A 41,494-nucleotide genomic window follows, 5' to 3' on the forward strand; every position below is an offset into this window, starting at 1 on the left:
CGCTGCCGCAGGTACGCTGGCCGCTGGCGCATCTGATGGATCTGCTGGAAGACCCTGACTTCACCGAAGCACGAAATGTGAGCGCATTGTTCCTCGTGCGCGAATGGCTGAAAGGGCAGGGGCGGCTGTAAACGGGATCCTTTGTAGTAAGTAAAAAAGGCGCCGTAGCGCCTTTTTTACTTAGAACAGTTCGTGCGTCTCGCCATTATCAATAATGGTCGTTCCCACCTCATGCACCGCCTGCTGCGTTGGCTGCGTGCCTTCGATGAAATACTCTGCACGGCTGTTGCCGCCGTTCGCCAGTTGCCCGGTACTGCGGTCAATATTGACCGTGACAATACCCGGTGGCGGTGTCAGCGGCTCTTCAGGAACCCCTTCCAGCACCGCCTTCATGTAGGCATCCCATGCAGGCTGCGCACTCTTCGCGCCGCCTTCGTAGCCGGAGATCTGATCTTTGATCGCGCCTGAAGCAGTGGTGCGCCCAAGGTCACGACGGTGATCGTCAAAGCCAATCCACACAGAGGTGACAACGCCTGGGCCATAGCCGGAGAACCAGGCATCTTTTGAGCTGTTGGTCGTCCCGGTTTTTCCGCCGATATCGCGGCGGTTCAGGTCGCGACCTGCACGCCAACCGGTGCCCATCCAGCCGGGCTCACCGAAGATGTTACTGTTCAGTGCACTCTTAATCAGGAAGGCCAGTGGCGTGTTGATCACATGCGGTGCGTACTCTTGCGCCCCGGTCTGTGCCACTAACGCCTGATTTGCCTGTTCCAGTTTGGGCATTGGCACGGCGGTGTTTTGCTGCTCGCCAGAGATGGCGACATCTTCAACATTGCTGTTTTCCAGAACGTTGGATTTTTGCGTATCGCCGTAAATCACCGGAATATCGCATTCCGGGCAGGCAATCTTCGGCCGGGCTTCGAAAATCACGCCGTTCTGGTCGGTTTCAATCTTGCTGATGAAGTACGGGTCGACCAGGAAGCCGCCGTTCGACATCACCGCATAACCGCGAGCGACCTGCAGTGGGGTAAAGGAAGCGGAGCCCAGCGCCAGAGATTCGGTATGCACAATGTTTTGCGCCGGGAAGCCGAAACGTTGCAAATATTCCGCCGCGTAGTCCACGCCCATTGCCCGCATGGCGCGTACCATCACCACGTTTTTCGATTCACCCAGCCCCTGGCGTAAACGGATCGGGCCTGCATAGGTCGGCGGTGAGTTTTTCGGACGCCAGTCGGAACCGGCACCGGCATCCCAGCGGGAGATGGGCACGTCGTTCAGCATACTCGCCAGCGTCAGACCTTTATCCATTGCGGCGGTGTAAAGGAACGGCTTAATGTTAGAACCGACCTGACGCAGCGCCTGGGTGGCACGGTTGAACTTGCTCTGGTTAAAGTCAAAACCGCCGACCAGCGCCAGCACGGCTCCATTTTTCGGATTGATAGAGACCAGCGCGGAGTTCACATCCGGAACCTGCGCCAGCCACCAGGCTTCGCCCATCTTGCGCACCCAGATCTGCTGACCGGTCTGCACCGCGTCAGTCACTTTACGCGGCGTTGGACCTTGCTGAGTATCTGAACGATAAGGACGCGCCCAGCGAATACCCTCCATGCGCAGAGAGACAGAAGTGCCATCTGCCAGGGTTGCCGTCGCTTCCTGCGGGTTTGCACTGGTTATCACTGCCGGTAACAGCGGCCCGTAAGTTGGCAGTGCCTTCAGCGTATCGGTGATTTTCTTACTGTCCCACGCGGTTTCGCCCACCTTCCACAGCACGTTAGCCGGGCCGCGATAGCCGTGGCGCATGTCGTAATCCAGCACGTTATTACGTACCGCCTGTTGCGCGGCTTGCTGCACCTTGCGGGTAATGGTGGTGTAAATGCGGTAACCGTCTTCATAGGCGTTTTCACCGTAACGGCTGTACATCTCCTGACGCACCATTTCTGACAGGTACGGGGCGGAGAAAGCGATTTCCGGCGCATGATAGTTGGCGTCGATCGGCTCGTTACGCGCCTGATCGTACTGTGCCTGGGTGATATACCCTTCGCTCAGCATACGTGACAGTACGACGTTGCGACGTGCGGTTGCGCGGTCCATCGAATAAAGCGGGTTAAAGGTGGAAGGCGCTTTCGGCAAACCGGCAATGACCGCGATCTCACCCAGATCCAACTGGTCGACGGATTTACCGAAATAGACCTGCGCCGCCGCCCCGACGCCATAAGCGCGGTAACCGAGGTAGATCTTGTTCAGATAGAGTTCGAGGATTTCATCTTTGCTTAGCAACTGTTCAATGCGGATGGCCAGGAACACTTCCTTAATCTTACGCATTAGCGTGCGTTCGGGACTGAGGAAGAAGTTTCTCGCGAGCTGCTGGGTGATGGTACTTGCACCCTGAGAGGCATGGCCGGAGAACAGCGCTACGCTTGCCGCACGGAAGATCCCCACAGGGTCAACGCCGTGGTGTTCATAGAAACGACTGTCTTCTGTGGCGATAAAGGCTTTGACCATTTCCGGCGGGATCTGATTAAGCGTCACCGGAATACGACGTTTCTCACCATATTGCGCAATGAGCTCGCCATCTGCGCTGTAGACCTGCATCGGGATCTGCAAACGCACATCTTTAAGCGTCGCGACGTCAGGTAACTGCGGCTCAATATAGCGATAGAGGCCATAAATCGAGCCTGCTCCCAGCAGGATGCAACATACTGCAAGGATCAATAAATACTTTACGAACTTCACCGGAGATTTCCCATTTAGTTTCATTTGGGCAGTTTATAAACAACCGCGCGGTAGTATAAAGGCAAGCCAGACGCATTGATATACCCGCGAGAGCGACGGGTGATAAGGAGATCATCAGCAATGGCTTTCAGATTCTGGCAAGTCGGTCTGCACATTCAGCCACATGAAGCCCTGGCAGTTGCCGTCGTTCGCGGCGCGTCAGGTTGGTATCTACAGCGCTGGTGGCGTCTGCCGCTGGCGCAAGACACCATCAGCGACGGATATATTCACAACACCGGGAAGCTTATGGCAGTGTTACAACCGTGGAGTCGCGAACTGCCGCAGCGCCACCATATTCACCTCTCTTTTCCGGCGAGCCGGACGCGGCAAAAGCGCTTTCCCCGCCCGTCAATGTCACTTCGCGAGCACGAACAAACGGCCTGGCTGACAGGAGCGATGGCGCGTGAACTGGACATGGAACCGACTGCACTGCGTTTTGATTATCGTGAAGATGCGCTCGCCCCGGCCTATACGGTTACCGCCGCCCAGGACAAAGAGATTTCAGAGCTGCTGACGCTGGCGAAAACACTCGGCGTGAACGTCACGGCGATCACGCCGGATGCCTGCGCATTGCAGCGTCTGCTGCCTTTTCTTTCCCCGGAACAGACCTGCCTGGCGTGGTGCGATGACACGCAGTGGTTGTGGGCGACGCGTAACGACTGGGGCCGAAAATCGCTGGCAGAGGTAACTCATCTTCATCACCTGGCTGCTGCGCTTTCCCTCAGGACCGAAGAGGTGGCGCTCTGCACAAAAGAAGGTTTTGATCCCTGGCAGGCGGTTGCTATCCGTCACCCCCCCATCCCCATGGAGGGACATACGTTCGCCGTTGCACTGGGGCTGGCGCTGGGGGGAATGCACTGATGCAATCCCCTGTCAATTTTTTGCCCTGGCGGCAACAGCGACGTAACGCGTGTGTGCGTTATTGGAGTGGGTTGTTCAGCGCATCCGCGATGATCGCGGTGGTGTCAATGCTGAGCGTATACGCTGCCCACCGTATTGATGGGCGGGTGGATGTGGTTTTACTGCAGGCGGAGCAGCAACTCGCCGCGACACTGGCGACAGCCAGGCCGCGCCTGGAGTCGCGTCAACGTCAGGCGCAGCAAACCATGCAACAAAACCAATTGTGGGAGCAGACCCGTCGCTGGCAGCCTGCGCTGGAAAGCCTTGCGGAGAGCTTACCCGCGCAGGCCTGGCTGACCAGCATGGACTACCAGCAGAATACGTTAGGGCTTAGTGGAAAAACGCTCACCTTTTCTGGGCTTCGCGCGCTGGAAGCTGCCTTGCGTGACTCGCCGGTGTTTGAAATAAACCACACTGGCACCACCCAGAGGGATGCGCAGGGATACTGGCAGTTTCAGTATCAGCTGAAATGGAGAGAAGCGCATGACCGTCCTCTTTGACGCCTGGTGTGCCTTCTCGCCGCGTACCCGCGTTCTCTGTTGGGGATGTTGGTTGGTTGTGCTGAGTACGCTCGCAACCTGTTTTTTGCTCTTCCCGGGAAGGGGGAGCGATGAGGCGCTTAATCAGCAACGAGCGGCGAACCGCCAGCTCAGGCCAACGTTGTATCGCCTCTCCGGCGCACTGACAGAGCCGCAGCTCTCACCGGTATCGCAAACGCCACCGTTTTCTCCCCTCTCGATTCAGGAGCCTGATGTGCAGTTACTGCACTGGCAGCCGTCGGTGCAGGGCGGCGAACTCGCGGTAAAGGCGCCGTGGGAGGCAATGGTGTCGTTATTCGGATATCTGGCGACGCGAGGCATGGCCGTGAGTGGATTCTCGCTGAAGATGGAAAACAACGAACAGGTATTGACGCTTACTCTGGAGTCCTTCCATGAAGGGTAGGAACGCAGTACTGGTGATCCTTTCCTTGTTGATGCTGACCGGCATGCGCGATCCGTTTCGCCCGCCGGACGATCGCTGTCATGGCGCAGAGCTGACCCAATGGAAGTACCAGGGGATGGTGAGCAGAGGGGAACGAAACATCGGGCTGCTGCAGGACGGGCAGCATCACTGGCGGCGTGTCGAGCAACATGAGGTTCTGGATAACGGCTGGACTATTGTGCAACTCACTGCCCTGATGCTAACCGTGAGGACAGGAAAAGAGTGTGACCCGCCCCAGTGGCACTGGCAAAGACAAGGAGATGTGAATGAAGCAATGGATACTGGTGATGATAATCGCCGTTCTGCTACCGGTTCAGGCCGGAAAAAACCAGAACGTGACGCTGGTGGTGGATGACGTCCCCGTCACGCAGGTGCTTCAGGCGCTGGCTGAACAGGAACGAAAAAATCTGGTGGTGTCACCAGACGTCAGCGGCGTGGTATCGCTACATCTGACGGATGTTCCCTGGAAACAGGCGCTCCAGACGGTGGCGAAGAGCGCCGGACTGATATTACGTCAGGAAGGGTCGATTTTGCATGTGCATTCTGAGAGCTGGCAGAGCGAAGAGACGGCGCGCCAGGAGGCAGAGGTTGCAAGACGGCAGGCGAACTTACCACTGGAGAATCGGCATATTGCCCTGCATTACGCCGATGCTACGGAACTGGCGAATGCAGGAGGCAAACTGCTTAGCGCGAAAGGCAGTCTCACGGTGGACAAGCGCACCAATCGACTGCTGGTCAGGGATAACCCGCCGACGCTGGCGCTCGTGGAACAGTGGGTGACGCAAATGGATCTTCCGATAGAACAGGTCGAACTGGCGGCGCATATCGTCACCATTAATAAAAAAAGTCTACGTGAGCTGGGGGTGAAATGGACGCTGGCAGAGGCTGAGAAGACCGGGGCTGTGGGGCAAGTAACGACAATTGCCAGCGATCTTTCAGTCGCAAATGCGACCACTCGCGTCGGGTTTAATATTGGTCGTATTAATGGCCGATTGCTGGATCTGGAGTTGTCTGCGCTGGAACAACAGCAGCAGCTCGATATTATCGCCAGTCCGCGTCTGCTGGCTTCTCACCTGCAGCCTGCCAGTATCAAACAGGGCAGCGAGATCCCCTATCAGGTTTCCAGCGGTGAAAGCGGTGCGACGTCGGTGGAATTTAAAGAAGCTGTGCTGGGGATGGAGGTCACCCCGACGGTATTGCCGAAGGGGCGGATCCGCCTGAAGCTGCGCATCAGCCAGAACATGCCGGGACAGATGCTGCAACAGGCAGACGGCGAGGTGCTGGCTATCGATAAGCAAGAAATTGAAACTCAGGTTGAAGTGAAAAGTGGAGAGACGCTGGCGCTGGGCGGTATTTTTTCAAACAAGAACAAATCCGGTAAAGACAGTATTCCGCTGTTAGGCGATATCCCCTGGTTTGGACAACTCTTTCGCCATGATGGGAAAGAAAACGATCGCCGCGAGCTGGTGGTATTTATTACGCCCAGATTGGTCTCGACAGAATGATTTATGCATGAAACACCGTTGTTTTTGCACTTAACTCGTTTCAGGGATTTGACGTACGCAGCTATTTAGCATACAAGGAGTACCGATTTGAGAGTCGGTACTTCTCATCGCCGTCCGGCAACGCCGACTCGGGTTTTGCCTACAATCTGGTTTGATGATTTATTCAGTTGCCAAACCCGCTTGAGTATTGAGATAATTTTCAGTCTGACTCTCGCAATATCTTATGAGGTTTCAGTTCATGTCCTGCTACGCTCAGTGTCTGCGACGCGGGTTTATCATTAACGAATAGTCTTAGTAGTACCGAAAAAATGGCAGAGAAACGCAATATCTTTCTGGTTGGGCCTATGGGTGCCGGAAAAAGCACTATTGGGCGCCAGTTAGCTCAACAACTCAATATGGAATTTTACGATTCTGATCAAGAGATTGAGAAACGAACCGGAGCTGATGTGGGCTGGGTCTTCGACGTAGAAGGTGAAGACGGCTTCCGCGATCGTGAAGAGAAAGTCATCAACGAATTGACGGAAAAACAGGGTATTGTGCTGGCTACCGGTGGTGGCTCTGTAAAATCGCGTGAAACCCGTAATCGTCTTTCCGCGCGTGGCGTCGTGGTCTATCTCGAAACGACCATCGAAAAACAACTTGCGCGTACGCAGCGCGATAAAAAACGTCCGCTGTTGCAGGTAGAAGCGCCGCCTCGTGAAGTTCTGGAAGCGTTGGCCGACGAACGCAATCCGCTGTATGAAGAGATTGCCGACGTAACCATTCGTACCGATGATCAGAGCGCCAAAGTCGTTGCAAACCAGATTATCCATATGCTGGAAAGCAACTGATTCTGGCTTAATACACACTCGGTAAGCGGGTATAAGTCATTAAGGTGGATGTCGCGTCATGGAGAGGATTACCGTCACTCTCGGGGAACGTAGTTACCCTATCACCATCGCGGCTGGTTTGTTTAACGAACCAGCTTCATTCTTACCGCTGAAATCGGGCGAACAGGTTATGTTGGTCACCAACGAAACCCTGGCTCCCCTTTATCTTGATAAGATTCGCAGCGTACTTGAACATGCGGGTGTGAACGTTGATAGCGTCATCCTACCTGACGGCGAGCAGTATAAAAGCCTGACGGTGCTGGATACGGTATTCACCGCCTTGCTGCAAAAACCGCATGGTCGTGATACGACGCTGGTCGCGCTTGGCGGCGGCGTCATTGGCGACCTGACCGGTTTTGCCGCGGCCAGCTATCAGCGCGGTGTGCGCTTCATCCAGGTCCCGACGACGCTATTGTCGCAGGTTGACTCCTCCGTTGGCGGTAAAACCGCTGTAAACCATCCCCTTGGCAAAAACATGATCGGCGCGTTTTATCAGCCGGCCTCCGTAGTGATAGATCTCGACTGTCTGAAAACACTGCCTGCCCGCGAACTGGCGTCCGGTCTGGCGGAAGTGATCAAGTACGGCATTATCCTTGATGGCGAATTCTTTAGCTGGCTGGAAGAGAATCTGGATGCGTTACTGCGTCTGGACGGACCGGCAATGTCCTGGTGTATTCGTCGTTGTTGTGAGCTGAAAGCCGAAGTTGTTGCCGCAGACGAGCGCGAAACCGGCTTACGTGCTTTACTGAATCTTGGGCATACGTACGGTCATGCCATTGAAGCTGAAATGGGTTATGGCAATTGGTTACATGGTGAAGCGGTCGCAGCGGGTATGGTAATGGCGGCACGCACGTCGGAACGTCTGGGGCAGTTCGCGCCAGAAGAGACGCAGCGCATCATCACATTACTCAAACGTGCCGGCTTGCCGGTTCACGGACCGCGCGAGATGTCAGCACAGGCTTACCTGCCGCACATGTTGCGTGATAAAAAAGTGTTGGCGGGGGAAATGCGCTTAGTCCTTCCGCTGGCAATAGGGAAAAGTGAAGTCCGCGGCGGAGTGTCGCATGAGGTAGTTCTTAACGCGATTGCTGATTGCCAGCAGGCGTAACAACAAGAAAGGTCGGACTGATACGGCTCACGTATCGGCCATTTAGATTCAGGTTAGTTGCAACGTCGTAAGCATTAGCCTTTGAGTGGGGTGTTAAATGGATGAATTCAAACCAGAAGACGAGCTGAAACCCGATCCCAGCGATCGTCGTACTGGTCGTTCTCGTCAATCTTCAGAACGCGGTGAACCGCAGATTAACTTTGATGATGTTGATCTGGACGCTGACGATCGCCGTCCTGCGCGCGGGCGTAAAGAACGCCTTGATGAGCAAGAGAGGGAAGAAGATTACGAATCCGATGATGAAGAGTTCGTGGATGAAGAACGCGTAGAGCGTCGTCCGCGTAAGCGTAAAAAAGCCGCCGCTAAACCCGCTTCCCGTCAGTACATGATGATGGGGGTAGGCGTTTTGGTTCTGCTGCTGCTGATCATCGGTATTGGTTCTGCGCTGAAAGCGCCTTCCACCCCGTCTTCAAGTGAACAAACGGCGTCTGGCGAAAAGAATATCGATCTCACCGGCGATGCCGCTGACCAGGCAAACGGCGCCCAACCGGCACCAGGAAGCACTTCCGCTGAACAGACCGCGGGCAACACGCAGCAAGATGTTTCTCTGCCGCCAATCTCCTCCACGCCGACGCAGGGTCAAACGCCTGCGACCGCAGAGGGCCAGCAGCGCGTTGAAGTACAGGGCGATCTGAATAACGCGCTGACGCAACCGCAAGGTCAGGAACAGCTAAATAATGTGGCGGTAAACTCTACGCTGCCGACTGAACCGGCAACTGTTGCGCCCGTTCGTAATGGTACTGCGTCAAGCCAGACAGCGACGGCGCCCGCCGCCAGCGCCCAGCGCCCTGAACGTAAACAGGCTGTGATTGAGCCGAAGAAACCGCAGACGACTGCGAAAGCGACGCCTGCGGAACCGAAGCAGACGGCTCAGCCTAAACGGACTGAACCGGCAGCGCCTGCTGCCACCGCGGCACCGAAAGCGACCGCCAGCGCTGCACCGTCACAGAAGACAGCGCCGGCGCAAACGGCAGCACCTGCTCAAACTGCGCCAGCGGCAAGTAGCGCTGCGGGAGGAAAAAGCGCCGGTAACGTCGGATCGCTGAAATCCGCACCGTCCAGTCATTACACCCTGCAGCTCAGCAGTTCTTCTAACTACGACAACCTGAACGGTTGGGCGAAGAAAGAGAATCTGAAAAACTATGTGGTGTATCAGACGACGCGTAACGGTCAACCGTGGTATGTTCTGGTGTCCGGCGTGTATGCCTCGAAAGAAGATGCGAAACGCGCGGTTTCCACGTTGCCAGCCGATGTGCAGGCAAAAAATCCGTGGGCCAAACCGTTGCATCAGGTACAGGCCGATCTGAAATAATGTTAAAGCGCAGGATGCTGTCGGAGCTTTCTCCACAGCCGGAGAAGGTGTAATTAGTTAGTCAGCATGAAAAAAAATCGCGCTTTTCTGAAGTGGGCAGGGGGAAAATATCCCCTGCTTGACGACATCAAACGGCATTTACCGCAGGGTGAATGCCTGGTCGAACCCTTTGTGGGTGCAGGGTCGGTGTTTCTTAACACCGACTTTTCTCGTTATATTCTTGCCGATATCAACAGCGACCTCATCAGTCTCTATAAGATCGTAAAGAGCCGTACCGACGAGTACGTGCAGGCTTCTCGGGAGTTATTTAACCCGCAGACCAATCAGGCCGAGGCTTACTATCAATTCCGTGAAGAGTTCAACGCCAGCCAGGATCCTTTCCGTCGTGCGGTCCTGTTCCTGTATCTGAACCGATATGGTTACAACGGTCTGTGCCGGTATAATCTGCGTGGCGAATTTAACGTGCCGTTTGGTCGTTATAAAAAGCCTTACTTCCCGGAAGCTGAGTTGTATCACTTTGCGGAAAAAGCGCAGAATGCGGAATTCCATTGCCTCTCATATGATGAGTGCATGGAGCAAGCGGATGCGAACTCGGTTGTCTATTGCGATCCGCCTTACGCCCCGCTGTCAGCAACGGCGAATTTCACCGCGTATCATACCAACAGCTTCAGCCCGAAAGAGCAGGCCCATCTGGCTAAAATGGCCGAAAAGCTGGTCAGTAAGCAGATCCCGGTGTTAATTTCGAACCATGACACGCCGGATACCCGCGAATGGTACAAAGCGGCGGAACATTTTCAGGTCAAAGTGCGGCGCAGTATAAGCAGCAACGGCGGCACACGTAAAAAGGTGGACGAACTGCTGGCTCTGTACAAACCAGGAGTCGTTTCGCCCGCGAATAAATAATTCTCAAGGAGAAGCGGATGAAACAGTATTTGATTGCCCCCTCAATCCTGTCGGCTGATTTTGCTCGCCTGGGTGAGGACACCGCGAAAGCACTGGCTGCCGGTGGTGACGTCGTGCATTTTGACGTCATGGACAACCACTATGTACCGAATCTGACCATGGGTCCGATGGTACTGAAATCCCTGCGTAAATATGGCATTACAGCTCCCATCGATGTGCATCTGATGGTGAAACCGGTCGATCGAATCATCCCGGATTTCGCCGCCGCGGGCGCCAGCATCATTACCTTTCACCCGGAAGCCTCCGAACACGTTGACCGATCGCTGCAACTGATTAAAGAGCACGGCTGTAAAGCGGGGCTGGTCTTCAATCCGGCAACGCCGCTGAGCTATCTGGACTACGTCATGGATAAGCTGGATGTGATCCTGTTGATGTCTGTAAACCCAGGCTTTGGCGGTCAGTCCTTTATTCCGCAAACGCTGGATAAACTTCGCGAAGTGCGTCGTCGTATTGACGAGTCGGGTTACGACATTCGCCTCGAAGTGGATGGCGGCGTGAAGGCGAGCAACATTGCTGAAATCGCCGCCGCAGGAGCCGACATGTTTGTCGCCGGTTCCGCCGTCTTCGATCAGCCAGACTATAAAAAAGTTATTGATGACATGCGCAGCGAACTGGCAAAGGTAAGTCATGGATAAATTGCAGGATATTCGGGGCGTTGCCTTCGACCTCGACGGAACGCTGGTGGACAGCGCGCCGGGACTGAGTGCCGCAGTGGACATGGCGCTGTATGCGCTGGAACTGCCGGTTGCCGGTGAAGAGCGCGTCATTACCTGGATTGGTAACGGTGCTGATGTATTGATGGAGCGTGCGTTAACCTGGTCTCGTCAGGAGCGCGCCACACTTCGTAAGACGATGGGCAAGCCGCCGGTCGATGAAGATATTCCCGCCGAGGAGCAGGTCCGTATTCTGCGTAAGCTGTTTGACCGCTACTACGGGGATGTGGCTGAAGAGGGGACATTTTTGTTCCCTGATGTCGCCGATACGCTGGGTGCGCTGCATGCCAAAGGGCTGCCGCTCGGACTGGTGACTAATAAGCCGACGCCGTTTGTTGCACCATTGCTCGACGCGCTGGATATCAGTAAATATTTCAGCGTCGTTATTGGCGGTGACGACGTCCAGAACAAAAAACCGCATCCGGATCCGCTGCTGCTGGTGGCAGGTAAGCTCGGCATTGCGCCAGAGCAATTGCTCTTCGTCGGGGATTCGCGTAATGATATTCAGGCGGCAAAAGCCGCTGGCTGCCCCTCTGTAGGCCTCACCTATGGCTACAACTATGGTGAACCGATCGCACTGAGCCAGCCGGACGTCATGTACGACCGCATCAATGAAATCTTGCCCGCTCTTGGGCTTTCGCATAGCAAAAATCAGGAATCGAAAAATGACTAAGCCCATCGTTTTTAGTGGCGCACAGCCCTCAGGTGAATTGACCATTGGCAACTACATGGGTGCGCTGCGTCAGTGGGTGAACATGCAGGATGACTACCATTGCATCTATTGCATCGTTGACCAGCATGCCATCACCGTTCGTCAGGATGCGCAGAAACTGCGTAAAGCGACGCTGGATACGCTGGCGCTCTATCTGGCATGTGGTATCGATCCTGAAAAAAGCACCATTTTCGTTCAGTCCCACGTACCTGAACATGCGCAATTAAGCTGGGCGCTGAACTGCTACACCTACTTTGGCGAGCTGAGCCGTATGACGCAGTTCAAAGATAAGTCAGCACGCTACGCCGAAAACATCAACGCCGGTCTGTTCGACTATCCGGTACTGATGGCGGCAGACATCCTGCTGTATCAGACCAACCTGGTGCCGGTGGGTGAAGACCAGAAACAGCATCTGGAACTGAGTCGCGATATCGCCCAGCGTTTCAACGCGTTATATGGTGATATCTTCAAAGTCCCTGAGCCGTTTATTCCTAAATCGGGTGCCCGCGTGATGTCGCTGCTGGAGCCGACGAAAAAGATGTCCAAGTCGGACGACAACCGCAACAACGTAATTGGCCTGCTGGAAGACCCGAAATCGGTGGTCAAGAAGATCAAACGCGCGGTTACCGATTCCGAAGAGCCGCCAGTAGTGCGCTACGACGTGCAGAACAAAGCGGGTGTCTCTAACCTGCTGGATATTCTCTCCGCTGTGACCGGGCAGAGCATTCCGGAACTGGAAAAACAGTTTGAAGGCAAAATGTATGGTCATCTGAAAGGCGAAGTTGCCGATGCGGTATCTGGCATGCTGACCGAGTTGCAGGAACGTTATCATCGCTTCCGTAATGACGAAGCCTTCCTGCAGCAGGTAATGAAAGACGGCGCGGAAAAAGCCGGCGCACACGCCTCTGCGACACTGAAAGCAGTTTATGAAGCGATTGGTTTTGTCGCTAAGCCGTAACAGCTGAAAAAATAAAACCGGGAAGATGTTTTCCCGGTTTTATTGTCCGTCATATCGGCTGCTGATTAATGGTTGGAATACCAGTTCAGCTTGTCGCGCAGTCCGACGACCCGACCCACGATGATCAGCGCAGGGCTTGCAACCTGTGTCGCCAGTTCGCCGAGATTATTCAGTTCACCTTTGACTACCCGCTGTTTCACCGAAGTGCCGTTCTCAACCAGAGCGACCGGCATATCGGCCTGCATGCCAAACTCGATCAGTTTTTGCTGGATAGTTGCAGCCTGGTTCAGACCCATGTAGAACACCAGCGTCTGTTTTTCCGCTGCCAGGTTTTCCCAGTCCAGCTCGCCACCGGTTTTCAGGTGTCCGGTGACCAGACGTACGCTCTGGGCGTAGTCACGGTGAGTCAGCGGAATGCCAGAATAGGCGGAACAGCCGGAGGCTGCGGTAATTCCCGGCACCACGGAGAACGGAATACCGGCATGGCACAGTGTTTCCAGCTCCTCACCACCACGACCAAAGATAAACGGGTCACCGCCTTTCAGACGGACGACACGCTTGCCTTGTTGCGCTTCGCGCAGCAGGATTTGGTTAATTTCTTCTTGTGGAACGCAGTGATAGCCCGCACGCTTACCCACAAACACGCGGTCAGCATCACGGCGCACAAGGTTCATGATGTCGTCAGAAACCAGACGGTCATAGACCACCACGTCGGCCTGTTGGATTTGCTGCAACCCTTTCAGCGTCAGAAGTCCGGCATCGCCTGGACCCGCGCCCACCAGCACGACTTCGCCACGATGATCAAGGGGTTCGCTGAGCAACTGTTCTGTGATCTCTTCCACCGCTTTGTCGTCGTCGTTAGCCAGCGACTGCGCCAGTCTGTCATTTACAAAAAGCTTTTCCCAGAAGCGGCGGCGTTCGCCCATCGTGGCAAACTGCTGTTTCACCCGTGACCGAAGTTTTCCGGCATACTGCGCGACCTGCCCCAGATGCTGAGGCAGCAGGGATTCCAGCTTTTCACGCAGTAGGCGGGCCAGCACCGGCGAGGTACCGCCCGAAGAGACGGCAACCATCAGCGGGGAGCGGTCGATAATCGACGGCATGATGAAACTGGCGGCCTTCGGCGCATCCACGACGTTACAGAAGATGCGGCGGGATTCTGCAGCATCGCTCACGCGCTGATTCACCGCATCATCATCGGTCGCGGCAATCGCCAGCCAGCACGGATCGAGCAGCGCTTCGTCGAACGGCCCCTCAACCAGCGTTAACATGCCTTCATTTGCCCATACGGTGAACTGCGGAATAAACGCCAGTGCATTAACCGTTAAACGTGCGCCTGCGTCCAGCAGCAACCGCGCTTTGCGTTCTGCGACATCCCCACCGCCGACAATCAGACAGTCGCGGTCGCGTAGTTGACAAAATATAGGCAAATGATCCACGACATTACCCCTTAATTATTGGCTGTAGCCTCAAAATCTACCCATCAGGCTATCTTATTTGTCAGTTTGCCCCTGGGCAGTGCTCGCAATCCTCACGTACTACATGTACGTTCCGGTTGTTCCGCGCTGTCCGTGTTCAAACTGCCTGCACCGAATACGCCTACTGGGCAAGATTTTTAGTTTGGTTGATTTTTGCCGGAGCCGGTCTCTCCGATTTTGGCGTAGCATACCAATAACCTAATCCCATGAACACGACACCGGACAAAGTATTGCCCAGTGTTACCCATAGCAGGTTATGACCAATTCCTGCCAGGGTATAGGCTTCGCTGTGATGACCAAACCAGGAAAGCGCGAACAGCGTCATGTTGGCAACCGAATGCTCATAGCCGGAGGCGATAAACGCCAGCAGGCACCACCAGATAGCAATGAACTTCGCGGCGCCTTCAGTACGGATCGCCATCCAGATTGCGAGGCAGACCAGCCAGTTACACAACGCGCCTTTAAAGAACAACACCGTGGCGGGCGCTGTGGTTTTCGCCAGCGCCACCGAGTGCACGATGCTGGTATCAACCGGCAGCAGGCTTCCGCCGCCCCAACTGTAAAGCAATGCTACAAACACCGAACCGACCAGGTTGCCCAGCCAGGTTTGCGGCAAAATCGCCCACATCTGCCCGTGGCTGATGGTGCCTGCTTTTACGCCGAGCGTCAGGAACATGGTGTGACCGGTAAACAGTTCAGAACCGGCAATAATCACCAGCGTTAAGGCGATACCGAAGGTGGCGCCCATGACCAGCGGACGAACGGCTGGGTCGAGCAAATTACCGAGGGTAAAAATCAGGATGATGCCGAGGCCCACATAGGCCCCTGCCATTGCAGAACTGACCCAAAAACCGAGCGGGTTATTGGCCGACAGGCGGGCGATGCGTGCAGCGTTGGCCGCACACTTATTAATGGTGTCAGTAAACATTTGATTATCCTTGAAGTACAAAAAAAAAAGAAATCGTAACCGTAGGCCGGATAAGGCATTTATGCCGCCATCCGGCAATGTGCTTTTACAATTGCCTGATGGCGCTACGCTTATCAGGCCTACCAATAAAAGACCTGCAAATACGTCTAAAAAGGGAGGCGTTGCGCCTCCCTGAAATTCATTAACCACGCAATTGCACAATGCCGTCTTTCACCCGTGCTTCGTAGTGCGTCACGGAATGGCTTTCGTCCTCCATGCATAGTCCATCACGGAGGCGGAAGCGCTGCTTTTTCAGCGGGCTGGCAACCCACAGTTCACCCTCGTGTTCAGCAATCAGGCCGCGAGACAGCACGCTGGATTCAAAGAACGGGTCAATGTTGCTGATCGCAAACACCTGGTCGCTGTGATACGGACGGAAAATGGCGACCTGTTCCTCACCTAACAGCGCGCAGACGCCGGTTGCAGGCAGGATGTCATCAATGTGGCAGATATCTTTCCACTGGCTCATGCGTTTTCCTCCACCAGAGTGACCGGGATGCGTTCGTACGGCGTGGCCGGGCGATGCTGTTCACGTTCAGGCATCACCTGGACGTTCGGATCGCGTTTATCGCTGTTGATGAAGTGTCTGAAACGTGTCTGGGCAGACGGCGTGTTGACGGTTTCCGTCCATTCGCAGACCACGGCTTCGCGCAGACGCGCCATCTCTTCTTCCAGGTGTTCGTTCAGGCCCAGTTTGTCGTCGATGATGACGGAGCGCAGATACTCGATCCCGCCTTCCAGGTTGTCTAACCACGGAGCGGTACGAGTCAGTTTGTCCGCCGTACGAATGTAGAACATCATGAAACGGTCGAGATATTTGAGCAGCGTTTCGCGGTCAATATCCGCGGCCAGCAGATCCGCATGGCGAGGTTTCATCCCGCCGTTACCGCAGACATAAAGATTCCAGCCTTTTTCAGTGGCGATGATGCCGACGTCTTTGCCCTGAGCTTCCGCACATTCACGGGTACAACCGGAGACACCAAACTTCATCTTGTGCGGGGTACGAATGCCTTTATAACGATTTTCCAGTTCGACACCGAAGCCAACGCTGTCGTCCACGCCGTAACGACACCAGGTGCTGCCCACGCAGGTTTTCGCCATGCGCAGCGCTTTGGCATACGCATGGCCAGTTTCGAAGCCCGCTTCAATCAACTGACGCCAGATTTCCGGCAGGTCATCCTTCTGTGCGCCAAACAGGCCAATACGTTGAGAGCCGGTGATTTTGGTGTACAGGTTAAATTCACGGGCGATACGGCCCACGGCGACCAGCCCTTCCGGGGTGATTTCGCCGCCGGCGGAGCGAGGAATAACGGAATATGTGCCGTCTTTCTGGATGTTCGCCAGGAAGTTGTCGTTGGTATCCTGCAACGGGGTGTGCTGCGGTTTCAGAATGTATTCATTCCAGCAGGAGGCCAGCAGAGAGCCCACGGTGGGTTTACACACTTCGCAGCCGTAGCCTTTACCGTGTTTTGCCAGCAATTCTTCGAAGGTTTTGATGCCTTCCACGCGAATCAGGTGGAACAATTCCTGGCGCGAATAAGCAAAGTGCTCGCACAGGTTGTTGTTGACTTCGATACCCTGTTTCGCCAGTTCTGCGTTCAGCACCTGGGTAACCAGCGGGATACAGCCACCGCAGCCAGTACCGGCTTTGGTTTCAGCTTTCAGCGCGGCAACGGTATGGCAGCCTTTGTTGATGGCCGCGACCAGCATACCTTTCGTGACGTCGAAGCAGGAGCAAATCTGCGCGCTGTCCGGCAGTTTATCCACGCCGATAGACGGTTTACCGCTGCCAGCATGGGCGGGAAGGATCAGTGAATCCGGGTTTTCCGGCAGCTCGATCGCATTCAGTACCAGTTGCAGCAGGTTGCCGTAATCGCTGGTATCACCGACCAGCACCGCGCCGAGCAGGGTTTTGTTATCCTGGCTTACGATAAGCCGTTTGTAGACCTCTTTGCTTTCGTCGAGGTAAACGTAACTACGGGCCCCCGGCGTACGGCCATGCGCATCGCCAATCCCGCCGACGTCAACGCCCAGCAGTTTTAACTTGGCGCTCAGATCCGCGCCTTCAAAGGCATTTTCGGTTTCCAGAATATGGTCAACGGCGACCTGCGCCATTTTGTAGCCCGGCGCGACCAGACCGTAGACGCGATTATTCCAGCTGGCGCATTCTCCGATGGCGTAAATATCCGGGTCAGAGGTCTGACAGGTATCGTTAATCACGATACCACCGCGTGGCGCAACCTCCAGGCCACACTGAGTCGCCAGCTTGTCACGCGGGCGAATCCCGGTAGAGAAGACGATAAAGTCGACTTCCAGCTCGCTACCGTCAGCAAAACGCATGGTTTTACGAGCTTCTGTGCCTTGCTGGACGATCTCCTGGGTGTTTTTGCTGGTGTGCACGCGCACGCCCATGCTTTCAATCTTGCGACGCAACTGTTCGCCGCCCATCTGGTCAAGCTGCTCAGCCATCAGCATCGGGGCGAATTCAATCACGTGAGTTTCCACACCGAGGTTTTTCAGCGCGCCAGCCGCTTCCAGACCTAACAGACCACCGCCGACGACCGCACCGCGCTTGCTGCGACGAGCACAGGATTCAATCGCGTTGAGGTCTTCAATGGTGCGATAAACGAAGCAGTCCTGGGTTTCGGAGCCTTTAATCGGCGGGATCCACGGATAAGAGCCGGTCGCCATAATCAGCTTGTCGTAGTAAACCGTACGCCCTGCGCTGGAATGGATCACTTTTTCCTGGCGGTTGATGGTGATCGCGCGTTCGCCGACCAGCACCTTAACGCCGTGCTTCTCGTAAAATCCTTCGCGAACCAGAGACAGTTCTTCGGCGGTGTGGTGTGAGAAGTAGGATGACAGGTGCACACGGTCGTATGCCTTGCGGGGTTCTTCGCAGAAAACAGTAATATCAAAATTGGCAGCGTCGGATTTATCAAGAAGGTCCTCAATAAAGCGATGGCCGACCATACCATTACCGATAATAGCGAGTCTGACTTTGCTCATTTTTGCCTCGATTTCTTTTCTATTACTGCCTACCTTAACGATTCAGCAACCCCACTTATTGATGCAAATCAAATTCACCTTTATATACCTCTTAATGGGTATATTACTGATTTGTCAGTATTTTCTTAAGTTGAGGAAATATCAGACTTTTCGCGATTGTATGAATAACGTACAAATTGAGGGGTTTTTAGATGGAAAAGACTACCACTTAAGATTGGCTGGCCTACATCGTTTGGGGAAGGGATGAGAAACGAGAAATGAGAAATGCCGGATAAGACGCAACGCGTCACCATCCGGCAAATAACATTACTGTTTTGCTGCTACATCATGCTGGCGATGACGGGTCACAAAACCGAGGATAAAGCACATCAAGAAGACAATGGCATACAGGCCATTCGCGGTAAGCAGCGCGGCCTGAGGACCGCTGTGCGCCACAATAGGCCCGGTGACGACAAATGTCAGCATGGTGCCGATGGTGCCGCAGGTCAGAACGAAGTTAACCAGCTTCGGTGAGGCGATTTTGGTTTGCTGAGATCCCAGGGTGATGATGGTGGTATAGATGGCGCTGGAGAAGAAGCCAAGCGCCAGAATAAACCATGGCATATGTTCCGGCGTACCGGTGATGAACAGATACATCAGTACGGTCGCCAGCGCGGCGAGCACGGTCAGAATGCGCTGCAAATCAAAGAAACGCAGAATGAAACTGAAGGCCCACATCCCGAACATGTACGACATCCAGAAATTGCTGACCAGCGTACCGGCATCATTCAGGCTCATCCCCAGCCCTTTCGCATACTCGGGGACCCAGGAGATAAAACCCAACTGACCGAGGATGTAACACAGCGCAGCAACAGACAGAAACAGGACGCCGATGCCCCATTTCTCTTTCACGACTGGCGTATCGCTTTGCGGCGCGTGTTTGCCCAGCGGCGGGAATTCACAACCGAAGGTCAGAAGAAAAATCGCAACATAGACCAGGCCGATGCAGGCGTACACCCAGTACCATTCGATGCTGCGCGCCAACAGGAACGCGGCGACCATCGGGAAAACCATCCCAGCCATGCTGAAGAAGGAATCGGTAAACAGCAGACGGGAGCCGCGCTGACGACCTTCATACATCTGCGTAATCAGGAACGTACCAATCGACATAGTGATGCCGCTGACCAGCCCCAGCACAAACATTGCGACAGAGAATAAAGCCAGGCTGTGGCTGAACATCAGACCGGCGACAGCCAGCACCATCAGGATAAAGCCAAAGCGCAATTGCGTTTTCAGCGGAACGATTTCCATCAGCCAGGCATTAAGAAAAATGGAGATCAAGATACCGGCGTTCAGGAAGGTGAAGGTGTTACTCATACTGGAAACGGGCAGCTGGAAATAGTCTGCGATGTTTCCCATCACCATCCCGGTGACAATCACTAACGCACCGGTGAGGGCGTAGGAGAGAAAGCTGATCCATGTGAGCTTGATACGATTGCTGTTAGTCATGACTGGCCTGTAAATGGAAGTAAAGCGCATTGACGGCGCCGGGAACGGGCGGATTTTAGGCTTTTTAGTGATGTATTTAAACTTTTATTGGAAATAACAGAGGCTGTTACATTTTTAAAAGTGATAGAAATCACAATAATTAATGCTTTGATGAAGTTACATATGTTTCAGGTACGTAAAATTAGGTAAAGGGATGGCCTTGTCCCTGAAGGCTCTTTAGAATCAAACCACTGGCTTTTGTTACCGCTCTCCTAAAGGAAATCTCATGCTCAAATCGACCCTGGCGGCTGTTGCAGCTGTTTTCGCCCTTTCTGCTCTCTCTCCCGCAGCGCTGGCAGCAAAAGGGGATCCGCACGTTTTGCTGACAACCTCTGCAGGTAATATCGAACTGGAACTGAATAGCCAGAAAGCGCCGGTTTCAGTGCAAAACTTTGTCGATTATGTAAACAGTGGTTTCTATAACAACACGACGTTTCACCGCGTGATCCCAGGCTTTATGGTCCAGGGCGGCGGCTTCACCGAGCAGATGCAGCAGAAGAAACCCAATCCACCGATTAAAAACGAAGCCGACAACGGCTTGCGTAACACGCGCGGCACCATCGCGATGGCGCGTACCGCGGATAAAGACAGCGCGACCAGCCAGTTCTTTATTAACGTAGCGGATAATGCTTTCCTCGATCACGGCCAGCGTGACTTCGGCTATGCCGTATTTGGTAAAGTGGTGAAAGGGATGGATGTGGCCGATAAGATCTCTCAGGTGCCGACTCATGATGTCGGCCCTTATCAGAATGTGCCGTCAAAACCAGTGGTTATCCTCTCCGCAAAAGTGCTGCCGTAATCCTTCTCACGCGGGCATTGCAGGCCCGCGTCGCTTTATCCTCCCTGCGTAACCGCGTTTTGCTGCTTATACTTGGCAGACATGGATCTATCAGGGAGGCGTACAGTGAAAAAACTCACCGACAGGCAAAAGTCCCGACTCTGGGAGCAGCAGCGAAACGTGAATTTCCAGGCCAGTCGCCGTCTTGAAGGCGTCGAGAGCCCATTGATCACGCTGAATGCAGAAGAGGCGCTGGTGCGTCTTGAAGAACTCCGGAGGCACTATGAGCGCTAAAATCGGCGATGACCGCGATCCGTATCTCTACCCCGGACTGAACGTGATGCGTAACCGCCTGGGGATCCACCAGGTTGAGCGTCTGGCGCAGGCCGCTTATGAGCTGACTGCGCTACGTGCGGCGACCATCGAACTCGGCCCGGCGAAGCGCGGCTTGCCCCATCTGTGCGCGATTCATCGTCAGCTTTATCAGGACGTTTTTGACTGGGCGGGTCATCTGCGTGAAGTCGACATCTATCAGGGGGATACCCGCTTCTGCCATTTCGCTTACATCGAAAAAGAGGGCAATGCCCTGATGCAGGATCTGGAAGAAGAAAACTACCTGATGGGATTACCGAAAGAGAAATTCATCAATCGCCTTGCGCATTATTACTGTGAGATCAACGTGCTGCATCCGTTTCGTCTCGGCAGCGGCATGGCGCAGCGGATTTTCTTCGAACAACTGGCTATCCATGCCGGTTATCTGCTGCACTGGGGAGACATCGCGGCAAAGGAGTGGAACCAGGCGAATCAGGAAGGGGCGATGGGTGACCTTAGCGCATTGCAGGCGATATTTCGTAAAGGGGTAAGCGAAGCCGAGGAAACTGAGTAGAATAGCGCGGTTTTCCTCGACCGGAGCCGCCATGATCCTGCTTATCGACAACTACGATTCTTTCACCTGGAACCTCTACCAGTATTTTTGTGAGCTGGGCGCTGATGTGCAGGTTAAGCGCAATGATGAGTTGACGCTGTCGCAGATCGATGCGCTACAGCCGCAAAAAATCGTCATCTCGCCCGGCCCCTGCACCCCGGATGACGCCGGAATTTCGCTGGATGTCATTCGCCACTATGCCGGACATATGCCGATACTGGGTGTTTGTCTGGGGCATCAGGCGATGGCGCAGGCTTTTGGCGCAACGATCGTACGCGCCGCAAAAGTGATGCACGGAAAAACCTCGCCCATCCGTCATACCGGGAAGGGCGTTTTCCAGGGATTAGCAAACCCGCTTACCGTCACCCGTTATCATTCTTTGGTTATCGAATCCACTACGCTTCCTGATTGCTTTGAAGTGACCGCCTGGAGCGAAACACAGGAAATTATGGGGATTCGCCATAAAGCGTGGGATCTGGAAGGGGTGCAGTTCCACCCGGAAAGTATTCTCAGCGAACAGGGACATCAACTGCTGGCAAATTTCCTCAACCGGTGATTTGTGGTTGCTATCTAGTGATTTTTTATGCATATTTTGTGATTATATTTTCACATTCATTTTTGCATAACTGGATGGGCATGAGATGGCAACTGAACAAACGGCAGTAACCCGCGCAACTTTTGATGAAGTTATTCTGCCGATTTATGCACCGGCGGAGTTTATTCCGGTGAAAGGTCAGGGCAGTCGGGTCTGGGATCAGCAGGGCAAAGACTATGTTGATTTCGCGGGCGGGATTGCGGTGACCGCGCTGGGACACTGCCATCCTGCGCTGGTGGCGGCGCTGAAAACTCAGGGTGAAACGCTCTGGCATACCAGTAATGTCTTCACCAACGAACCCGCGCTGCGTCTGGGTCGTAAGATTATCGACGCGACGTTTGCTGAGCGTGTGCTGTTTATGAACTCCGGGACAGAAGCCAACGAAACGGCGTTCAAGCTGGCGCGTCACTATGCCTGTGTACGCCATAGCCCCTTCAAAACCAAAATTATTGCCTTTCATAATGCGTTTCACGGACGCTCGTTGTTTACCGTCACAGTGGGCGGTCAGCCGAAATATTCCGATGGCTTTGGGCCGAAACCGGCCGATATCATCCATGTACCGTTTAACGATCTCCATGCGGTGAAAGCGGTGATGGACGATCACACCTGCGCGGTGGTGGTTGAGCCGGTACAGGGAGAAGGCGGCGTTCTGGCCGCCACGCCAGAGTTCCTGCAAGGGTTGCGCGAGCTCTGCGACGAGCATCAGGCACTGCTGGTGTTTGATGAAGTGCAAAGCGGCATGGGACGTACGGGTGAGCTGTTTGCCTATATGCACTACGGCGTGACGCCGGATATCCTCACCAGTGCGAAAGCACTGGGCGGCGGCTTCCCGGTGAGCGCGGTATTGACGACGCAAGAGATCGCCTCGGCATTTCATGTCGGTTCTCATGGTTCAACCTACGGCGGTAATCCGCTGGCCTGCGCGGTGGCGGAAGCCGCGTTCGACATCATCAACACGCCAGAGGTTCTGGGAGGCGTGAATGCAAAGCGCCAAAAATTTGTCCAGCATCTACAGCAGATTAACGAACAATTCCATGTGTTTAGCGATATTCGCGGTATGGGCCTGTTGATCGGGGCGGAGTTGCTGCCGCAATACAAAGGGCGCGCGCGCGATTTCCTCTATGCGGCAGCCGATGCCGGCGTGATGGTATTGAATGCGGGCCCGGATGTGATGCGCTTTGCCCCGTCGCTGGTGGTGGAAGAAGCGGATATCGACGAAGGGATGCAGCGTTTTGCACAGGCTGTTGCCAGGGTTGTTGGTTAACGATTTGCCTGATGGCGCTGCGCTTATCCTGCCTTCATCGATAACGCGCGTATCCGGCAATCCATGTTAACCCCGCATATCCCGTAACCGGCGGCTGAGCCAGATCCCATGGTGCGGCCGCTGACGCCATGCGACAGACGAGATAGTGTGCATCGTGTTCAGGTGCCCCAGCACGCGTTGCAGATGCTGTTCAAGCGTGCTTAAGGGCCCGTGGGTGAGCGCTTCGGGCGCCTCCAGAATATTTACATCTCCGGAACTGCCCGGCCCGTCGTACTCCAGTCGTTGCTGACAGCGTTGGATGGCAATTTCGCACGATTGCAGATATCGCTGCGCCAGTTCCGGCGTCAGCATCGTATGTTCACGCGCCAATGTCGTCATGGCGTTAATGTGTTCAACAATAAACTGACTGTGCGTCACCCACAGCTTCATATCCGCCAGATAGTGCGTGTTGAAGCCCGGCTCCTGCATCGCCTGATTCAGTGAGTTAAACAGTGTGTTGTGCGCCTGGTTGACTCGCATACGCTGATAAGCCAGCGGTGTAGCCTGCGGATCGTCGCTCAGAATCAGACGAATAGCTTCCTGATCGGCCTCCAGCGCATCGTGGGCGTTTTTACGCAGTAGCCCGCTCTGCCATTGTGGCCATAGCCAGACGGTGCCGCCAAATGCAATCAGGCAGCCTATCACCGTGTCGACAAACCGGGGGATAATAAACTGCTCGCCGTCCAGCGTCAGTAGCTGCAGGGTATATACCGCCGTGACGGTAAATCCCACCGTCGCCCAGCCGTAGTTTTTACGGATAGTCAGATAGCTGACCAGGGTGATCACCAGCATCAGGGCCAGCGTATATCCTTCAGGAATATGAAAGTGCAGCGTCACGCCTGCAATAATCAGCCCCACCAGCGTACCCGCCGAACGGTGCAGAATACGCACGCGGGTGGCGCCATAACCGTTCTGCGTGACAAACAGCACGGTCATCAGGATCCAGTACGGTTTCGGCAGGTGTAACGCGGTTCCCATCAGACTGGCGATGCTGAGCATGACGCTGATACGCCCGGCGTTGCGTAGCGCTGGTGATTTCAGGGAAAGGTAGTTTTTCAACGCAGGAAGCAACGGAAGACGGCGCTGTTTGTCAGCCATCAGATCGCGGGCGTAAAGTGGTCGTTGAGTGCGCAGCACCCGGGCGATACGGCTGAAGTGCCAGTAACAGAACTGCCCGACGGGGTTATCCGGATGCTGATGAGCAATTTTTTCCAGCGCGCCAATCTGCTTTTGCATAGAGAAACGGGTCGGCAGTCGGTGATACAGAATGTCATCCGCCAGTACCCGCAACCGCGCGGCGACGGTTTGCGCCGTCCAGCGAATCACCTGCTCAGCGTGGCTGCGTTCGACCAGCTTTTGCACCTCTTCCGGCTGGTGCAGACTCACTGAGATATGTTCCTGTAAATCCAGCGCTTCCTGAAAGGCGCGCAGCATTCGTTTGTAGTCATTGTTGTGATGCGCCGACAGCATATGCATCTGCTGATAACACTGGGTGATGAGGTCGACGGCTTTTTGCTGGCGGACCAGCAGCGGCGGTAGCGTTTTTTCCGGATCGGTGTGCTGAGTCAGCATACTGTATTTGGCTTCGCAGTAATCCGCCAGTTCCCGGTACAGTAGGCTTAGCGACTCGCGCAGCGGTTGCTCGCGCCACAGCCAGAACCAGAACCAGTTAAATAAGCCATACCACAGCGTGCCCAGCGCGTAGATCAGCAACGGTTCCCAGACCGGCATATTTCCTGCCAGGCTCAGCGTAAAAATAGCGGCAATCAGCGAGGCGGGCAGCAGGCGGGCATGCAGTGAACTCAGTTCCGCGGTGACGCCGAGAATCAATGTGAGTCCGGTCAGGATCAGCGGCAACGGGATCGCCTGCGCCAGTAGCAGCTGCATAATCAGGCTGCATCCGGCAAACAGCGACGCGCCAATCACCAGGCGTTTGAAAAAGCGTTTGTGCGGTGTATCAAGCCCGGCAATGTTGCAGCAGGCGGGAACGAGAGAGAAGAGCAAACCCAGATGCAACTGCCCGATGATCAGGCCGACGGCCACGGGCAAACAGAGCACCAGCGTTTGACGTAGTGCATAGTTGATTTCTGGGTGATAAATCAGTCTGCGCCACATTGGCAAAACAAAAATGACGCACTACCGGGTAGCGCGCCATTTCCGATGAGATTAACGAGTGCCGTAAACGACGATCGTTTTACCGTGAGCGGAGATCAGGTTCTGATCTTCCAGCATCTTCAGGATACGACCAACGGTTTCGCGAGAACAGCCAACGATCTGGCCAATCTCCTGGCGAGTGATTTTGATCTGCATGCCGTCCGGGTGAGTCATTGCATCAGGCTGTTTCGCCAGATTCAGCAGCGTCTGGGCGATACGACCGGTCACATCGAGGAAGGCCAGGTTACCGACTTTCTCTGAAGTGACTTGCAGGCGGCGAGCCATTTGAGAAGACAGGCGCATCAGAATATCCGGGTTCACCTGGATCAACTGGCGGAATTTCTTGTAGGAAATTTCAGCCACTTCACACGCTGTTTTCGCCCGAACCCATGCGCTACGTTCCTGGCCTTCTTCAAACAGGCCCAGTTCGCCAATGAAATCACCCTGATTCAGATAAGAAAGGATCATTTCTTTCCCTTCCTCATCTTTAATCAACACTGCCACTGAGCCCTTAACGATGTAGTACAACGTTTCCGCTTTTTCACCCTGGTGAATCAGCGTGCTCTTGGACGGGTACTTATGAATATGGCAATGAGACAAGAACCATTCGAGTGTCGGGTCTGTTTGCGGTTTGCCAAGCACCATGCGCGATTATCCTCTGTTATAAGCTGTCTCCAGAGCCAAAAAATCCGCTGTCTCTGGGGTTGCAAAAATGTGCTTCCCGCGTCCTGGGAAGAGACTGTCAAAAACGAACTGCAGCCTTTAATGTGAAGTCCTCTGCATACATGCAGTACGTCAATGTATTACTGTAGCATCCTGACTGTTTTAGCATAGCTTTAGCCGTGTGTCTCCTGGTGTCTCGCTTCAGCATGACGCAGGTCGCCTTCCGTTGCGAGAATTGTTATGTACGCGTAATCTGTCAGGAAAATTAACGCACTGGAGTTAAAAAATATGCAAGCGCGTGTTAAATGGGTTGAGGGGTTAACCTTCCTGGGTGAGTCCGCTTCCGGGCATCAGATTCTGATGGACGGTAACTCTGGTGATAAAGCACCGAGCCCGATGGAAATGGTGTTGATGGCGGCTGGCGGTTGCAGCGCCATTGACGTGGTTTCTATCCTGCAAAAAGGCCGTCAGGATGTGACGAACTGCGAAGTGAAATTGACTTCAGAACGTCGGGAAGAGGCGCCACGCCTGTTCACTCACATCAACCTGCACTTTATTGTCACCGGCCACGATCTGAAGGATGCCGCCGTTGCGCGGGCGGTCGATCTGTCGGCAGAGAAGTATTGCTCTGTGGCGTTGATGCTGGGAAAAGCGGTTAACATTACCCATTCGTACGAAGTGATTGCTGCCTGATGATCATTGCCTGATGGCGCTGCGCTTATCAGGCCTACTCCTGTCGTAGGCCCGGTAAGCGCAGCGCCATCGGGCACTCCCCACCGTTTATTCGATCTTCTTGCCTTCCATCAGTCGCTGTACCAGCGGCAGCATGATCAGTTCCATTGCCAGACCCATTTTCCCGCCAGGAACCACCAACGTATTGATGTGAGAAATGAATGAGCCCTGCAGCATCGCCAGCAGCCAGGGGAAATCGATCCCTTCCAGATTGCGGAAATGAATCACCACAAAGCTCTCATCCAGTGATGGAATGCTCCTGGCTGCGAAGGGGTTGGATGTGTCCACGGTAGGAACGCGCTGGAAGTTGATGTGGGTGCGGGAGAACTGCGGCGTGATGTAGTTGATATAGTCGTCCATCGAACGGACCACCGAATCCATCACCGCCTCACGAGAATGGCCTCGTTCACTGGTGTCGCGGATAAGCTTCTGGATCCATTCCAGGTTAACGATGGGCACCACGCCGACCAGGAGATCAACATGTCTTGCGACCTCATGCTGGGGCGTGACGACGCCGCCGTGCAGGCCTTCATAGAACAGCACATCGGTGGGTTCGGGCAGTGCTTGCCACGGGGTAAACGTCCCCGGCACCTGGTTCCACGGGACGGCTTCATCGTAGGTATGCAGATATTTGCGTGACTGGCCTTTCCCGGTCTGGCCGTACTCAATAAACGTCTGTTCCAGCAGGCCGAAGTCATTGGCTTCGGGGCCAAAATAGCTGATATGGCGCCCGGCATCGCGCGCTTTGCGAATCGCCATATCCATCTCCGGACGGGTATAACGATGAAAACTGTCGCCTTCCACCTCGGCTGCACGCAGGTTGAGCTGCGCAAAAATTTTACGGAACGCGAGGCTGGTGGTGGTGGTCCCCGCGCCGCTGGATCCTGTTACCGCGATCACCGGATGTTTGGCAGACATGTTAACTCCATCAATAAATTGATTTTTTATTATAGTCGGCCGATAGCGTGCGGGTTACTCGCGAAATGATTTGCGCGGCATGATGTTGACGGTTTCGTGCAACTCAGACCACACCAGGACCGCTTCTCCACACTGTAACTGGCGTTTCACGTCGGCGACTTTTTGCTCAAGGGTACGTTCATGTTCACCATAATCGGTACCTTCGCGCAACACAAAGCTTTCGATCAGATTGTCCAGCGTCTCGGGGGAAAGGTCCTGCCAGGGGATTTGCATAGTTATGCCTCCAGATAGGGTGTCAGCCAGTCAGGAATGCGCGACTCCAGCCACATTTCTGGTCGACGCAACGTGCCGCCGATGAACCCGACGTGACCGCCATGTTCGGTTAACTGATATTCCACCTGCGGCGGTAAATCTTCCGCTTTAGGGATCACATGATGATCCATGAACGGGTCGTCTTTTGCGTGGATGATCAACGTCGGAATCGCGATGTCACTGAGCAAGGGCATGGCGCTACATTGACGATAGTAGTCGATAGCGTCAGCAAAGCCGTGAATTTTGGCGGTGATCAGATCGTCAAACTCGCGGATACGACGCAGGGATTTCAACTGCGCCAGACTCACCGGCAACGAGCCGGGATAAGCTGCCAGTTTGCGCGATGCGTTGCCTTTAAGCAGATTGAGTAGATAGCGCTGATACACGCGGGAAAAGCCTTTATCCATATGGTAGCTGCAGGCTTCCAGCACAAAGGGGGCTGAGACAATGACCGCCGCGTCGAGCGGGATATTTTTCCCCTCTTTTGCCAGCAAACAAGCCAGCATGTTTCCCCCCAGCGAATAGCCCACCGCGGCGGTTGGCGCGGTGCCGAATTCTCGCTGTAGCCAGTGTAAAAACCAGGTGCCATCTTCCGTTTCACCGGAGTGATAAATGCGATTCTTCCGGTTCGGCTCGCCGCTACAGCCACGGAAATGCATCACCACGCCAAGCCAGCCCCGATTTTTTGCCGCCTCAATCAGACCATGTGCATAGGGGCTGTTCAGGCTGCCTTCCAGACCATGAAAGACCACCAGGCGCGGCTTGTGCTTTGCCTGTTGCGGATCTTCACTCCATGCCAGATCGACAAAGTCGCCGTCGGGCAATTCCAGACGCTGCCAGTGGGCGTCGAAATTCACTTTACGGCGGATTAAACGCGGCAGCATGGTCTGTAGATGACAGTTGCTCAGTCCGCGCAGTGGCCGAAACTCGTCACTGCTGCCGTTCGGCATCTCAGGGTCATGAAGGATTACGTGTGTCATCACCGTTACTCGCTCAGCATCTGCTCAAGCTGTTCCTGGGCATCCAGCCAGGCCATTTCGCACGCTTCCAGCCCGGCTTTGGCGCTGGCCTGCTGTTGCAGACATTCCGTCAGCTCGGCTTTGCGACTCTGGTCGTAAAGTTCGCTGTCGCCCAGCTTCTCTTCCGCCTGCGCCAGCTGTGCGTTCAGCTTCTCCATCTCTTTTTCCAGACGGGCGATCTCTTTACGCAGCGGCTGGGTTTGCGTTCGCAGTTCGGCTTCGCGACGCTTCTGATCTTTACGCGACTGCGCGCTGTTGACGTTCTCTTTTGCTGGCTCGTCAGGCTGATTTTCCTGTTTCTGCACGTCGCTCAGCCACTGTTGGTAATCTTCAAGATCGCCATCAAATGGCTCAACCTTACGGTCATGCACCAGGTAGAGATCGTCGGTGGTGGAGCGCAGCAAATGGCGGTCGTGCGATACGACCACCAGTGCGCCTTCAAATTCAATCAGCGCTTCGGTTAATGCCTGACGCATGTCGAGATCAAGGTGGTTAGTCGGTTCATCAAGCAGCAGCAGGTTCGGACGCTGCCAGACGATCAGCGCCAGCACCAGTCGCGCTTTTTCGCCGCCGGAGAAACGACGCGTCTCTTCGCTGACTTTATCGCCCTGGAAGCCGAAGCCACCCAGATAATCACGCAGTTTCTGTTCGAGTTCTTGTGGCGCCAGCCGCACCAGATGCTGCAACGGTGATTCATCCGCGCGTAAATATTCGAGCTGATGCTGGGCGAAATACCCGAGCTTAATGCCTTTCGCCAGGCCAATTTCACCGCTCACCGGCGCAAGTTCACCCGCCAACAGTTTGATGAGCGTGGATTTACCGGCGCCGTTACGTCCCAGCAGGCCAATACGCGAGCCCGGGACAAGGTTGAGTTTGATGGAATCCAGAATGATGCGTTCGCCATAACCCGCGCTCACTTTCTCCATTTTCAGCAGCGGATTTGGCAGGCTCTCCGGCGCGCGGAAGCTGAAATGGAACGGGTTATCGACATGCGCCGGGGCAATCAGTTCCATGCGCTCCAGCATCTTAATACGGCTCTGTGCCTGTTTTGCTTTCGTGGCTTTGGCGCGGAAGCGATCGATATAGCTTTGCAGATGCGCGACGCGCTCCTGCTGGCTTTCATACATCGCCTGTTGCTGGGCCAGACGCGTGGCGCGCTGAATCTCAAACGCGCTGTAGTTGCCGGTGTATTCGAACATCGTTTGCTGTTCGATATGAATGATTTTATCCACCACCGGATCGAGGAAATCACGGTCGTGAGAGATCAGAATCAGCGTGCCCTGGTAGCTCTTCAGCCATTTTTCCAGCCAGATAACCGCATCCAGATCGAGGTGGTTCGTCGGTTCATCGAGCAGCAGCAGGTCAGAACGGCAAATCAGTGCCTGCGCGAGGTTGAGTCGCATACGCCAGCCGCCGGAAAAATCGCTGACCGGGCGTTCGAGTTGTTCATTAGAGAATCCGAGACCGTGTAACAGGCTGGCGGCGCGAGATCGTACGGTCCAGGCGTCGATCGCATCCAGTTTGCCGTGGACGGTGGCTATGGCGTGTCCATCGTTACGTTCGTTAGCGTCGTGCAACTGGGTTTCCAGTTGGCGATATTCGCGGTCGCCATCAATGACATATTCCAGCGCGGGCTGGGGCAGGGCAGGCGTTTCCTGATTCACCCACGCCAGTTGCCAGCTACCGGGAAAGGTAAAACCGCCGGCATCGGCGCTGATTTCATTTTTCAGCAATGCCAGCAGGGTAGATTTCCCGCAGCCGTTCTTACCCACCAGACCGACTTTCTGGCCCGGATTGATGGTGGCTGTGGCATTGTCCAGCAGGACGCGCACGCCGCGACGAATTTGTAACGAGGAGAAAACAATCATAAGGCGCCGTATGTTCAGACTATGTTAATTTATCATTATGATAATGTAAGGTGTGGGCCATTTTCCGCACCGGGCCGCAATGGTAGCCCAAAACGACGACTATACACAAAAACAGAAACAAAACCGGGAGGGGGATGATGTCTCAGCCAGCAAAGGTGTTGCTGCTGTATGCCCATCCGGAATCTCAGGACTCGGTGGCAAACCGGGTACTGCTTAAGCCGGCCATGCAGCTCAGCAACGTTACGGTGCACGATCTCTACGCGCACTATCCTGATTTTTTTATCGATATCCCGCATGAGCAGGCGCTGTTGCGTGAGCATGACGTGATTGTGTTTCAACATCCGTTGTACACCTATAGCTGTCCGGCGCTGTTGAAAGAGTGGCTGGACCGCGTATTGAGCCGTGGCTTTGCCAGCGGCCCCGGAGGAAATCAGTTGGCGGGAAAGTACTGGCGAAGCGTGATTACCACCGGTGAACCGGAAAGTGCTTACCGCTATGACGCCTTGAATCGCTATCCAATGAGCGATGTCCTTAGGCCATTCGAACTGACGGCAGGAATGTGCCGGATGCACTGGTTGAGCCCCATTATTATCTACTGGGCCAGACGACAAAGCGCGCATGAGCTGGAAAGTCATGCAAAAGCCTATGGCGACTGGCTTGCTCATCCCGTTCCTGTGGGAGGCCGCTGATGGAAGGTTCCGACTTAATGCTGGCGGGAGTGCTGTTTCTCTTCGCGGCGGTAGCTGCGGTGCCTTTGGCATCGCGGCTGGGGATTGGCGCCGTGCTGGGGTATTTACTGGCGGGAATTGCCATTGGTCCGTGGGGGCTGGGGTTCATCAGCGATGTGGATGAAATCCTCCACTTCTCTGAACTCGGCGTCGTGTTTCTGATGTTTATCATTGGGCTGGAGCTGAACCCGTCGAAACTCTGGCAGCTTCGGCGTTCTATCTTTGGCGTCGGCGCAGCGCAGGTTCTGCTGAGTGCGACGCTGCTGGCCGGACTGCTGATATTAACCGATTTCTCATGGCAGGCGGCGGTTGTCGGCGGGATAGGCCTCGCAATGTCGTCCACTGCGATGGCGCTACAGCTTATGCGCGAAAAAGGGATGAATCGCAGCGAATCCGGGCAGTTGGGCTTTTCGGTTTTGCTGTTCCAGGATCTGGCAGTGATCCCGGCGCTCGCGCTGGTACCGCTGTTAGCCGGTTCGGCCGATGAAGACTTTGACTGGATGAAGATCGGCATGAAGGTGCTGGCGTTTGCTGGCATGCTGATTGGCGGACGCTATCTGCTGCGTCCTGTGTTCCGGTTTATTGCCGCCTCCGGCGTACGTGAAGTGTTTACCGCCGCCACGCTGTTGCTGGTGCTGGGGTCGGCGCTGTTTATGGATGCGCTGGGGCTGTCGATGGCACTCGGCACCTTTATTGCCGGGGTGCTGTTAGCGGAAAGTGAATACCGGCATGAGCTGGAAACCGCAATCGATCCGTTTAAAGGACTGCTGCTGGGTCTCTTCTTTATTTCTGTCGGGATGTCGCTCAATCTGGGGGTGCTGTATACCCATCTGCTGTGGGTCGTGGCGAGCGTGGCGGTGCTGGTGGCGGTCAAAACGCTGGTGCTTTATCTGCTGGCGCGACTGTACGGTCTGCGCAGTTCTGAAAGAATGCAGTTTGCTGGCGTGTTGAGTCAGGGCGGGGAGTTCGCTTTTGTACTGTTCTCGACCGCGTCGTCACAGCGGTTGTTTCAGGGCGATCAGATGGCGCTTTTGCTGGTGACCGTCACGTTGTCGATGATGACCACGCCGATGCTGATGAAACTTATCGATAAATGGCTTTCTCGCCAGCTTAACGGCCCGGATGAAGAAGATGAAATGCCGTGGGTTGAGGACGATAAGCCGCAGGTCATCGTGGTAGGCTTTGGCCGTTTTGGTCAGGTTATCGGGCGTTTGCTGATGGCGAATAAGATGCGTATTACCGTGCTGGAGCGGGACATCAGCGCGGTGAACCTGATGCGTAAATATGGCTACAAGGTCTATTACGGTGATGCGACACAGGTTGATCTGCTGCGTTCCGCTGGCGCAGAGGCGGCGGAATCTATCGTTATTACCTGTAATGAACCGGAAGATACAATGAAACTGGTGGCGATCTGCCAACAGCACTTTCCGCATTTGCATATTCTTGCGCGAGCGCGCGGACGTGTTGAAGCCCATGAGTTATTACAGGCAGGGGTATCGCAGTTTTCCCGTGAGACATTCTCCAGTGCACTGGAACTGGGGCGCAAAACGCTGGTGTCGTTGGGGATGCATCCCCATCAGGCGCAGCGGGCGCAACTGCATTTTCGCCGGCTGGACATGCGGATGCTGAGGGAACTCATCCCGATGCATGCGGATACATTACAAATCTCTCGCGCCAGAGAAGCCAGACGTGAGCTAGAGGAGATTTTCCAGCGCGAGATGCAACAAGAGCGGCGCCAACTGGATGGCTGGGATGAATTTGAATAGAGGATAAGTATGGCAATCCGTAAACGTTTTATTGCAGGGGCGAAATGCCCTTCCTGCCAGGCGCAGGATTCTCTGGCGATGTGGCGCGAGAATAATATCGATATTGTTGAATGTGTTAAGTGTGGGCATCAGATGCGGGAAGCAGATAAAGAAGCCCGCGATCACGTTCGCAAAGAAGAGCAAGTGATCGGGATCTTTCATCCAGACTAGCGATATGGCCCGAGATTTTTTAAGCTAAAGGGTACACAGGTGCAGATTTCCGCTACAATCTGCGCCAGCAATTTTCCCACGCTCAGGAGATATCATGAAAGTAGCAAAAGACCTGGTGGTCAGCCTGGCCTATCAGGTACGTACAGAAGACGGTGTGTTGGTTGATGAGTCTCCGGTGAGTGCGCCGCTGGACTATCTGCATGGTCACGGTTCCCTGATCTCTGGCCTGGAAACAGCGCTGGAAGGTCACGATGTTGGCGACAAATTCGATGTTGCGGTAGGCGCGAATGACGCTTACGGCCAGTATGATGAAAACCTGGTGCAGCGCGTTCCTAAAGACGTTTTCATGGGCGTTGACGAACTGCAGGTTGGCATGCGTTTCCTGGCGGAAACCGATCAGGGTCCGGTACCGGTAGAAATTACCGAAGTGGAAGATGACCACGTTGTGGTTGATGGCAACCACATGCTGGCGGGTCAGAATCTGAAATTCAACGTTGAAGTTGTGGCGATCCGCGAAGCGACCGAAGAAGAACTGGCTCATGGTCACGTTCACGGTGCGCACGGTCACGACCATGACCACGATCATGACGGCTGCTGCGGCGGTCATGGCCATGAACACGGTCACGAGCATGGCGGCGAAGGCTGCTGCGGTGGCGGCGGTAAAGGTAACGGCGGCTGCGGTTGCCACTAAAAGGTCATAATGCCTGATGGCGCTACGCTGATCAGGCCTACGAGTTCATTGAGATGAGTAGGCCGGATAAGGCGCTTGCGCCACCATCCGGCAATGAACCACAAAAAAAGCGGGTTAACCCCGCTTTTTTTACGTCTCAATAATGAGGCGGTGGCGTCTCTTCGGCTTGGGAGGCGATGTGTGAAGGCTGGCTCGCTTTGAGCTTTTCTGTCAGCAGTCGCAGATGATCGCGCAATTTGGCCATTTCCATCTCGTGTGCGGTTACCGTGACGTTGAGCTCTTCAATGGTGATTTCCTGAAAAGCCAGCCGGCTTTCCAGCTCGGCCAGCCGGGTTTCCATCGTTGTATCCTGCATGATTCACCTCATCGATTGTCTCGGGTCGCGGCGGATTCTACTTAACTTTATCCGAATACACAGCCCTGATCCCTCGCAATCGAAACTAATTTAAACAAAAAGAGTCTCAAAAGAAGCGATTATCAGGTATGTCTGTATGTTGATTTGTTCAACAACGCTTTATAGTACGCTAGTCATATAAAAGTTAATCATGGGGTGAGATGCCCCGGCCCTGGAGATATGGATGAAATCACTGTTTAAAGTCACTCTGCTGGCGACCACGATGGCCGTTGCTCTGCACGCCCCGATCACCTTCGCAGCTGATGCCGCAAAACCGGCCGCCGCCGCTGCTGATAGCAAAGCTGCGTTCAAAAATGACGACCAGAAATCGGCTTACGCACTGGGCGCATCGCTGGGCCGCTATATGGAAAACTCCCTGAAAGAGCAAGAAAAGCTGGGCATCAAACTGGATAAAGACCAGCTGATCGCCGGCGTTCAGGATGCGTTTGCTGATAAGAGCAAACTGTCTGACCAGGAAATTGAGCAGACTCTGCAAGCTTTTGAAGCGCGCGTGAAAGCTTCCGCGCAGGCGAAGATGGAAAAAGACGCGGCTGACAACGAAGCCAAAGGTAAAGAGTTCCGCACTAAGTTTGCGAAAGAAAAAGATGTGAAGACCTCTTCAACTGGCCTGCTCTACAAAGTTGAGAAAGCCGGTACGGGCGAAGCGCCGAAAGACAGCGACACTGTGGTGGTGAACTACAAAGGCACGCTGATCGACGGTAAAGAGTTTGATAACTCTTACACCCGTGGCGAACCGCTCTCTTTCCGTCTGGATGGTGTGATCCCAGGCTGGACAGAAGGCCTGAAGAACATTAAGAAAGGCGGGAAGATTAAGATGGTCATCCCACCAGAACTGGCTTACGGTAAAACTGGCGTTCCGGGGATCCCGGCTAACTCCACGCTGGTCTTCGACGTAGAACTGTTGGATATCAAGCCAGCGCCGAAGGCGGATGCCAAGCCTGAAGCCGCAGCAGAAGCTGATGCAAAAGCAGCAGATGCCGCTAAAAAATAAAAACTGAGAACCGCCGCCGAACAGAGCGGCGGTTTTTTTTGTGCAGGCCGGATATAATTAATAGTGGAAAGTGGAACCACCACTGTATTAATTTAACCATCCACAAAATTAATGAGCCTGCCCTGAAAACATAACGACAGGCTCCTGAAAAGGAGTGTTTTTTTTCATGTCCAGGTCGCTTTTAACCAACGAAACCAGTGAGCTTGATTTACTGGATCAACGTCCTTTCGATCAAACCGACTTTGATATTCTGAAATCCTACGAAGCGGTGGTGGACGGGTTAGCGATGCTCATTGGTTCCCACTGTGAAATCGTTTTGCACTCTTTACAGGATTTGAAATGTTCCGCCATTCGCATTGCCAATGGTGAACATACGGGACGCAAAATTGGTTCACCGATTACTGACCTTGCGTTGCGAATGCTGCACGATATGACCGGTGCAGATAGCAGCGTTTCCAAATGCTACTTTACCCGTGCGAAAAGCGGCGTTCTGATGAAGTCAGTGACGATTGCCATTCGCAATCGCGAGCATCGCGTGATTGGTCTGCTGTGCATCAACATGAACCTTGATGTGCCGTTCTCGCAGATCATGAATACCTTTATTCCTCCGGAAACCCCGGAAGTGGGATCGTCCGTAAACTTTGCCTCTTCCGTGGAAGATCTGGTAACGCAGACACTGGAGTTCACTATTGAAGAGGTGAACGCCGACCGTAATGTCTCCAACAATGCCAAGAACCGCCAGATCGTCCTGAATCTGTATGAGAAAGGTATCTTCGATATTAAGGATGCGATCAACCAGGTTGCCGATCGTCTGAATATCTCCAAGCACACCGTGTACCTCTATATTCGTCAGTTCAAGAGCGGTGACTTCCAGGGACAAGAGAAGTAATGCGTTTTGCCATAGTGGTTACCGGTCCGGCGTATGGCACCCAGCAGGCGAGCAGCGCATTCCAGTTTGCCCAGGCGCTGATTGAAGAAGGCCATACGTTAAGCAGCGTCTTTTTCTATCGGGAAGGGGTGTATAACGCCAACCAGTTGACCTCTCCGGCCAGTGATGAATTTGATCTGGTCCGGGCCTGGCAACAATTGAATACGCAGCATGGCGTTGAGCTGAATATTTGTGTGGCGGCGGCGCTGCGTCGTGGCGTGGTTGATGAAACTGAAGCGGGCCGATTGGGGCTGCTGTCTGCCAATCTGCAGCCCGGTTTTACCCTCAGCGGACTGGGCGCGCTGGCGCAAGCCTCACTGACCTGCGATCGCGTGGTACAGTTCTGATGAAACGTATTGCCTTTGTCTTTTCCACAATGCCGCATGGTAGTGCATCGGGCCGTGAAGGGCTGGATGCGTTGTTGGCGACGTCGGCGTTAACTGAAGAGATCGGCATCTTCTTTATAGGTGATGGCGTCTTTCAGATCCTGCAGGGACAAAAACCGGATGTGATTCTGGCCCGCGACTATATTGCGACCTTCAAACTGCTGGGGCTGTACGATATCGAACAGTGCTGGTTATGTGCCGCCTCACTGCGCGAGCGTGGACTTGTTGAGGGGGCTAGTTTTGTCGTGGAGGCGACGCCGCTGGACCCGGACGCGCTGCGCCGTGAACTGGGCAACTATGATGTCATCCTGAGATTCTGAGGTTTTCATGCTGCATACTTTACACCGCTCCGCGTGGCACTCTGATTTCTCTGCAATCCTGCGCCTGCTCGCAGAAGGCGATGAACTTTTGTTGCTCCAGGATGGCGTCAGTGCCGCAGTCAAAGGCAGTCGCTTCCTTGAAAGTCTGCAAAATGCCCCCATAACGGTATACGCACTGAAAGAAGACATTGACGCTCGTGGTTTGGGTGGTCAAATTTCAGACAGCGTCGTCAGGGTTGACTATACTGATTTCGTCAGACTTACGGTTAAGCACGCCAGCCAGATGGCCTGGTGATTGTGTGATCGTTGTATATTTCTTGACACCTTTTCGACACCGCCCTAAAATTCGGCGTCCTCATATTGTATGAGGTCGTTTTATTACGTGTTTACGAAGCAAAAGCTAAAACCAGGAGCTATTTAATGGCAACAGTTAACCAGCTGGTACGCAAACCACGCGCTCGCAAAGTTGCAAAAAGCAACGTGCCTGCGCTGGAAGCATGCCCGCAAAAACGTGGTGTATGTACTCGTGTATATACTACCACTCCTAAAAAACCGAACTCCGCACTGCGTAAAGTATGCCGTGTTCGTCTGACTAACGGTTTCGAAGTGACTTCCTACATCGGTGGTGAAGGTCACAACCTGCAGGAGCACTCCGTGATCCTGATCCGTGGCGGTCGTGTTAAAGACCTCCCGGGTGTTCGTTACCACACCGTACGCGGTGCGCTTGACTGCTCCGGCGTTAAAGACCGTAAGCAAGCTCGCTCCAAGTATGGCGTGAAGCGTCCTAAGGCTTAATGGTTCTCCGTTAAGTAAGGCCAAACGTTTTAACTTAAATGTCAAACTAAACTCGTAGAGTTTTGGACAATCCTGAATTAACAACGGAGTATTTCCATGCCACGTCGTCGCGTCATTGGTCAGCGTAAAATTCTGCCGGATCCGAAGTTCGGATCAGAACTGCTGGCTAAATTTGTAAATATCCTGATGGTAGATGGTAAAAAATCTACTGCCGAAACAATCGTATACAGCGCGCTTGAGACCCTGGCTCAGCGTTCTGGTAAATCTGAACTGGAAGCTTTCGAAGTAGCTCTCGAAAACGTGCGCCCGACTGTCGAAGTTAAGTCTCGCCGCGTTGGTGGTTCTACTTATCAGGTACCAGTTGAAGTCCGTCCGGTTCGTCGTAATGCTCTGGCAATGCGTTGGATCGTTGAAGCTGCTCGTAAACGCGGTGATAAATCCATGGCTCTGCGCCTGGCGAACGAACTTTCCGATGCTGCAGAAAACAAAGGTACTGCAGTGAAGAAACGTGAAGACGTTCACCGTATGGCCGAAGCCAACAAGGCGTTCGCACACTACCGTTGGTAATCCCTTCGGAGTTTTAGTCACCAGGCGGGCGCTTCCAGTAAGCAGCCCGCTTTGGGCTACTTAAATTGAACGCCTAAAAGATAAACGAGGAATCAAATGGCTCGTACAACACCCATCGCACGCTACCGTAACATCGGTATCAGTGCGCACATCGACGCCGGTAAAACCACTACTACCGAACGTATTCTGTTCTACACCGGTGTAAACCATAAAATCGGTGAAGTTCATGACGGCGCAGCCACCATGGACTGGATGGAGCAGGAGCAGGAACGTGGTATTACTATCACTTCCGCAGCGACTACTGCATTCTGGTCTGGTATGGCTAAGCAGTATGAACCGCATCGCGTAAACATCATCGACACCCCGGGGCACGTTGACTTCACTATCGAAGTAGAACGTTCCATGCGTGTTCTTGATGGTGCGGTAATGGTTTACTGCGCAGTTGGTGGTGTTCAGCCGCAGTCTGAAACCGTATGGCGTCAGGCAAACAAATATAAAGTTCCGCGCATTGCGTTCGTTAACAAAATGGACCGCATGGGTGCGAACTTCCTGAAAGTTGTTGGTCAGATCAAAACCCGTCTGGGCGCGAACCCTGTTCCGCTGCAGCTGGCAATTGGCGCTGAAGAAGCGTTCACCGGTGTTGTTGACCTGGTGAAAATGAAAGCCATCAACTGGAACGAAGCAGATGCAGGCGTTACCTTCACTTACGAAGATATCCCGGCTGACATGCAGGAACTGGCTGAAGAATGGCACCAGAACCTGATCGAGTCCGCTGCGGAAGCTTCTGAAGAGCTGATGGAGAAATACCTGGGTGGTGAAGAACTGACTGAAGAAGAGATCAAAAAAGCTCTGCGTCAGCGCGTTCTGAACAACGAAATCATCCTGGTAACCTGTGGTTCTGCATTTAAGAACAAAGGTGTTCAGGCGATGCTGGATGCGGTAATTGATTACCTGCCATCCCCGGTTGACGTACCTGCGATCAACGGTATCCTGGACGACGGTAAAGATACGCCTGCTGAGCGTCACGCAAGCGACGAAGAGCCTTTCTCTGCACTGGCATTCAAAATCGCTACCGACCCGTTCGTGGGTAACCTGACCTTCTTCCGTGTGTACTCCGGTGTGGTTAACTCTGGTGATACCGTACTGAACTCCGTGAAATCTGCACGTGAGCGTTTCGGTCGTATCGTTCAGATGCACGCTAACAAACGTGAAGAGATCAAAGAAGTTCGCGCGGGCGATATCGCTGCTGCGATCGGTCTGAAAGACGTAACTACGGGTGATACTCTGTGTGACCCGGATGCGCCGATCATTCTGGAGCGTATGGAATTCCCTGAGCCGGTAATCTCCATCGCCGTAGAACCGAAAACCAAAGCTGACCAGGAAAAAATGGGTCTGGCTCTGGGTCGTCTGGCTAAAGAAGACCCGTCATTCCGCGTATGGACTGATGAAGAATCTAACCAGACCATTATCGCCGGTATGGGTGAACTGCACCTCGACATCATCGTTGACCGTATGAAGCGTGAATTCAACGTTGAAGCGAACGTCGGTAAACCTCAGGTTGCTTACCGCGAAGCGATTCGTGCGAAAGTTACCGATATCGAAGGTAAACACGCCAAGCAGTCTGGTGGTCGCGGTCAGTATGGTCATGTTGTTATCGACATGTACCCGCTGGAGCCGGGTTCTAACCCGAAAGGCTACGAGTTCATCAACGACATTAAAGGTGGTGTAATCCCTGGCGAATACATCCCGGCCGTTGATAAAGGTATCCAGGAGCAGCTGAAAGCCGGCCCGCTGGCAGGTTACCCGGTTGTTGATATGGGTGTTCGTCTGCACTTCGGTTCTTACCATGACGTTGACTCCTCTGAACTGGCGTTTAAACTGGCTGCGTCTATTGCCTTTAAAGAAGGCTTTAAGAAAGCTAAACCCGTTCTGCTTGAGCCAATCATGAAGGTTGAGGTAGAAACGCCGGAAGAAAACACCGGTGATGTTATCGGTGACTTGAGCCGTCGTCGCGGTATGCTGCGTGGTCAGGAATCCGAAGTCACTGGCGTTAAGATCCACGCTGAAGTTCCGCTGTCTGAAATGTTCGGATATGCAACTCAGCTGCGTTCTCTGACCAAAGGTCGTGCATCATACACTATGGAATTCCTGAAGTATGATGATGCGCCGAACAACGTTGCTCAGGCCGTAATCGAAGCCCGTGGTAAGTAATCCACAGGATTAAAACCTAAGTCCCGTGCTCTCTCCAAAAGGGGAGAGCGCTATAGTAAGGAATATAGCCGTGTCTAAAGAAAAATTTGAACGTACAAAACCGCACGTTAACGTCGGCACCATCGGCCACGTTGACCACGGTAAAACTACCCTGACTGCTGCAATCACTACCGTACTGGCTAAAACCTACGGCGGTGCTGCTCGCGCATTCGATCAGATCGATAACGCGCCGGAAGAAAAAGCTCGTGGTATCACCATCAACACTTCTCACGTTGAATATGACACCCCGACTCGCCACTACGCGCACGTAGACTGCCCGGGGCACGCCGACTATGTTAAAAACATGATCACCGGTGCTGCGCAGATGGACGGCGCGATCCTGGTA

The 41,494-nt window shown here is 54.1% G+C and carries 45 protein-coding genes (1 of these 45 running past the window's edge); 32 read left to right on the forward strand and 13 right to left on the reverse strand.

All coding sequences use genetic code 11. The annotated features are described in order from the left end of the window. Positions 1 to 131, forward strand: partial view of an ADP compounds hydrolase NudE gene (gene nudE / locus QNN88_RS19130; RefSeq protein ID WP_414241602.1) — the final stretch only. The gene continues 430 nt to the left of window position 1, outside the view; the window shows 131 of its 561 coding nt (coding positions 431–561); its start codon lies off the left edge, out of view; the stop codon is at positions 129 to 131. A gap of 49 nt (positions 132 to 180) precedes the next feature. Here the strand turns inward: nudE and mrcA are convergent, their stop codons facing one another. Next, positions 181 to 2,733, reverse strand: a complete 2,553-nt coding sequence (gene mrcA / locus QNN88_RS19135) for a peptidoglycan glycosyltransferase/peptidoglycan DD-transpeptidase MrcA (protein ID WP_414241603.1) — start codon at positions 2,731 to 2,733, stop codon at positions 181 to 183. A gap of 120 nt (positions 2,734 to 2,853) precedes the next feature. Here mrcA and QNN88_RS19140 point away from each other — a divergent pair, with 120 nt between their 5' ends. From QNN88_RS19140 to trpS, 12 genes are all read left to right on the forward strand, one after another. Next, the gene (locus QNN88_RS19140) at positions 2,854 to 3,633 is read left to right on the forward strand and encodes a type II secretion system protein GspL (protein ID WP_414241604.1); all 780 of its coding nucleotides are present in this window, start codon (positions 2,854 to 2,856) and stop codon (positions 3,631 to 3,633) included. Further along, a complete protein-coding gene (locus QNN88_RS19145) occupies positions 3,633 to 4,172 on the forward strand; it encodes a PilN domain-containing protein (protein ID WP_414241605.1) in 540 nt (179 codons plus the stop codon). Before QNN88_RS19140 ends, QNN88_RS19145 begins: the two co-directional genes overlap by 1 nt. After that, positions 4,156 to 4,614, forward strand: a complete 459-nt coding sequence (locus QNN88_RS19150) for a DNA utilization protein HofO (RefSeq protein WP_414241606.1) — start codon at positions 4,156 to 4,158, stop codon at positions 4,612 to 4,614. Before QNN88_RS19145 ends, QNN88_RS19150 begins: the two co-directional genes overlap by 17 nt. After that, positions 4,604 to 5,008 carry a HofP DNA utilization family protein gene (locus QNN88_RS19155; protein ID WP_414241607.1) on the forward strand — a complete coding sequence of 135 codons (405 nt, stop codon included), beginning with the start codon at positions 4,604 to 4,606 and terminating at the stop codon, positions 5,006 to 5,008. The genes QNN88_RS19150 and QNN88_RS19155 overlap by 11 nt, the downstream gene beginning before the upstream one ends. Beyond that, the gene (hofQ, locus tag QNN88_RS19160; RefSeq protein ID WP_414241608.1) at positions 4,920 to 6,158 is read left to right on the forward strand and encodes a DNA uptake porin HofQ; all 1,239 of its coding nucleotides are present in this window, start codon (positions 4,920 to 4,922) and stop codon (positions 6,156 to 6,158) included. The genes QNN88_RS19155 and hofQ overlap by 89 nt, the downstream gene beginning before the upstream one ends. Before the next feature lie 308 nt (positions 6,159 to 6,466). Then, entirely contained in the window at positions 6,467 to 6,988 is a 522-nt protein-coding gene (gene aroK / locus QNN88_RS19165) for a shikimate kinase AroK (protein ID WP_042322869.1), read from the forward strand. Positions 6,989 to 7,046: 58 nt separating this feature from the next. After that, positions 7,047 to 8,135 carry a 3-dehydroquinate synthase gene (gene aroB, locus QNN88_RS19170; RefSeq protein WP_414241609.1) on the forward strand — a complete coding sequence of 363 codons (1,089 nt, stop codon included), beginning with the start codon at positions 7,047 to 7,049 and terminating at the stop codon, positions 8,133 to 8,135. Between the two features lie 97 nt (positions 8,136 to 8,232). Beyond that, positions 8,233 to 9,507, forward strand: coding sequence for a cell division protein DamX (damX, locus tag QNN88_RS19175; protein ID WP_414241610.1), 1,275 nt, complete (start codon positions 8,233 to 8,235; stop codon positions 9,505 to 9,507). Between the two features lie 66 nt (positions 9,508 to 9,573). Beyond that, positions 9,574 to 10,410 (forward strand): adenine-specific DNA-methyltransferase, encoded by an 837-nt coding sequence (gene dam, locus QNN88_RS19180; protein WP_414241611.1) that lies wholly within the window; start codon positions 9,574 to 9,576, stop codon positions 10,408 to 10,410. A gap of 17 nt (positions 10,411 to 10,427) precedes the next feature. After that, entirely contained in the window at positions 10,428 to 11,105 is a 678-nt protein-coding gene (gene rpe / locus QNN88_RS19185) for a ribulose-phosphate 3-epimerase (protein ID WP_044263794.1), read from the forward strand. Further along, positions 11,098 to 11,856, forward strand: a complete 759-nt coding sequence (gph, locus tag QNN88_RS19190; protein WP_414241612.1) for a phosphoglycolate phosphatase — start codon at positions 11,098 to 11,100, stop codon at positions 11,854 to 11,856. Before rpe ends, gph begins: the two co-directional genes overlap by 8 nt. Further along, positions 11,849 to 12,853: a tryptophan--tRNA ligase gene (gene trpS, locus QNN88_RS19195; RefSeq protein WP_414241613.1), complete on the forward strand. Its 1,005-nt coding sequence runs from the start codon at positions 11,849 to 11,851 to the stop codon at positions 12,851 to 12,853. The genes gph and trpS overlap by 8 nt, the downstream gene beginning before the upstream one ends. Positions 12,854 to 12,918: 65 nt before the next feature. Here the strand turns inward: trpS and cysG are convergent, their stop codons facing one another. From cysG to tsgA, 5 genes are all read right to left on the reverse strand, one after another. Further along, entirely contained in the window at positions 12,919 to 14,292 is a 1,374-nt protein-coding gene (gene cysG, locus QNN88_RS19200) for a siroheme synthase CysG (protein ID WP_414241614.1), read from the reverse strand. Between the two features lie 160 nt (positions 14,293 to 14,452). Beyond that, a complete protein-coding gene (gene nirC, locus QNN88_RS19205; protein ID WP_414241615.1) occupies positions 14,453 to 15,259 on the reverse strand; it encodes a nitrite transporter NirC in 807 nt (268 codons plus the stop codon). A gap of 181 nt (positions 15,260 to 15,440) precedes the next feature. Next, a complete protein-coding gene (nirD, locus tag QNN88_RS19210; protein WP_414241616.1) occupies positions 15,441 to 15,767 on the reverse strand; it encodes a nitrite reductase small subunit NirD in 327 nt (108 codons plus the stop codon). Next, positions 15,764 to 18,307 carry an NADPH-nitrite reductase large subunit gene (gene nirB, locus QNN88_RS19215; RefSeq protein ID WP_414241617.1) on the reverse strand — a complete coding sequence of 848 codons (2,544 nt, stop codon included), beginning with the start codon at positions 18,305 to 18,307 and terminating at the stop codon, positions 15,764 to 15,766. Before nirB ends, nirD begins: the two co-directional genes overlap by 4 nt. Before the next feature lie 306 nt (positions 18,308 to 18,613). Beyond that, positions 18,614 to 19,795 carry an MFS transporter TsgA gene (gene tsgA / locus QNN88_RS19220; protein WP_414241618.1) on the reverse strand — a complete coding sequence of 394 codons (1,182 nt, stop codon included), beginning with the start codon at positions 19,793 to 19,795 and terminating at the stop codon, positions 18,614 to 18,616. A 265-nt stretch (positions 19,796 to 20,060) separates the two neighbouring features. On the opposite strand from tsgA, the gene ppiA reads away from it, so the two are divergent. From ppiA to argD, 5 genes are all read left to right on the forward strand, one after another. After that, positions 20,061 to 20,633 (forward strand): peptidylprolyl isomerase A, encoded by a 573-nt coding sequence (ppiA, locus tag QNN88_RS19225; protein ID WP_046491297.1) that lies wholly within the window; start codon positions 20,061 to 20,063, stop codon positions 20,631 to 20,633. Positions 20,634 to 20,738: 105 nt separating this feature from the next. Next, the gene (locus QNN88_RS19230) at positions 20,739 to 20,906 is read left to right on the forward strand and encodes a YhfG family protein (RefSeq protein ID WP_414241619.1); all 168 of its coding nucleotides are present in this window, start codon (positions 20,739 to 20,741) and stop codon (positions 20,904 to 20,906) included. Beyond that, positions 20,896 to 21,498, forward strand: a complete 603-nt coding sequence (locus QNN88_RS19235) for a putative adenosine monophosphate-protein transferase Fic (RefSeq protein ID WP_414241620.1) — start codon at positions 20,896 to 20,898, stop codon at positions 21,496 to 21,498. Before QNN88_RS19230 ends, QNN88_RS19235 begins: the two co-directional genes overlap by 11 nt. A gap of 31 nt (positions 21,499 to 21,529) precedes the next feature. Further along, the gene (gene pabA, locus QNN88_RS19240) at positions 21,530 to 22,093 is read left to right on the forward strand and encodes an aminodeoxychorismate synthase component 2 (RefSeq protein ID WP_414241621.1); all 564 of its coding nucleotides are present in this window, start codon (positions 21,530 to 21,532) and stop codon (positions 22,091 to 22,093) included. Positions 22,094 to 22,178: 85 nt separating this feature from the next. Further along, positions 22,179 to 23,396: a bifunctional acetylornithine/succinyldiaminopimelate transaminase gene (gene argD / locus QNN88_RS19245; protein WP_414241622.1), complete on the forward strand. Its 1,218-nt coding sequence runs from the start codon at positions 22,179 to 22,181 to the stop codon at positions 23,394 to 23,396. Between the two features lie 66 nt (positions 23,397 to 23,462). Here argD and QNN88_RS19250 read toward each other — a convergent pair whose 3' ends face one another. Together QNN88_RS19250 and crp are read right to left on the reverse strand one after the other, a co-directional pair. Continuing rightward, positions 23,463 to 25,550 carry a YccS/YhfK family putative transporter gene (locus tag QNN88_RS19250; protein WP_414241623.1) on the reverse strand — a complete coding sequence of 696 codons (2,088 nt, stop codon included), beginning with the start codon at positions 25,548 to 25,550 and terminating at the stop codon, positions 23,463 to 23,465. Positions 25,551 to 25,601: 51 nt separating this feature from the next. Continuing rightward, positions 25,602 to 26,234, reverse strand: coding sequence for a cAMP-activated global transcriptional regulator CRP (crp, locus tag QNN88_RS19255; protein WP_000242758.1), 633 nt, complete (start codon positions 26,232 to 26,234; stop codon positions 25,602 to 25,604). 306 nt (positions 26,235 to 26,540) lie between these two features. On the opposite strand from crp, the gene QNN88_RS19260 reads away from it, so the two are divergent. Next, complete coding sequence (locus QNN88_RS19260; RefSeq protein WP_414241624.1) at positions 26,541 to 26,945, forward strand: OsmC family protein; 405 nt, start codon at positions 26,541 to 26,543, stop codon at positions 26,943 to 26,945. An 87-nt stretch (positions 26,946 to 27,032) separates the two neighbouring features. Here QNN88_RS19260 and QNN88_RS19265 read toward each other — a convergent pair whose 3' ends face one another. The 4 genes from QNN88_RS19265 to QNN88_RS19280 are packed head-to-tail and all read right to left on the reverse strand — an operon-like array spanning position 27,033 to position 31,101. Further along, positions 27,033 to 27,902, reverse strand: a complete 870-nt coding sequence (locus QNN88_RS19265) for a phosphoribulokinase (protein ID WP_414241625.1) — start codon at positions 27,900 to 27,902, stop codon at positions 27,033 to 27,035. Between the two features lie 54 nt (positions 27,903 to 27,956). Then, a complete protein-coding gene (locus QNN88_RS19270; RefSeq protein WP_206164021.1) occupies positions 27,957 to 28,175 on the reverse strand; it encodes a YheU family protein in 219 nt (72 codons plus the stop codon). Positions 28,176 to 28,177: 2 nt separating this feature from the next. Beyond that, a complete protein-coding gene (locus tag QNN88_RS19275) occupies positions 28,178 to 29,194 on the reverse strand; it encodes a hydrolase (protein WP_414241626.1) in 1,017 nt (338 codons plus the stop codon). A 5-nt stretch (positions 29,195 to 29,199) separates the two neighbouring features. Continuing rightward, positions 29,200 to 31,101 carry an ABC transporter ATP-binding protein gene (locus tag QNN88_RS19280; RefSeq protein ID WP_414241627.1) on the reverse strand — a complete coding sequence of 634 codons (1,902 nt, stop codon included), beginning with the start codon at positions 31,099 to 31,101 and terminating at the stop codon, positions 29,200 to 29,202. Positions 31,102 to 31,238: 137 nt separating this feature from the next. Here QNN88_RS19280 and kefG point away from each other — a divergent pair, with 137 nt between their 5' ends. The 4 genes from kefG to slyD all read left to right on the forward strand — a co-directional run bounded on the left by kefG (position 31,239) and on the right by slyD (position 34,496). Continuing rightward, positions 31,239 to 31,790, forward strand: a complete 552-nt coding sequence (gene kefG / locus QNN88_RS19285; protein ID WP_414241639.1) for a glutathione-regulated potassium-efflux system ancillary protein KefG — start codon at positions 31,239 to 31,241, stop codon at positions 31,788 to 31,790. Beyond that, positions 31,790 to 33,595: a glutathione-regulated potassium-efflux system protein KefB gene (gene kefB / locus QNN88_RS19290; protein WP_414241628.1), complete on the forward strand. Its 1,806-nt coding sequence runs from the start codon at positions 31,790 to 31,792 to the stop codon at positions 33,593 to 33,595. The genes kefG and kefB overlap by 1 nt, the downstream gene beginning before the upstream one ends. 9 nt (positions 33,596 to 33,604) lie before the next feature. Further along, positions 33,605 to 33,805 carry a YheV family putative zinc ribbon protein gene (locus QNN88_RS19295; RefSeq protein ID WP_042322806.1) on the forward strand — a complete coding sequence of 67 codons (201 nt, stop codon included), beginning with the start codon at positions 33,605 to 33,607 and terminating at the stop codon, positions 33,803 to 33,805. Between the two features lie 94 nt (positions 33,806 to 33,899). Beyond that, complete coding sequence (gene slyD / locus QNN88_RS19300; RefSeq protein WP_414241629.1) at positions 33,900 to 34,496, forward strand: peptidylprolyl isomerase; 597 nt, start codon at positions 33,900 to 33,902, stop codon at positions 34,494 to 34,496. A gap of 136 nt (positions 34,497 to 34,632) precedes the next feature. Here the strand turns inward: slyD and QNN88_RS19305 are convergent, their stop codons facing one another. Next, the gene (locus tag QNN88_RS19305) at positions 34,633 to 34,851 is read right to left on the reverse strand and encodes a protein SlyX (RefSeq protein ID WP_042998387.1); all 219 of its coding nucleotides are present in this window, start codon (positions 34,849 to 34,851) and stop codon (positions 34,633 to 34,635) included. 223 nt (positions 34,852 to 35,074) lie between these two features. On the opposite strand from QNN88_RS19305, the gene fkpA reads away from it, so the two are divergent. The 9 genes from fkpA to QNN88_RS19350 all read left to right on the forward strand — a co-directional run. Continuing rightward, positions 35,075 to 35,902 (forward strand): FKBP-type peptidyl-prolyl cis-trans isomerase, encoded by an 828-nt coding sequence (gene fkpA / locus QNN88_RS19310; RefSeq protein WP_044253447.1) that lies wholly within the window; start codon positions 35,075 to 35,077, stop codon positions 35,900 to 35,902. Between the two features lie 166 nt (positions 35,903 to 36,068). Next, a complete protein-coding gene (locus QNN88_RS19315; RefSeq protein ID WP_414241630.1) occupies positions 36,069 to 36,791 on the forward strand; it encodes a transcriptional regulator in 723 nt (240 codons plus the stop codon). Next, a complete protein-coding gene (gene tusD, locus QNN88_RS19320; protein ID WP_414241631.1) occupies positions 36,791 to 37,177 on the forward strand; it encodes a sulfurtransferase complex subunit TusD in 387 nt (128 codons plus the stop codon). The genes QNN88_RS19315 and tusD overlap by 1 nt, the downstream gene beginning before the upstream one ends. After that, the gene (gene tusC / locus QNN88_RS19325) at positions 37,177 to 37,536 is read left to right on the forward strand and encodes a sulfurtransferase complex subunit TusC (protein ID WP_414241632.1); all 360 of its coding nucleotides are present in this window, start codon (positions 37,177 to 37,179) and stop codon (positions 37,534 to 37,536) included. The genes tusD and tusC overlap by 1 nt, the downstream gene beginning before the upstream one ends. A 7-nt stretch (positions 37,537 to 37,543) precedes the next feature. Further along, entirely contained in the window at positions 37,544 to 37,831 is a 288-nt protein-coding gene (gene tusB / locus QNN88_RS19330; protein WP_414241633.1) for a sulfurtransferase complex subunit TusB, read from the forward strand. Between the two features lie 125 nt (positions 37,832 to 37,956). After that, positions 37,957 to 38,331, forward strand: coding sequence for a 30S ribosomal protein S12 (gene rpsL, locus QNN88_RS19335; RefSeq protein WP_000246815.1), 375 nt, complete (start codon positions 37,957 to 37,959; stop codon positions 38,329 to 38,331). 96 nt (positions 38,332 to 38,427) lie between these two features. Continuing rightward, entirely contained in the window at positions 38,428 to 38,898 is a 471-nt protein-coding gene (gene rpsG / locus QNN88_RS19340; protein ID WP_042998382.1) for a 30S ribosomal protein S7, read from the forward strand. Between the two features lie 96 nt (positions 38,899 to 38,994). Next, the gene (gene fusA / locus QNN88_RS19345; RefSeq protein WP_414241634.1) at positions 38,995 to 41,109 is read left to right on the forward strand and encodes an elongation factor G; all 2,115 of its coding nucleotides are present in this window, start codon (positions 38,995 to 38,997) and stop codon (positions 41,107 to 41,109) included. A gap of 70 nt (positions 41,110 to 41,179) precedes the next feature. Then, positions 41,180 to 41,494: GTP-binding protein (locus QNN88_RS19350; protein WP_000031692.1), on the forward strand; the 315-nt coding region annotated here is incomplete at its 3' end.

Source organism: Citrobacter sp. ANG330, assembly GCF_047467925.1.
GTDB lineage: Bacteria > Pseudomonadota > Gammaproteobacteria > Enterobacterales > Enterobacteriaceae > Citrobacter_A > Citrobacter_A amalonaticus_G.

Bases quoted from the DNA above. Each gene is read 5' to 3' on its own strand.
- QNN88_RS19260 (WP_414241624.1), top strand. From the start codon at position 26,541: ATGCAAGCGCGTGTTAAATGGGTTGAGGGGTTAACCTTCCTGGGTGAG.
- damX (WP_414241610.1), top strand. From the start codon at position 8,233: ATGGATGAATTCAAACCAGAAGACGAGCTGAAACCCGATCCCAGCGAT.
- QNN88_RS19275 (WP_414241626.1), bottom strand. From the start codon at position 29,194: ATGACACACGTAATCCTTCATGACCCTGAGATGCCGAACGGCAGCAGT.
- QNN88_RS19140 (WP_414241604.1), top strand. From the start codon at position 2,854: ATGGCTTTCAGATTCTGGCAAGTCGGTCTGCACATTCAGCCACATGAA.
- hofQ (WP_414241608.1), top strand. From the start codon at position 4,920: ATGAAGCAATGGATACTGGTGATGATAATCGCCGTTCTGCTACCGGTT.
- ppiA (WP_046491297.1), top strand. From the start codon at position 20,061: ATGCTCAAATCGACCCTGGCGGCTGTTGCAGCTGTTTTCGCCCTTTCT.
- tsgA (WP_414241618.1), bottom strand. From the start codon at position 19,795: ATGACTAACAGCAATCGTATCAAGCTCACATGGATCAGCTTTCTCTCC.
- QNN88_RS19145 (WP_414241605.1), top strand. From the start codon at position 3,633: ATGCAATCCCCTGTCAATTTTTTGCCCTGGCGGCAACAGCGACGTAAC.
- nirD (WP_414241616.1), bottom strand. From the start codon at position 15,767: ATGAGCCAGTGGAAAGATATCTGCCACATTGATGACATCCTGCCTGCA.
- kefG (WP_414241639.1), top strand. From the start codon at position 31,239: ATGTCTCAGCCAGCAAAGGTGTTGCTGCTGTATGCCCATCCGGAATCT.
- QNN88_RS19155 (WP_414241607.1), top strand. From the start codon at position 4,604: ATGAAGGGTAGGAACGCAGTACTGGTGATCCTTTCCTTGTTGATGCTG.
- QNN88_RS19235 (WP_414241620.1), top strand. From the start codon at position 20,896: ATGAGCGCTAAAATCGGCGATGACCGCGATCCGTATCTCTACCCCGGA.
- kefB (WP_414241628.1), top strand. From the start codon at position 31,790: ATGGAAGGTTCCGACTTAATGCTGGCGGGAGTGCTGTTTCTCTTCGCG.
- gph (WP_414241612.1), top strand. From the start codon at position 11,098: ATGGATAAATTGCAGGATATTCGGGGCGTTGCCTTCGACCTCGACGGA.
- nirB (WP_414241617.1), bottom strand. From the start codon at position 18,307: ATGAGCAAAGTCAGACTCGCTATTATCGGTAATGGTATGGTCGGCCAT.
- QNN88_RS19305 (WP_042998387.1), bottom strand. From the start codon at position 34,851: ATGCAGGATACAACGATGGAAACCCGGCTGGCCGAGCTGGAAAGCCGG.
- QNN88_RS19295 (WP_042322806.1), top strand. From the start codon at position 33,605: ATGGCAATCCGTAAACGTTTTATTGCAGGGGCGAAATGCCCTTCCTGC.
- QNN88_RS19250 (WP_414241623.1), bottom strand. From the start codon at position 25,550: ATGTGGCGCAGACTGATTTATCACCCAGAAATCAACTATGCACTACGT.
- tusC (WP_414241632.1), top strand. From the start codon at position 37,177: ATGAAACGTATTGCCTTTGTCTTTTCCACAATGCCGCATGGTAGTGCA.
- nirC (WP_414241615.1), bottom strand. From the start codon at position 15,259: ATGTTTACTGACACCATTAATAAGTGTGCGGCCAACGCTGCACGCATC.
- dam (WP_414241611.1), top strand. From the start codon at position 9,574: ATGAAAAAAAATCGCGCTTTTCTGAAGTGGGCAGGGGGAAAATATCCC.
- QNN88_RS19265 (WP_414241625.1), bottom strand. From the start codon at position 27,902: ATGTCTGCCAAACATCCGGTGATCGCGGTAACAGGATCCAGCGGCGCG.
- aroK (WP_042322869.1), top strand. From the start codon at position 6,467: ATGGCAGAGAAACGCAATATCTTTCTGGTTGGGCCTATGGGTGCCGGA.
- fkpA (WP_044253447.1), top strand. From the start codon at position 35,075: ATGAAATCACTGTTTAAAGTCACTCTGCTGGCGACCACGATGGCCGTT.
- tusB (WP_414241633.1), top strand. From the start codon at position 37,544: ATGCTGCATACTTTACACCGCTCCGCGTGGCACTCTGATTTCTCTGCA.
- QNN88_RS19315 (WP_414241630.1), top strand. From the start codon at position 36,069: ATGTCCAGGTCGCTTTTAACCAACGAAACCAGTGAGCTTGATTTACTG.
- trpS (WP_414241613.1), top strand. From the start codon at position 11,849: ATGACTAAGCCCATCGTTTTTAGTGGCGCACAGCCCTCAGGTGAATTG.
- fusA (WP_414241634.1), top strand. From the start codon at position 38,995: ATGGCTCGTACAACACCCATCGCACGCTACCGTAACATCGGTATCAGT.
- rpe (WP_044263794.1), top strand. From the start codon at position 10,428: ATGAAACAGTATTTGATTGCCCCCTCAATCCTGTCGGCTGATTTTGCT.
- QNN88_RS19150 (WP_414241606.1), top strand. From the start codon at position 4,156: ATGACCGTCCTCTTTGACGCCTGGTGTGCCTTCTCGCCGCGTACCCGC.
- QNN88_RS19280 (WP_414241627.1), bottom strand. From the start codon at position 31,101: ATGATTGTTTTCTCCTCGTTACAAATTCGTCGCGGCGTGCGCGTCCTG.
- QNN88_RS19270 (WP_206164021.1), bottom strand. From the start codon at position 28,175: ATGCAAATCCCCTGGCAGGACCTTTCCCCCGAGACGCTGGACAATCTG.
- rpsL (WP_000246815.1), top strand. From the start codon at position 37,957: ATGGCAACAGTTAACCAGCTGGTACGCAAACCACGCGCTCGCAAAGTT.
- pabA (WP_414241621.1), top strand. From the start codon at position 21,530: ATGATCCTGCTTATCGACAACTACGATTCTTTCACCTGGAACCTCTAC.
- rpsG (WP_042998382.1), top strand. From the start codon at position 38,428: ATGCCACGTCGTCGCGTCATTGGTCAGCGTAAAATTCTGCCGGATCCG.
- argD (WP_414241622.1), top strand. From the start codon at position 22,179: ATGGCAACTGAACAAACGGCAGTAACCCGCGCAACTTTTGATGAAGTT.
- aroB (WP_414241609.1), top strand. From the start codon at position 7,047: ATGGAGAGGATTACCGTCACTCTCGGGGAACGTAGTTACCCTATCACC.
- tusD (WP_414241631.1), top strand. From the start codon at position 36,791: ATGCGTTTTGCCATAGTGGTTACCGGTCCGGCGTATGGCACCCAGCAG.
- slyD (WP_414241629.1), top strand. From the start codon at position 33,900: ATGAAAGTAGCAAAAGACCTGGTGGTCAGCCTGGCCTATCAGGTACGT.
- crp (WP_000242758.1), bottom strand. From the start codon at position 26,234: ATGGTGCTTGGCAAACCGCAAACAGACCCGACACTCGAATGGTTCTTG.